Here is a 44,528-nt window from a genome sequence, read left to right as displayed (position 1 = left end):
GCCGAGGCGGCCGCGGCCGCCATGCGGGACCACATCACCAAGTCCTGGTCGCGGCGCCGCCCCCGCGGGGAGTGAGACCCCCGCCCCAGCTCCAGCGGCCGAACGCCGAGACGGGATGGGCCACGGCGCCTGGGTCCTCAGCGGTGGTGCCATCCGGCCCGCAGCCTGACGGTCATCGCGCGCGGCCCGCTCCGGGCCCGGGTCGAAGGACTCCGGCATCCGGTCCGCGCGCAACCGGTGTGCACCGTGCCACCTGGCACATGCTCACCCACGACGCCGAGTACCCCGGCATCGGAGACGAAGAAGGCGAGGCGGCGCTCGACGCTCAGCGCATGACGGGGATTCTGCCGAAACGGAACACACTGTCATAGCTGCGCTGCTGACCATGACCCAGCCAGATCATGCTGCCGTCCTCGCGCGCCGCCGCGTCTCCTGCGACCGCGTGGGTGGAGGGTTCCAGACCTACCGCCCAGCCGCCCTCGCGCAGGTTCAGCCACTGGAAGAAGTGCGGGAACGCGGCCGAGTCCACGTCGAGTTCGAAGGACTGACCGAGCGCTTCGTTGACCAGTGCCACCCGGTGCCGTCCCTGGTCGTCGGCGACGAGGCGATGCTCGTAGACCTGCTCGACGAAACCTGGCAGCGGCCGGTCGAAACACAGGTGGTCGACGCCCTGTTCGGCCACGCTCTCGCTCTGCCACACGGTGGCGTCGACGTCGGCGACGAATCGGGTGCCGCTGTCGAGAAAGGGCCAGCCCACGTTCACGTGGTACAGGAACATGTGGGGAGTGGGATCGAAGCCGGCGTTGGTGACCACGTCGTGCAGCCGGATCTCGGTGCCGCCGAGGTCGGCCTCGATACGACGCCGCAGTGTCAGGTGCTCGCCGAAGTTGGTGGCCTGCGTCACCTCGCCCTCGGCCCACAGCACGCAACGGTCCTCACTCGTCCACTCGTGGCCGTAACCGATCAGCCGAGCGGGGATGTTGGCGACGCGGCCGTGCAGACCGTGTCGGACGGTGGGCCGCGGCGGGTAGCGGTAGTGCCCGGCGTCGACGTCGCCGCCGAAGAGCGTGTGGTCGAGACCCCCGGTGACCACCAGCCCCGACATGCTGCGCAGCCAGGACAGCCCCTCCTCGTCCGCGTTCTCGTGCAGCCCCGGGTGGCGGAAGCCGGTGCGCGAGCGCCAGCCGACCGACACGCCGTCCATCTCGGCCAGGCCGATGTCCATGGCCCGGTCGACGAGCACGTCGAAGCGCAGTCCGCCTCCGGTGCTGAACTCCAGGGCACGCACACCTCGTTCGACGCCGTCGTCCAGGACGACCGCGCGGACACCTCCGTAGGCGCTGATCTCCCCGGCGTGCCGGGCGATGTCGAGCCGGCCCGGCACCGGCCGCCCATGCCCCCGTACGCCGCCTGCTTGGTGCTGCACGCTCATGCCATCACCCATCCGCCGTTGACCTCGATCGTCTGACCGGTCACGAAGGACGCGTCCGGGCCGGTCAGAAAGGACACCACCGCCGCGAGCTCGTCGGGGCTGCCGCGCCGTTTGAGCGCCTGCCGCCGCACGACCATCTCGCTGTAGGACTCGGGATCCTCATGGATCTCTTCGGCGGCGGTCTTGAAGGCGCCCGGGGAGACCGCGTTCACTCGGACACCGTGCGGTCCGAGCTCTCGCGCGAGGGCGCGGGTGAGGGCCACCGCGGCGCCCTTGGTGGCGGTGTAGGCGGCGAGGTCCTCCCAGCCGCCGTGCATCGTGATCGAGGCGACGTTCACGATGCACCGGTCGGTCCGCGGCACGGCGGCGACCATCTGCCGCGCGCCCTGCTGGGCGCACAGCCAGTAACCGCGCTGGTTGACCGTGTGGACCCGCTCGTACTCCGCGAGAGGCATCTTGAGGAAGGGCACGGCGGGGTAGACGGCGGCGTTGTTGACGAGGACGGTTGTGTCGCCGAGGCGCTCGCGGACGGTGTCGAAGAATGCGCTCACGGCCCGCTCGTCGCACAGGTCCACGGCTTGCGCGAAGGCGTCGCAGTCCTCGTCGGCCAGGGCGGAGGCCGTGTCGGCCAGGGTCGGCTCGTGGACGTCGGTAGCCGCCACGCTGTGCCCGTCGCGGGCCAGTCGCAACGCGATCGCCCGACCGAGAGCACCACCGGCTCCGGTGACAACGGCGACACTCATGTCAGCTCCTTTGCCTGCTCGAACTCAGGGCGCGTACGGCGGCACAGGGCCGCGAAGTCGCGGTTGATCCGGTCGACGACACTGCGCGCGGAGCCACCCTGCACGACGGCCTCGCGCACCAGCTCCGAGCCCTCGGCCTGAAGTCCTATCCAGCCGGGCATGCGGGGCCGCACCCAGGCGGCCTCCAGGGTGGCTACGGTGGAGCCGTAGAAGCCGCCTCGGTCCGAGTCGGCGTGCGGCCCTGCCCACACCTCTCGGTGGGCGGGTTGGCCCCCGGCCGCGGGGACCAGTCCCCTCTGCACCTCGTCGCGGAGGTAGGCGGTCAGCCAGTCGCCCACGGCCGGATTGCCCTCGGTCCGGCGGGAGACGGCGAGGCCGGTCCCACCGAGGACGCTGAGCGGTCCGCTGCCCCGCCGTCCCGGTGCGTCGGCCCATGCCAGAGCGTGTCCCGTGGTGGGCCGGGCGTAGGAGACGTAACCGTAGGCGAGCGGGCACCAGACAGGGCTGGGACCGCTGGCCGCGATGGCCTCGTGCACCTGGATCGGGTCGAGCAGTGAGGTCTCCCGGTCGCCCGCCCGGTACACGGTCCGCAACAGCTCCAGCGCCTCGACGGCGGACTCCTGGGGCAGCAGCTGCCGGACGCCGGCCGACTCGGGGGACACCGGCCGGCCGGCCTCGGCGGCGGCCGCCGACTGCTGCGCGCACATCGCCAGCAGGTTCAGCATCGCGTGGGGGCCACCGAGGCAGAGCGTCACGGGGTAATCGGCCGCGACATCGGGCGCCTCCTCCCAGCGGGCGGGCACCGGTACGTGCGCGTCGCGCCGGTGCACCGCGACCTGTGCGGCGGCGTCGACCGGAACCGCCCACGTCCGGCCGCACATGCGATAGCTGGCGGCGCTGCGGCCGACAGTCACGGCCAGCCAGGTCTCCAGCTGCCCGCTGTCGACGACCTCTTCGAGCGGCAGCAGAGCGTCCGCTTCGATCGCCGCGCCGAGCCCGGGGTGGTCGATGACCATGAGGTCGTATTCCCTGGCCAGTTCGGCGACGGGGTGCGCCTCGAAGGCGGACAGCGGCTGCCGGTGCCAGTCGACGGCGGGTGCCTCGAATGTCTGCGCGAAGGCGTCGAGTGCGCAGTGGCCCCGCGGGTGGTCCCAGGTCATGCCGGTCAGCGACGCGCCGCCCGGGTCGCGGCGGCGCGGGTCGGCGGCGGGCGAGGCATCGGTCACGCGATCACTCCGTTCACGAACAGGTCCTCGATCACGCCGGCGGGCAGGCCCAGTTCGCCGAGGATCTCCGTGGTGTGCTCGCCGCAGGTGGGCGCGCCCCGGTGCAGCTCGGGTGGAGTGCGGTCCATGCGGAATGCGAAGCCAGGTGTGGTGACCTTGCCCTCGGTCGGATGCTCGTAGTGGATGAAGCTGCCGTTGTGGAGGACCTGCGGGTCCTCCAGGACGTCCTCGTAGGAGTTGACGGGTCCGACCCAGACCCCGCGCGCGCCGAGCCGGCGCAGCCACGACTCGGTGGTGTCGCCGAGTAGGTGGGCGGCGACGGCCCGGGAGATCTCCTCGCGGTGCGTGAAGCCGTCGCGTTCCGCGTCCCACGCGGCGAGCGCCGGGTCGCCGAACTCCTCGGCGAGGACGGTCAGATCGGCGAAGGCGAGCGCGAGGTGTCCGTCCCGCGTCGGGAAGATGCCGTACGGGGCGCGGATATACGTGTGGGCGTGTATCTCGTGCCCGCGGCGCTGGCGAACGCCGCCCACCGTGCGCACCGACAGCTCCTGCATCTGCATCGCGATCATGGCGTCGAGCATGTTGACCGAGACCCGCTGTCCCTCCCCGGTGCGTTCGCGGTGCAGCAGCGCGGCGAGCACGGCCTCGAAGGCGGAGTAGGCGGTGATGGCGTCCGCGACGAAGTACGGTCCCGGCTGTGGGGGCCCGTCGGCGGCTCCCCCACTGTGCAGTGCGCCCGTGAGACCTTGCAGGAGGAGGTCCTGCCCGGGCCGATGGGCGTACGGTCCGCTCTCGCCGTACCCGGAGATGGAGACGTAGACGATGTCGGGCCGCACGGCACGGATCGACTCGTAGTCCAGGCCGAGCCGGTCGGCCACTCCGGGCCGGTAGTTCTGGAGGAACACGTCGGAGCGGGCGGCGAGCCGGTACACGAGGTCGCGGCCGCTGTCCTGCTTGAGGTCGACGGCCAGGCTGCGCTTGTTGCGGTTCAGCGACAGGAAGGATGCGTTGACCTTGTTCCCGGTGGCCCCGCCGGCAGCAGTGCGCCGCTGCCACTCCCCCGTCACCGGCTCGATCTTGAGCACGTCCGCGCCGAGGTCACCGAGCCGCATGGTGGCCAGCGGTCCGGCCATGGCGATCGACAGGTCGAGGACCCGGTATCCGCCGAGGACCGACACGACTAGGCCTCCCCCTCGATCGAGGCGCTGTTCTCTGTACAGCCGCCTGGCTGCCCTGCGACGGCCGCGCCGCTCATCGCCCGCCGCCCTCCCGACACGCGGCCGTGCAGAGCCCGGTCGAGCAGCCAGGCCATCGCCTCCTTGCCGACGACCACCGGATTGTCCAGCGCACCGAGACCGGCCACACCGATGTGCACCACGTCGCCCTCCGCCAGCGTGAAGGGCAGTTCCGGCACGAGGCTGGTGCCGGTCGCGAGCACCACGCCCTGCGGGAACTCGTCGGCACGGAAGAGGTAGCCGAGCAGTTCGGGCAGCTCACGGCGCAGCAGCCCGGTAGAGGACCGCCCCTGCCAGGCGGTCCGTCCCTCCCGGGAGATGGTGAGCTCCATCGCGAGCGCGTGGGGGGCACTCACCTCCCACACCGGCGTGATGCCGGGGCCCAGCGCGCAGGCGCCGAGATACGCCTTCGCCTGCGGCAGGTAGAGGGGGTTCTCACCCTCGATCGAGCGGGAGCTGACGTCGTCGCAGATCGTGTAGCCCACGGTCTCGCCGAACCGGTTGGCGACGACGGCGAGTTCGGGTTCCGGCACGTTGACGGCGGAGTCCGCGCGCACGCTTACAGGTTCGTCCGGGCCGACCACCCGCCAGGACGCCGCCTTGAAGAACAGCTCCGGCCGCTCGGCTGCGTAGACCCGGTCGTAGATGTCGGCCTCGTGCTCGCTCTCCGCCATGCGCGCGGCTCGGGATCGCTCGTAGGTGACGCCCGCGGCCCAGACCTCGGTCAGTCCGCAGACTGGTGCGCCCAGTTGGGGGACCTCGTCCGACGGCCGGGTCGGCGGCGCCGCGACGGCGTCCTCGACGACCCGGCGCAGCTCCCGGAGAGGGAGCTCCAGCAGTTCGTCCAAGTCGACCGGCAGCGCGTGGAATCCCCGCTGAGTCAGTACTCCCCCGTGAAGGCCGACACCGTTCCCGTACCGGGCTCGCACGATCTGCACGATTGCTCCCTCCCACGACGGCCGCAAACATATGATGTCATAGGAGTTACGTCAACGGTCGGCTGCATTCACCCCCTTGCGAGGAGACGCATGAGCACGGACACGGACGGCACCATCCGCCTCGAACGCGACAGCTCGGCCCTGGTGGCCACCCTCACGATCGACCGTCCGGCGAAACTCAACGCCGTCACACCGCGGATGGCCGAACAACTGGCCAAGGCAGTGGAGACCTGCAACACAGACCCCGACGTACGCGCGATCGTGGTGACCGGTGCCGGGGAGCGCGCGTTCACTGTCGGCTCGGACATCCGTGCCCTCGACGCGTACGCGACCCCGTGGGACTTCCGCAACCGCGTCGACTACTGCGACGCGCTGCGGCGGCTGGCCAAGCCGACCATCGCCGCCATCAACGGCTATGCCCTGGGCGGCGGGTTGGAGACGGCCCTGAGCTGCGACATCAGGATCGCCGTCACGACGGCCCGACTGGGTGCCCCGGAGGTCAAACTGGGGTGGATCGGCGGCGGAGGCATGTCCGCCTTCCTGTCACGCGCGGCCGGGCCGAGCAATGCGGCGCTGATGCTGATGACGGGGGATCCCATCGACGCGGCCCGGGCCCTGGACTGGCACCTGGTGAGCGAGTTGACCGAGCCCGAGGACCTCCTGCCGCGGGCCCACGCGGTGGCCGCGTCCATCGCGGCCCGCGCACCGATCGCGACGGAGACAGCGAAGGTGAACCTGCGCGCGGCGGCGAGCATGCCGGAGGAGCAGGCGCTGGTCTACGAGCGCGATCTGCAGACCATCTGCTTCGCCACCGACGACGCCGAGGAGGGGCGCCGCGCCTTCACCGAGAAGCGCACTCCACAGTTCCAACGGCGGTGACCAGAAGGAGCTACTGACCGACCGTATCGACGGCGATGTGCCGCTTGGGCCAGTGACCGGCCGATGTCGTCACGCGCTGAAGCGCACTTCAACGCCACCTGCTCGCTCCGGAAGTGTCCACGGGCCTTGACTGCTCGCCGGATCCACATGTTGCCCGACTCGAGCGCGTTCGTGGTGCCTTGGGCTGTGCCGACCAGCGGACGGCCGAAGATGTCGTACGTCTGCGTGGTCTTCTCATCCGGCGCACCCCTCTGGCCGCCGACGCCGAGGCCGGCGCGGACGTCGTCGCTTTCGGTGGGGCCTCCGGGAAGACGGCTCTGTTCCCGAACCGTTGAAGGTGACGGCACGGTCGATGTGTGGTCTTCCCGCGCGTGGCCGTCCCAGGCTTGTCGGCGAACGGCGAAGGGTGTTGATCAAGCGATGAAGGCGGTGCGGTTCCACGCGTACGGCGGGATCGACGTGCTGCGGGTGGAGGAGGTGGCACGGCCGACACCCGGCCCTGGGCAGCTGCTGGTCGAGGTCCGCGCGGCCGGGATCCAGCCGGGCGAGGTGATGATCCGCGAGGGCGCGCGGCACCGCCGGTGGCCGGCGACGTTCCCCTCCGGGCAGGGCAGCGATCTGGCCGGCGTCGTGGTGGAGACCGGCCCCGAGGTGCGCGGCTTCGCGGTGGGCGACGAGGTCCTGGGCTTCACCCATAACAGGGCGAGCCACGCGGAGTTCGTCGTGGTCGACGACGTGAATCTGGTCTCCCGTCCGGCAGACCTGCCCTGGGACGTGGCCGGCTCGCTGTACGTGGCCGGCACGACCGCGTACGCCAGCGTGTTCGCGGTGGATCCCGGACCGGGCGACACGGTCGTGGTGTCCGGTGCCGCCGGCGGTGTCGGGTCGCTTGCGGTGCAGCTCGCGCGAAGGCGAGGCGCGACGGTGATCGGGCTGGCGAGTGAGCGGAACCACGCGTGGCTGAAGGATCGCGGCGTCGTCCCGGTCGTGTACGGCGAGGGCGTGGCCGAACGGATCCGGCGGGCTTGCGACGGGAACGCCGACGCCTTCATCGACACGTTCGGCGACGGCTACGTGGAACTGGCGGTGGAGTTGGGCGTGGCGCCCGAGAGGATCAACACGATCCGCGATTGGCAGGCCGCGGCCAGGGTCGGTGCGCGGACCTACGGAGAAGGCTCGGCGGCGTGCGCGGTCGTGCTCGGCGAACTGGCCCGACTCGCCGCGCGCGGAGAGCTGGACGTGCCGATCGCCCGCACCTACCCGCTGGAGCGGGTGCGAGACGCGTTCCACGAATTGGAACGGCGGCAGACACACGGCAAGATCGTGCTCCGACCCCGGCACATCGACGCAGTGTCTCCGCTGACCACCAGGTGACTTCCCGTCAAGTGGACGTCAGCCCGGGAATCAACAGCCGGCCACCAATGCCGAGTCCGCAACGACGCGCCGGCTTCGACGCCCTCGACATGCGCCCGTAGTCCACATGTGGCCTGCGTCCGACATCGCAGTGCGAGGGTTGACCCCTGTTGTGTTCCAATGCCTGGGCAGGCTACATGTACATGCCATAGAAGTGGAGACGGGCATCTACGGTGTCAGCTTTACGATGTGATGTGCCATGCCTGTTTACCCGGGCTGGTAAAGCGTTGCGGATGCCGGTCTCCGCTCAGTCAGGAGCGGATGCATCATGGTGTTCTCACCGAACGGCGCCGCATTGCGCGGCATACGGAAGTCTCCCCCGACCTCAGCCAGAACCGGCGTCACCCGCCGCGTCATAGCGGCGCACCCGTCCCGTCTTCGTCGGGGGGTGGCCAATTGAAGCGGCCATTGATGCGGGTCGCCGGAGCGGCGGCACTCCTGCTCGGGCTGCCTCTCGTCGCGCCGGCCGCGCCGGCCGCCGCGTCGCCGACGCCGAAGGGCGTTGACCCCTCGCTGTACGCCGGCCTGAATTGGCGCAACGTCGGCCCGCAGCTCGGCGGGCGCTCGATCGCTGTCGCAGGCAACTCCGCCCGTCCGAACGAGTACTACTTCGGGGCGACCGGCGGTGGTCTGTGGAAGACCACCGACGGCGGCACGGAGTGGGCGCCGGTGACGGACGGGAAGATCTCGAGCTCGTCGGTCGGCGCGGTCTCGGTGTGTCCGTCCGATCCGGACACGGTCTACATCGGCATGGGCGAGGTGGACCTGCGCGGGAACATCATCCCGGGCGACGGCGTCTACAAGACCACCGACGGCGGCAAGAGCTGGAAGCACCTGGGACTCGCCGACACCCAGATGATCGGCCGGATCCAGGTCGACCCGGGCGACTGTGACCGTGTGTTCGTCGCGGCGCAGGGGCACGTGTGGGGCAAGAACACCGAGCGAGGTGTGTTCCGCTCCACCGACGGTGGCCAGAACTGGCAGCGCGTTCTGTACGTGGACGACCAGACCGGTTCGCCGGACGTGACGATGGACCCGTCCAACCCGGACGTGCTGTACGCCGGGATGTGGCAGGTCCAGGGCAAGTTCTGGAAAACGGAGAACGGTGGCCCGGGCAGCGGACTCTACAAGTCGACCGACGGCGGCAGCACCTGGACCGAGCTGACCTCCCGCCTCGGGCTGCCCGCGGACGCGCCGATCGGCAAGGTCGGGGTCAGCGTCTCCGGCGCCGACCCGAACCGGGTGTACGCGCTCGTGGAGGCGAAGGACGGCGGGCTGTTCCGCTCCGACGACGCGGGCAGCACCTGGAAGCTGATCAACAACAGCCAGGCCGTCCGGCAGCGCGCCTTCTACTACACCCGAGTAGTCGCCGACCCGGTCGACAAGGACCGGGTCTACGTACCCGAAGTGCAGTTCCTGCGCTCGAACGACGGCGGCGCCAACTTCTCGACGATGAGTGGCCTGCCGCACGGCGACAACCACGCCCTGTGGATCGACCCGCAGAACAACCAACGGATGATCGAGGGCAACGACGGCGGCGCCACCGTATCCACGAACGGCGGCTCGTCGTGGACCGCGGAGGACTACTCGACGGGCCAGTTCTACAGCGTGGTCACCACCGACGACGAACCGTACCTGATCTGCGGCCAGCAGCAGGACCGCGGCACCACCTGCGTGTCCAGCACCGGCGGCACCGACACGGTCAACATCACCGGTGGCAGCGAGAGCGGGCCGATCGCCGTCGACCCGAAGAACTCCAACGTGTTCTACGCGGGCAGCTGCTGCGGGCCGTGGACCGGTTCGATGAGCCGCTTCGACCGCAGCGGTGAGAGCGCCATCGGCGCCCGGCGGGTCGACCCCTGGCCGGACAACCCGATGGGCTCGGCGGCCGGCACGCTGAAGCACCGCTTCCAGTGGTCGTACCCGCTGGTGACCAACCCGGCCGAGCCGGACGCCATCTACGCCGGCTCACAGCACGTGATGAAGTCGACGAACAGTGGGCAGTCCTGGCAGGAGATCAGCCCGGATCTCAGCTACGCCGATCCGGCCACCCTCGGTCCTTCCGGTGGGCCGATCACCCTGGACCAGACCGGCATCGAGTACTACGCCACCGTGTTCTCGATCGCCCCGTCGACCGTGAACAAGAACCTCATCTGGGCGGGCACCGACGACGGCCGGGTCTGGCTCACCCAGAAGGGCGGCGACAAGTGGAGTGAGGTCACGCCTGGCGGCCTGGAGAAGTTCACCCGCGTCAGCATGATCGACGCCGGGCACTCCACCCAGGCCAACAGCGCGGACAAGGCCGCCCAGAACACCGCGTACCTCGTCGGCCAGCGCTACAAGCTGGAGGACTTCACCCCGATCGCCTACCGCACGCACGACGGCGGGAAGCACTGGACGAAGATCACCACCGGCTTCGCAGCGGACGACTACCTGTGGAGTATCCGCCAGGACCCGGTCCGCGGCGACCTGCTCTACGCGACCAGCGCGCACGGTGTGTACGTGTCGTTCGACGACGGCGACCACTGGCAGTCGCTGCGGACGAATCTGCCCGACGTCACCGCCTACGACCTCAAGGTCAAGGGCAACGACCTGGTGATCTCCACCCAGGGCCGTGGTTTCTACGTCCTCGACGACGGGGCCGAGCTGCTGCGCAGGCTCAACCCCGGCACCAAGCCCGGGGACATCGCGGACTTCCACCAGACCGTCCCACCGGTGACGCCGATCAAGCCGGTATCATCGCCGGCCGCCGTGGTCCCGCCGACCCAGCACGCCGCGGATGCCGAGAACGACCTGGCCGTCGTGCAGGACCCGGACAACGCCGTACGTTCGGTGAGCAGCAACGTCAGGGTGGGCTACACCCTCAAACAGGATGTCACCTCGGCGAAGGTGGAGTTCGTCGCCCCTGACGGCACCGTCGTCTCCAGCAACGACGTGCCCACCACGGCGGGCAGCAGGACGGCCACGTGGAACATGCGCTACCCGGACGCGGTCAGCTTCCCCGGGCTGGTCTACTGGCAGGGTTCCAACCAGGGTCCGAAGGCGCCGCTCGGCAGCTACACCGTACGCCTCGTGGTGAACGGGAAGCCGTTGCAGCAGTCGTTCGACATCCTCAAGGATTCCCGGCTCACCCATGTCACGGAGGCCGACATCGCAGCGCAGTTCCAGCTGGACCTCGCCGTTCGGAACGCCACCAGCGACGCCAACCAGGGCGTGATCAACATCCGCGCGTGCACCGCGCAGGTGGATGATCGGGTCGCCGCGGCGAAAGATCCGGACGTCACCAAGGCCGGTACCTCGCTCGACGACACACTGAACGCCGTTCAGAACGAGCTGCACCAGAGCAAGAACGTGGCCAATGAGGATCCGCTCAACTTCGGCATCAGGCTCAACAACAGGATCGCCTCGCTGCACTCCGTGATCGAGAGTGTCGATGGCCGGCCCACCGACCAGACCCGGCAGGTCTTCGACAACCTGAACACGCTGCTGCAGGACCAGCTCAAGAAGCTCGGCACCGCGGTCGACACCGACGTGCCGAACTTCAACCAGCTGCTTGCCTCGCACAACCTGGCAGGGATCAACTGCTCGGCCGTCTGAGACACACCTGAGAGACACCTCGATGCGCACCTGAGGCACACCGCGCATCACGCCGCCGGGCCGGCCCCTTGACCACGACACGGTCACTGCCGGCCCGGCGGTCGCGCGCTTCTCGCCCGTCCGAGCAACCCGCCGACGCCGATGGCAGCGGCGTCAGTTGGGATCCGGCACACAAACGGCAGGGTCTGGTGCCGGTGCTCATGACGTGGCGCCGTTCGAGGAGGAGACATCCCGGTCGAGCCGATCGCGGGCGGAAATACCTGGGAGCCGGCCGGGGTTTCAGGGTGACGCAATCGTCCGCGACGACTGGAGCTCACGTGACCCGTTCGTTTCTCTTCCTCCTCGCCAGTGCCCGATCGGACGGCAACACCGAGTTGCTGGCCCGGGCCGCGGCCGAGCAGTTGCCGAACGACGTCGGACAACGCTGGCTGGACCTGGCACAGCTGCCGCTGGCCGACTACGTCGACGCCCGGCACTCCGACGTGCCCTGGCCGCAGCAGGAGAACGAGGAACTGCTGCGCCGGGCGACGCTCGCCGCCACCGATATCGTGCTCGCCTCCCCGTTGTACTGGTACTCGATGTCGTCGTATGCCAAGCGCTACCTCGACTACTGGTCGAAGTGGCTGGCCACCCCGGACCCGGGTTTCAGGACGAAGATGGCCGGACACACGCTGTGGGGCGTGACGGCGATGGCGCACCGCGAAGAGGTGGTCGCCGAGCCGCTGGTGCACACGCTGCACCACACTGCCGCTTACATGGGTATGCGCTTCGGCGGCGTGCTGCTCGGCAACGGCTCCCGGCCAGGGCAAGTGCTCGCCGACGAGCAGGCGGCCATGCGCGCCAAGACGTTCTTCGCCCAGGAACCGCCACTTGCTCGCTTCCCCTATGAGGAGTGAGAGATCTACCCCGTCGGGGGCGGGCCGTTATGTGCCCGATCGCCGCGGTGACCGCGGCGCGGGCCGGCTGTCAGGCGACGGTGGACGTTGTCTCGGTCACGGTTGGCGGGAGAGCGCGGTCAGGGTTTCGGTGCCTGGCACTGTCGTGTACGGGAAGGACGACCAGCACCGCGAGGAGGGGGCCGGCAGCGAGGGTGAGGCAGGCCGCGTCGAAGGAACCGGTCGCCGAGAAGACGGCGCCGACCGCGAGCGGGACCAGCACGCTGCCCAACTGCCAGATGGAGGCGCTGGCGGACGACCAGCCGCACTGATAGCAGCCTCGCCGACGCCACGTCCCTGCGGACCGCCCTGGCTCCTCTCGTCCTGATGCCGGTGCTGAGCTGGCTGATGTTCCGCTCTCCGCCCGAACCAAGCCTGCCGCAGCGACAGACTGCGGCGCCGGCGAAGGGAGACGACACCGGCGCCGCCCCCACTCCCACCCTCCCCGACCTCCACTGACCAATTCACCCGTGTCACGAGAGCCTCATCCTGTCGGCGGGACGGCGCCGCCTAACGACGATGCCGCAACGTCCCCAGCCCGTGGGTGGGAAACCCCTGGTCCCGTCAGCGCTGCGGTCTGTCGATTCGACGCGGCGACGAGCTCTCAGCCGGCCCGTCCGATGGTCACCGTCCGGGACCCCGGAGCGAAGTCGTGGAAGGACTGGTCCCAGGACTCGCCGGGCCAGTAGTAGGTCACGCGACCCTCTGAGGGCTGGTAATGCGCGGTGTAGAGGGTTCCCAACCCCTGGTCGTAAGCGAACTGATACAGCGGCGGCTTCAGCATCGCCGCCACGTCAGTGCCCGCTTCGCGAACGGCTCCCAGCCGCTCCTGGGTACGGGAGAACTGCTCCTGTTCGTCAGGCACCGGCAGGTGCTGGTGGTTGGCGGCGCAGGCCTCCGGTGCCTCAGTCAGTGAGATGTCCGGTCCCACGAACACCGTCACCGCCTTCTCGGAGTCGACAAGGGTGACATTCTGAGGGATGGCGATCGGTATGGACTTCAGCCTGCCGATCGCCTCGTCAACGGTGTCGCACGTCTCCAGCAGGTAGCGCAGGACGATGAGAATGGCGAAGCCGGGGCCATGGACGAATCGCCCGCCGAAGGTGAGCGAGACCGCGAGCCCGGCATCGTTCATCCCGTCCAGCAGGCCCCAGGCCACATCCTGCATTCCGATCACCGGGCGCAGGAAGTGGGAGGAGACGATGGTGCCCTCGCACTCCTCGGGCGCGAAGTCGTAGTTGCGCAGCAGAGTGCCGGAGTCGCCGATCTGGGTGCAGCCCGAGAAGAACGGTCGCACGGTCGCGAGGGTGAGGAAGGTTTCCCCTCCGGGCCGGTCGAGCTGACCGGCAAGGCGGTCGAGCACCGGGACCAGCTCCGGCATGTGTGTCTCGAACAGCTTCCGAGCACGGTCCGCGCCCTCCGGGGTACGGCTCTCCTCGGTCATCCATCCCTGCGCGAGCGGCCACAGGGCCTGTGCATGGGTGGCCCACCGCCCGTCGCTGCCGTCGCCGACCTCGATGGCACGGAAGGTCTTCTGCTGCTGGCTCATGGCTGCCGCTCCCTGGTGGACGCTCGGTGAGGTGGTGTCAACTTAGCCAATTCAGCGCATAATTCACCAGATCAGGAGCGGCTGCGGGAGGTACCCGGGGTGCTCGAAGAACGTGGCGAACGGCACGTCCGGGTGGGCGGCGTCCTTCGCCGTGAATTCCTTGTGGTGCCGGTACCGGTACCGGTGGGTGGCGGTGCCGGCGGCGGTCTGCGACGCGGGCGCGCTGCCGGGCTGTCTTCGCCGGTCGAGGTCGGCGCTCATCCCTGCTCCAGGGGCTGAGAGTCAGGCGGGGACGTGCAGGGCGGCCAGGTGCTCGGGCAGCTGCACCCGGCTCGCCGGAGCGGCCCGCCGGACCTGGGCGGCGAAGCCGTCCAGATCCATGGCCGGATCGCGGACCGCGGGCTCGGCGAGCGGCGTCTCGAAGTCGTCCCAGTGCACAGGCACCACAAGCTCGGGCCGTCCGAGAGCCTGCAACAGCCGCGGGACGTACCGATGCGTGGCGGTGCTGCCGGGCACGGCGACCATGGCGATGTCGGGCCGCAGCCCGTCCACCTCCCGCTCGGCGAAGTCGCTGGCCCCCATGAGGAAGGCAGCCGGCCCGGAACCGAAGCGCACCTGGAAGGCGAGGGTGTCCCCCTCGGGCAGGTCGGCGACGGTCGCGGGTACGGTGGCGGGCGGCGCGTGCAGGGTGCCAGGGGCGAAGTACTGGTGCGCGGCGTTGCGGCTGTGCCGGGCGGCGACCGCCTCCACCACGCAGCCGTCGAAGTCCAGCACCTCCCCTCCCTTGACCACGATCAGCTGTCCGGCGTCCACCCCGAGGGCCCGGAGCAGGTGGTAGGTGGTCTCTGTGCCGACGACCCGGGCACCGGTGATCTTGGCGATGTGCGGCACGTCGTTGAGGTGGTCCCAATGACTGTGGGTGACCAGGACCAGCTCCGGTCTGCCGACGTGGCGGTCCACCAGTGGCCCGTCCGTGCGCAGCGGGGTGGCGGGGTCGAAGGCGCCGCGGTACAGCCCGGTGTCGAAGCGGGTGAGGTAGGGGTCGACCAGCAGGGTGCGTCCGCCCGCGTCGATCCGCCACCCAGCGGTGCCGAGCCAGCGGTAGACGAGTTGCGGGTCGCCGTGCGACTTCGACGCGTCCGGCGGCAGCGTGGAGGCGGGGGTGGCGGAGGCGAATGCTGTCGGCAGCGCCACTCCGGCGGCTGCTGCGGCCCGCATGAGTCCGCGACGGTCGAAACCATGGGTGGGCATGAGGAGATGGCCTTTCTGCCGGGATGGGACGGGTCGGCGCCGTGTCCCAGCAGATCAGCGAAAGCCCGCTCCCGTCCAAGACCGCAGGGCGCGCTCCTCGATGAGGGAACGGATATGACAGCTGGTCAGGACGGATGCGGGGCGGCAGCGAGGGGTGCGGAGCCAGTGCAATGCCGGGTGAGCGGCGTGGCCGATCGCCGTGTCCACCTCCGCCCGGTGGGCGTGGTGATGCTCGTCGCGGACGAAGACCGCGAGCGCGTGGCGCCCCCGTCGGGGTGGTGCACCACGGCCGCCTCGTTGTGCAGGCCCGGCAGGGTGCCGGTCTTCCCCGCGACGCGCATCCCGTCGGGAGAGCCGGAGGTGACGCGGTGGGCGAACACCTGCTGCCCCATCAGGGTGCGCACCCCCGGCGCAGGCGGCGGGCGATGCGGCGCGGTCCTCCCGGACGATGAAGCGCCGCCCGAGTTCCCTCATTGCGCACGGCCGGAACGGGGTCATCGTTGCGGTGAGCGGTGCCGTGACTCGCCGCCGGTGTTCATCGATTGCTGTCCGGGGTGGGTTCGGTGGGTGGTGCCGGAGCGGCGGCCGTAGGCAGCGGGAGTGATGGCCAACTCTCGTGCGAAGACCCGCCGGAGGCTCTCGTAGCTGGGGAACCCGGCCAAGGACGCCGCTTGCGTAGCGGAGTGTCCCTGCTCGAGGAGGTCCTTGGCGATGTCGAACCGGATCGACTCGACGTACCGGGCCGGCGTGGTGGCCAACTCGTTCCGGAACAGCCGCGTGAGATGGCGGGGGCTGAGGTTGAGTTGCCTGGCCAGGTCATCAACGGAGTGGTTGCCTCCGGGGTCGGCCGTCACCAGGTCGACGACCGTGCGGAGCACTGGAGACCGGGGCGGCGGGCCCTGCAGGGGAGCGGAGAGCTGTGGGTGGCCGCCCGCGCGTTGCAGGTAGACCACCATGGCGCGGGCGATGTGCCGGCTCAGGTCGGGGCCGTGGTCCTCCTCGACCAGGGCCAGGGCCAGGTCGATGCCGGCGGTGACGCCCGCCGAGGTGTATGTGCTGCCGTCGCGCACATGGATGGCGTCCGGTTCGACGCGGATCTTCGGGTGCCGGGCGGCGAGCTCGCGGGCGATCTTCCAGTGGGTGGTGGCCCGCTTGCCGTCCAGGAGGCCCGCGGCGCCCAGGACGAAAGCTCCGGAGCACACGGAGGCGACTCGGCCGGACCGCTCCGCCAGAGCCTTTGCGGCCTCGGTCAGATCGTGCGTGACGGGTGTCTTGGGATAGACGTTCCCGCCCGGAATCAGGAACGTGTCGGAAGCCGGCTCAGAGGTGGGGTCGCCGTCGACGGTGATCCGTATGCCGATCGACGAGGTGACGTCGGTGCCGGTCGCCGACAGCAGGACGGTTCGGTAGTCGGCACCGAGTCGATTCGCCTCGGCGAACACCTCTGCGGGGCCGGCGACGTCCAGCAGGGTCACCCCGTCGTAGACGAGGATCGCGACCCGGTGCGTATGGGAGCTCATGGTCCCCTTCCTCAGGCGTCTGTATGGGGGTGGTCCGTGGCCGGACCGAGGTGGCGCCGAGCGCCGTGTGGTCGGCACCGTTGAGAGTGAGGATGGATCACTGCCTACTCGTGACACATGCAACAGGAAGGCGCCGACAATATGACCGACACCATCGCAGGCGTGGAAATTCCCGAGACCGCAGCCGTGGCGGAGGCCACTGCATTCCTCCGGGAAACCACGGGCCCCCTCCTCTTCCATCACTCCAGGCGAGTTTTTCTCTTCGGTTCCCTTCACGCGCGAGCGCTCGGCCTCCGGCCTGATCCTGAGTTGCTCTACCTGTCCGCGATGTTTCACGACACGGGCCTGTTGACTCCGTTCTCCGACACGGAGCAGCGCTTCGAGCTGGACGGCGCCGATCACGCGCGCAAGTTCCTGCTCGACCGCGGATTCCCGGAGGGCTCCGCCGAGGTGGTCTGGACGGCGATCGCGCTGCACACGACGCCGGGGATCCCCGGCCGGATGGGCCCGGAGACGGCTGCCACGAACTACGGCGTGCTGACCGACGCGGTCGGCTGGGGGCTGGACGGTCTGGACGGCGGCCAGGTGGACGAAATCATCGCCGCACACCCGCGTGGAGATTTCAAGAAGGAATTCCTGCAGGTCTTCGTCGAGGGGCTCAAAGATCGCCCGGACACCACCTATGGGACCGTCAACGCGGACGTGCTGGAACATTTCGTTCCCGGCTTCCGCCGCAAAACCATGGTCGAGCGCATTGTCGAAGCCCCCTGGCCGAAGTGATATCGACGAGGTCAGGATGCGGTGACACCGGTGGCTACGGCCACGATCAACACCGTTCCGGACGGCGCGCAGCGTTCTCCGTGCTGACGATCACGGCCGTGGCGATGATGTGGGCAGTGAGCGCGCCGTCACCCTTTTGGCCCATCGTGGATCGCATCGGGCCGGCCCCTTCCTGCCCTCGCAGGGACAGGCACGGTCCACATCGATGATGGGCCCGGCCGTACCGGAAGGAAGCACCCCATGCGTCCGGTCCGCGCGTCAGCTGTCGCACTCGCGGCGAGCGCCCTGCCGGGTCTCGCGGCGCCCGCCGCCGGCAACGACGGCGAGCTCGTCGCCACGGTGACCCAGCAGAGTCAAACGGCCACGCAGCCGGTGTGAGGGGCGCTGCGCCCTGCAAGCACTTCGCCGACCGCGATGCCCTGCCGGCGTCGCCGGCCCTGAAGGGCGGCTACAGGGAACAGCGACGCCGCTGCCGCAGCGCCCTGTCCCGTGATCAGCCGGATCACCGGCGATGCGAAGTAGGCGCTCGTTCTGCCGGAGATCGGGGGCTGGGGGCGAGCACATATCTGCTCGCCCCCAGCCGGACCGCCTCGTACGTCGGACCGGACAGTTCAGGAGCCGATCCGCAACGGCTGCCCGCCCGTGGTGGTCACGGTCACTTGACCTGGATGGTCTTCGAGGTCGTGATCGGCGCCAGTGAGCTGTCGTCGGCGTAGGGGCGCATCGAGTCGTTCGTCACCGATACGGTCACCGAGCCCTTGCGCAGCGCGGTGAGCGTCCGGGTCTGCGGGTCGAGGATCGCGACCCTGCCCTCGTCGCGGGCCTTGTCGATGACCTGCTTGCCGCTGCCGATCGCCAGGTCGGACGAGCCGCTCCAGTCGACCGACATCGGGTACCGCAACGGCACCACACGCGTGCCCGTCCCCACGCCCTCAGGCTGCACGATGCTGCCCGAGAGCTGCACGGCCTTGCCGACCTGGAGCGAGTCCGGGGTGTCGAGCGTGATGGACTGCGCGAAGGCGCGCACGTCGGCCTCGAGCCACTGCTGGTCCGCGTTGCGCTGCGAGCCGACGGACCAGTCGACCCACCCGGTGAAGCCGCCGCGGTCCGGCGTGCCGTACGGGTCCTTGCCCGACGACGGCAGCACCGTGTACGGGACACCCTCGATGCGGTGGACGTCGGCGATCTGGGCGTGGGATCCGACCATCGCGGCGCCCTTGCCCGTGGAGTCACGGAAGTCCGTGAGCATGTGCTCGACCAGCGCGGCCTCGTCGCGGTCACCGAGCTGGCTGGCCTTCGTCTCGGCGGGGTCGTCCACCGGGTGGTGGGCGAAGACCATGACGTTGTGGACCGACTTGTCCTTCTTGGCGTCGGCGAGTGCCTTCTGGAGCATCGGGAGCTGGTCCCACGCCGTCCCGCGCAGCGACCCGAGGGAGCTGGCGAGCAGGATGAACCGCGTGCCCTTGTGGTCGAACGTCCGGTACGGCCGGCCGAACTCCTTGGTGAAGTTCGTCAGGTCCTGCTGGACGTTGTCGAGGCCGTAGGACTCGTGGTTGCCCGGCACGTAGTAGCAGGGAACCGAGCCGGACTTCGGGTCCGGCGTGCTGTTCTCCGCCGGCTCTTGGCCGACCGGGATGAGGTCGCACCCGGCGTCGGTGAGCACCTTGCGGGCCAGCGAGAGGTCCTGCGGCAGTCCACGGTCGGTGACGTCACCGTTGAGGACGATCAGGTCCGGGTGGGTCTGGCGGATCCGCTTGATGGCGGTCGTCGCGACCTGGGTCAGGGCTGGGTTGTCGGCCGTGAACTGTACGTCCGACAGCGTGGCGAACTTCCACGTGTCCTTGCCCTGGAGCAGCGAGCCGTCGTCGGAGACGAGCGGGTCGGGCTGCAGGTCGGGCTGGGCGGGCAGGTCGATCGACGTCGGGACGTCGGCCTCGATGCGGTCCAGGACGAACGTGCCTGCCTTCTGCTGGGCGACGCTCGTGTTGATGCCCTGGAAGCCCGAGACCGCGATCGGGAACTTCGTGTTCGCCGGCAGCGTGAACGACGCGTTCTGCCAGTCGCCGCTCGCGGTCAGGCCACTGCCGTAGACGCCGTTGCTCTTGCCGTCCGCGTCGACGTAGCTGATGTAGGTCAGACCGTTCGGCACGCTGATGCTCGACTTGAGTCGTACTCGCAGGCGCAGCGGTTGGCCGGGTACCGGGACGCGAGCGGCCGCCGAAGTCGCCGTGATGCCCACGTTGCGCATCGCGTTGAAGTCGATCCGCAGGCCGTCGGGGTCCGCCGAGAACGTCGTGGCCGCGGTGCTGTTGTTGCGCCAGCGCGAGAGCACGTCGTCGTCGAAGTCGTAGACCGTCTTGGTCTGCACGCCGACGGTGATCGGGAGCTGGGCGGACTTGCCGCCGACCGAGACCGTGAGGATCGTGCCCGCGTTGGTGAGCGGTGTGATCTTCAGCTTGCCGTCCACGGACTTGATGTCGACGACGCTGTGGTCGTAGTCGAGCGAGAGGTCCCGCGGGTCGACCGGAGCCGTGTAGCCCTGGGCGTCGCGGCCGGTCACGGAGACGGTGACAGCGTTGTCGGGCTTCGCGTCGGCGATCGACAGGCGCTGGGACGACAGCTCCACCCTGCTGACCGGGCCGAGGACGGTGACCTTCGCCTGGGCCTTCTTGCTGCCCGCATGAGCGTCGACCGTGATCGCGCCGTGCGCCTTGGCCGAGGCGGCGAGCGTGCCGCCCTGGACGCGCCCTCCGTTCGCGTTCCACCGCACGGACTTCGGGTCGACCGTCACCGGCGTCTCGTGGTCGTCGACGCCCTCCGCGACGAGCGCGCGGTGCAGCCCCGGGAAGACCTTCACGCCGCCGTCGGCCGACGCCGCGCCCGGCGCGGGCTTGACGAGGAGCTGGTCCAGCTTGCCGTCGCCCTTCGTGACGAACACGCCTACGCCGTTGGGGTCGTTGCGCTCCTGGCCGTCGGACGGGACGTTGCGGACGGTCGCGGAGTCCTCGCCGAGAGCGCGGGCGACCATGGTGGTCGAGCCGCCGCCGTCGAGGTTGACCGCGGTCTCCACGCCCATCGCGGCGAGCTCACGCGCTTCCTCGTCGATCCCGATGCCGCCCTTGCCGGTGCCGCCCGGGCCGTCCCAGGTGGCGAGCACGAGCTTCCTGCCGCCGTCCTTGAAGCCGAGCGCGGTACGCGGGGCTATCGAGGTGTCGAGACCGCTGACGGCCTTGCCGCCGGAGACGATGGTGCCGCCGTGGCCGAGCGCGAACTTCATGGTCTTGGCCGCGTTGTCGGCGAGATCGTAACTGAGCTTCACCGGGTCGCCGGGCCGCAGTGCGCGGATCGCGGTCGCCGCGGCGCCGCGCCCGACGAGCACGAAACCGTCGTCCGGGATCGGCCCCGAGCCCGCGGGACCGTTCGGCGTGACCGACACGACCGAGCCGTTCTCGACCAGCACCTCGGCGATCTGGTCGTTGGGTACGCCCGTCAGGCCGCGGTTGCGGCTGTAGTCGCCCCACGCCGACGTGAACGCGATCAGGCCGTCGGCCGGGACCCCGCCGCCGTTCGCGGCGTTGAGCGACAGCACCTTGTGGTCCGCACCCGCGAAGTTCGCGTTCGCGTCGACCGTCAGGTCCACGAGCTGGGCGATGCCGTCCTTGCTGACGCCCACGTGCTGACGGCCGCCGGTGTCGGCGGACTTGATCAGCTTCCCGGCCTGGACCTCGCCGCCGAGGGCCGCGTTGGAGTTGCCGATGTCGAAGAACTCGCCGTTGACGCCCGCGACGGCGCCGGCCTTGTTGGCGGCCTTGCTGAGCGGGCCGCCGGAGGCGACCGGTCCGGAGGTCAGCAGGTCCGTGCGGACCGCACCGTCGGACAGGTCCACGTTCAGGAACTGCGCGTCGTACCAGCCCTTCTGGGCCAGCGCCTTCACGTGCTGGAGGCCGATCCCCGGGCCGATCCTCTCGGACGTGTTGGTCAAGGGGATTCCGCCGGTGACGGGCGCCGCGGTGGCCGGTGCACCGGTGTCGGGCGCACCGGTGGCCCGAGCACCGTCGGCCGGCGCACCGGTGACCGGATCTACGTTGGCCGGAGCAACGGCGACCGGCGGGACCGGACCGCTGTCCGCGTATGCGACGGCAGGTGCGGCGGCTAGCGCGGTCGCCGTGGCGAGCACGACCAGCATGGGTCTCTTGTGTCGATGGTTCAAGACCATCAATCTCATTGGAACCTCGGATGAAGAGGAGAAGCGGGGAAACACCCCCGCTGCGCCCATTTCGATCATGAGCGCGTACCCGATTACAGAGATCAACCGATACGCGCGAATGACGCCGTCGCGAGCCTTGGATGAACGCTTGCTGTAAGTTACATCTGGTTGTCGCGGTGAGCTTCGAGTGTTTACCCTGCCCGCCTGCGAGTTGATGCCCTGCCAGGAATCGCGGGCGCTCGGCAGGGTGGTGTCATCGTGGTGCGACGAGGCCGACGGCCGAAAGGGTGCTGAGTCGTCCCGGCACGTGTGGAACCGCTTGGAACGCGACCTGCCCGTCGAACGTGGGAGCCGGCAGAGTCCGCGGCCGGGTCCGGGTGTGCGGCTGCGTCACGCCGAGTCAGTCAGGGGCACCGTCGAGATCCCCCGACGGGAATACTGTGAGCCGGCCCGGTAGTCACGCCTGGCAAGGGAGCAAGGGCAGTGCACTGGTTGGATCGCCTGCAGGAGACGACAGGCCGGCATGGGCCTCGGCAGGAGTGCGACTGGACCGCGGTCGAGTCCGGACTCGGCACTCGGTTGCCGACCGACTGGAAGGAACTCGGTGTCCGCTTCGGACCGGGATCCTTTTCCTTCTACGTCTTCCCCCTCCGGAACGGCGAGGGCGCGGATTCCCTGCTGCGTTTCTGGCGCAGCTTGCGGCGGAAGTCTCAAGAGGACCCGGAGTGGATGGCCGGGTATTTCAACCCGTTCGAACTGTACGACCCGACCGAGGGCAGCGGTTTGATCATGTGGGGCAGGTCGGAGACGGGCGGCCGGTTCTATTGGCTTGCCGACAGCTCCGCCGACCCAGCCACCTGGCCCCTGGTCGCGCGACCGATGTGGGGCGAGGAATGGCACCCACCTCGACATGTCCGCTTCGGAGTTCATCTGGCGCGCGATCGCGGACCCCGGATTCCAGCCGTTCACGGTCGCCGATCCCAGGAATCCGCCGTCCTTTCATCCCAGCCCCGGCAGGACTGATCAGGCAGCCGTAGAGCCCTCCTGACAGGATCCACGGCACCGCTCCCCCGGCCTCCGGTCGCCGACGCCGGCTCCACCTGATCCAGTTCATGGCGCTGCTGGGGCTCGCCGGTCGGTGGCGAGATCGGAGACCTGCGCCGTCGCTGTCCTCGGGCGTCCAGCCGCGGCGGAAAGCGGCCACGGCGTAAACCCGCCGCGAACATCATCACTTCGTCGCCCGTCGCTCTGCCAATGTGACGCCACGGCAGCACCGACAACTTCCGGAACATCACTGCTTGTTCAGAGGTGGCCCGGTTTTACTTAGGGAGAGCGATGCGTCCGATATCGCGTCCGGCGCTGGGGGCGGCCACCGCCGCCGTCCTGGCCGTCACCGCGATCGCACCGTCCGCGGCCTCGCCGCAGGACGAGCCGACCGCGAAGAGACCACTGACCGGCAGCGCGGCCGGCGCCAACGCAGGACGACCGGTCACCGTCACCCTGGTCACCGGAGACAAGGTCCTGGTCCGCACGGACGATTCGGGGGCCGCGTCGGTCACCGCACTGCCGCGCGAGGACGGCTCCGAGCCCCTCCTGCAGACCCGTCAGTCCGGCAAGGACCTCTACGTCTACCCCGACACCGCCGCTCGGGCGCTGGCCGCGGGCAAGGTCGACGAGGAGCTCTTCAACGTCACGGGGCTCATCCGCCAGGGCTACGACGACGCGCACACCACCGCGCTGCCGCTGATCGCCGTCTACGGCGAGGCCGCGGGCCGCACCGCGCCCGTCACCCCGCGCGGCGCGAAGCGCGGCCCGGTGCTGGACGCCGTCGACGGCGTCGCGCTCAAGACCGACAAGGCGAAGGCCGCCGACTTCTGGGCGGACGTGACCAACACCCGTTCGCGCTCCGCCTCCGGTCTGAAGAAGCTCTGGCTCGACCGCAAGGTCCAGGCCACCCTGGACCGGTCCACCAAGCAGATCGGCGCCGACCTCGCCTGGGCGGCCGGGTACACCGGCAAGGGCACCAAGGTCGCCGTCCTCGACACCGGAGCCGACGCCGAACACCCCGACCTCAAGGGCCGGATCGCCGCCTCGGAGAACTTCACCGACTCCAGCACCACCGACGACCGGCAGGGCCACGGCACCCACACCATCTCCACCGTCGGCGGCTCCGGTGCCGCGAGCGACGGCAGGAAGAAGGGCGTCGCCCCCGACACCGAACTGCTCAACGGCAAGGTCCTCAACGATGGCGGCTACGGCGCCGAGTCCTGGATCATCGCCGGAATGCAGTGGGCTGTCGACCAGAAGGCCGATGTCGTCTCCATGAGCCTGGGCAGCCCGGAGCCGACCGACTGCACCGACCCGATGAGCGTCGCCGCCGAGAAACTCGCCCAGAGCAAGGACACGTTGTTCGTCGTCGCGGCAGGCAACTCCGGCCCGAGCCTCAACACCGTCTCCTCGCCCGGCTGCGCCCCGAGCGTGCTGACCGTCGGCGCCGTCGACCGCGACGACTCCACCGCCTGGTTCTCCAGCCTCGGACCCGTGATCGGCGCGCACACCCTCAAGCCGGAGATCGCCGCACCCGGCGTCGACATCTCCGCCGCGGCCGCGGGCGGCCGGGGCATCTACGCCTACCGGTCGATGTCCGGTACGTCTATGGCCACCCCGCACGTGGCGGGCGCCGCCGCGCTCGTGAAGCAGCGACACCCGGACTGGACCGCCCAGCAGGTCAAGACCGCTCTGGTGTCGTCCGCGAAGAGCGACATCCCCGGCGACGTCCGCGCGTCCGGCGCCGGCCGGCTCGATGTGAAGGCCGCGATCGACACCACGGTGGTCGGCGCCCCCGCCGTCCAGGCCGGCACCTTCGCATGGCCGCAGGACAGGAGCGACCGCACCACCGTCGACCTCCCCTACACCAACTCCGGCACCGAGTCGGTGAAGCTGTCGCTGAAGGTCCAGGGCGTCACCGGCAACGACGGCTCCGAGGTCCGCTCGCCGGTCGCCGCGCTCGACGAGAACACCGTCACCGTCCCGGCCGGGGCCACCGTGAAGGTCCCGCTGCGGATCGACCCGGCCGCGAACCTGAAGGCCGCCCAGTACGGCGACGTCACCGGGCGCGTACTGGCCACCGGACCCGGCGGTGTGAAGGTCTCCACCCCGTTCTCCCTGTACGTCGAGCCGGAGACCGTCACCCTGCGCGTCAAACTGATCGACCGCGCCGGCAAGCCCGCCACGGGCTCCTCCTCGCTGGACGTCATCGGCACCGACACCTCCAGCGGCGAGCGCCGCTTCAACGACGGCGCCGCCGACCAGGTCTACCGGGTGCGCCCCGGCGCGTACTTCGTCTCCGGCTTCGTCATCACGCCGGACGCCGCGGACGCCACAGGCCGCATGGCCGAGTCCGTCGGCTACCTCGCCCGGCCCCAGGTCGACGTCGCCAAGGACACCACTCTGGTGCTCGACGCCCGCAAGGCGCACCGGCTCCAGGTGGAGACCGCGGACCGCGCCTCCGAGAGCCGCTCCACGACCCTGTCCTTCGGCCGTACCTGGGACGGGACCTGGCTCCACTCCGGCTCCATCACCGGCAACCGGAGCGTGCGGACCTACCTGGCGGACGTGCAGGGCAAGGCGCGCGACGGCGACTTCGAGTTCACCGGCTTCTGGCGCATGTACGCCCCGCAGATCGAGCAGTTGTCGGTCGTCGGCGGTGCCGCACTCCACCCGAGGACGGCGAGCACCGGTTCCGTCAACCTCGACGGGGCGGGCGAGGCCGCGCTGGTCGACGCGGGCACCGGCACCCCCGAGGAACTGCGGGCCGCGGGTGTCGCCGGGAAGATCGCGCTGGTCGAGGCCGGCGACGACGGCTACCTGTACAACCTGGCGCGAAACGCGAAGGCCGCGGGCGCGAAGGCGGTTCTCGCCCACCGCCCGGCTGCGGGCCCCTGGCAGCCCTCGATCGGCTTCGGCCAGGCGCCGCTGCCCTCGCTCGGCATCGAGGCGGACGAGGCCGCCGCACTGAAGGCCGCGCTGGCCGAGGGACCGGTGACGCTCCGCTGGAAGGCCACCGCCGTCAGCCCGTTCGTCTACAACCTCGCCTTCCCCGAGACCGGCCCGATCACCTCGGACCGCACCTACCGGGTGCAGGACAGGAAGCTCGGCACGGTCACCTCGGCCTACGAGGCGATGGGCGTCGCGACGGACTACGTCGACACGATGGTCATGGGCCGGCCGTACGGCGGGGTGTTCTCCGCCGCCAGCGACTCCGTCGCCGTTCCCAGCAAGCGCACCGAGTACTACTCGGCGGGCGACACCGCGTGGACGCGCTACCTCTCCTCCAGCTTCCCCTGGGGCGAGGCCATGGCCGACCAGGCGCGCACGTACACCGGGGGCTCGAAGCGGGCGGAGAGCTGGTACCGGGGCATCCCGGCCCCGACCGCGCCGCGCGACGCCGACGGCAAGCCTCAACTGGCCGCCGAACGGCAGGACAACCTCATCGGCGTGGCACCCGCCTTCTGGGGCGACACCGAGCACATGGGCATCCAGGGCTCCTTCGGGGACATCGGCAGCATGAAGCTCACCAGCGGCGGCAAGGTGATCGGCGAGACCGGGTGGCCGTCCGGGGTGTTCACCGTCCCGGCCGAGGACGCCGCGTACGAACTCACCATGGACACCATGAAGTTCGGCTCGCCCGCCGCCGTGTGGAAGCGGTCCACCCGCACCCAGACGGTCTGGAAGTTCCGCTCGCACCGGGACGAGAACGCCTACTCCCAGGGCATTCCACTGCTCTTCCCGGGCTACGACCTGGACACGGACGGGCTCAAGACCCTTCCGGCGAAGGACGGTCAGACGATCGGCCTGAGCGTCACCGGTCACGCGGGCTACACGCCCGGCAAGCTGGTCGCCGCCAAGGTCTCGTACTCCTACGACGGTGGCGAGACCTGGACCGAGGGCACCACCTCGCAGAGTGACGGCCACTGGACCGCGACCGTGAACCACGCGGGCGCGGCCGGCAAGCCGGTCACGCTGAAGACCGAACTGACGGACGCAGGCGGCAACTCCGTCGTCCAGACCGTGTTCGACGCGTACGCCGTGCGCTGATCACGTCCTGACCGGTCCGCTGGGCGGCTTTCCCGTTGGGGGAGTCCGTCCAGCGGGCCTTTTCCATGTTCTGGTCGCACCCCGGGGGCGGCGGGTCACTCGCTGCCGGAAGGGCGTGGGTCGGCCATGCGTGAGAGCCAGGTGGTGAGCAGCGTCTCGAGTGCCTCGGCCTCGGTGGGGGTCAGCAGATCCAGCAGCCGGCGTTCGTTGCGCATGTGGTCGGTGAACGCGCGGTCGATCAGTTCGCGTCCGGGACCGGTGAGGGCCACGATCCGGCCGCGCTGGTCGCCGTCGGAACGGCGGCGGGTGACGAGCCCGGCCTTCTCAAGACGGTCCACTCTCTTCGTCATCGCACCGGTGGTGACCATGGTGTGCGCCGCGAGCTCGCCGGGTGCCCGCTCGTAGGGCTCACCGGCTCGGCGCAGTGCGCAGAGGACGTCGAACTCCCCCTCGCTGAGACCGTAGCGGCCGTAGACGAGGCAGAGCTCCTCGGTGAGCTGGCCGGCAAGGCGGTGCAGTCGGCCGATGACTCCTTGCGGAGTGATGTCGACGTCGGGTCGTTCGCGGCGCCAGTCGGCCTGGATGCGGGCCACGCGGTCCAGCGATTGCGGATCGTCCATGGACACCATAGTAGCTTCCATGGAAGCTATATTACCTTCCATGGAAGCCGATTTTCGCTGGGTGGCACTGACCGCGGTCGCGCCGGTGGCCTGGGGCACCAACTACTTCGTCACACACGAGTACCTGCCGGCGCACCGCCCGCTCTTCGGGGCCGCCCTGCGGGCGCTGCCCGCCGGCCTCGTCCTGCTGGGCCTGTGCAGGCAGCGGCCACGCGGCGCGTGGTGGTGGCGGTCCGCGGTGCTCGGGCTGCTCAACGTGAGCGTGTTCTTCGTGCTCGTCTATGCCGCCTCCCAGCTGCTGGCGACGAGCGTCGCCTCGACCGTGATGGCCGTGTCCCCGCTGGCGATGATGCTCATCGCCTGGGCCCTCGTGTCCGAGCGGCCCGGCGTCTCGCACCTGGCCGGCGCCGCGATCGGGCTCGCCGGGGTCTGTCTCATGCTGCTCACCGGGGTCGCCGGGGTGAGCGTGCCGGGAGTCCTCGCCTCGGCCGCGGCCATGCTCGTGTCGTCCTTCGGCCACATCCTGGCCAAGCGGTGGAGCGCCGGTGCCGACGTGCTCGCCTCGACCGCCTGGCAGCTCACCGCCGGGGGTCTGTTCCTGCTGCCGGTCGCCGCGGCCGTGGAGGGCCCTCCGCCCGCGCTCCACACACCGGCGCTCCTTGCCTTCGGCTACGTCGCCCTGGTCGCCACCGCTGTCGCCTTCACCGCCTGGTTCACCGGACTGCGGCACCTGCCCGCGGGGACGGTGGGGCTGATCGGACTGCTCAACCCCGTCACGGGTGTGCTGCTCGGCACGGCAGTCGCCGGAGAAGTGCTGACGGCCCAGCAACTCTGCGGGCTGGTACTCGTCCTGTTCGGAGTCGTCCTGGGCCGCCCCGTGCGCACGGGCCGACGCGGCAGCGGTCAGGCGCCCGCCCGGCCCGCATGCGACGAGCACCCCACGGGCGAGTCCTCGCTCCGCGACCCTGTGCCGTTCGACCGGCACGACGCAGGCGGCCACCCGTCGAACGGGCGGCCGCCTCCGGTGCCGTAGTGCCGTGGGGGCTAGGCGCAGGTGCCCGCGAACGTCTCGCGCGTCACGACGTCCGTCGCGGCGGCGGTGGTGTCCAGCCAGACGACGCGCTGGCCGTCACCGAGGGACGGGGCCAGCTGCGAGCCGGATGAGCAGGAGACGCGGCTGAAGTCGTTCAGGCCGGCCAGCACGTCGGAGGTCTTGGCGACCTTCGTCTTGGGGGGACCGTCCCAGGCGCCGAGGGCGCCCCAGATGGTGTACGTCGAGTACGCCAGGTAGTTGTCGTTCACGGAGAACTGGGCGACGTAGAGGCCCGACGGATAACGCAGGTTCGCCATCTGGTTCACGTCGCTGGCCGGCGTCGAGCCCAGCGTGGTGCCGGGGATCAGGAAGCCGTTCGTCACGCGGTAGAAGACGCGGTCCGAGGTGAGCTGGATGTCCGAGATGTAATTGAACAGGAAGCCGCCGATCCGCTTGTTCTGCGTCGTGCCGGTGGCGATGTTGTGGATGTAGAGGTACGTCCCGTCTCCGCCGGCCCAGGCGATCGTGCCGTTCTTCATGGCGAGGTGGGACGCCTTGGTGCCGGGCTCGGGCGTCACATTGACCGTGGTCCCGTCGGCCTTGCGGAGCATGACGTCCTGCTCGCCGTCAGGAGTGGTGCGGATGTAGGCGAGGGCGCCGTTCTCGGTGACCGGCTCGGTCTCGTCCGCACCCGGCTCGTCGACCAGCTTCTTGATCTCCCCCTGGCCCTTGTCGCCGGCCTGGTAGACGCCGACGCCGTCGGCGGTGATCCGGGTGAAGACGACGCGGTCGTTGTCGAGGTACGGATCGATCAGGTAGGCGCCCTTCTGGGCGAGTTCGTGATCTGAGTCACCGCTCTGCTTGCTGAACCGGCCGACGGTGATGCCGAACGCGGCACTGCCCTGGTCCCAGGCGACCGCGTCGCCGTGGCTGATGGCGTAGACGTCGCCGTTGACCTGGGCGGCCTGCTCGTCGACGCCGCCGTAGACCTCGTAGGCGGGCAGGATGTCGGCGCTGATCGTGGCGCCGTCGTGCGTGCCGCCCTTCTGCTCCCAGCCCTGCTGGATGCCGTGGCCGTCGAAGGCCTTGTTGATCGCGGCCATGTCGGTCGTGGAGACCTTCATCGACTTCGCCGCGAGAGTGACCGCGTTGCGCATGTCGGTGAAGCCCGACAGCGGAGTGAGGTAGTTCTCCGCGGCCCGGTAGATGATCTGGTCGGCGAGCTTGGTGTCGATGTTCTTGCGCATGTCCCACAGCGCGCCGCCGACGATGGTGGAGTTGGTGTGCACTCCGCCGTTGTCGTAGTCGAGCGTGACGGGAATGTAGTCCTTCTGCGCGCTGCGGCCGTCGTTCAGGTCACGCAGGGCACAGTTCTCGAGCGGCTTGGTGCCGTTGCACAGGTACTCGCCGACGAGTCCGGACGTGGGATCGCTCATGGCGATGCCCTTGTCGGCGGTCTCCATGGCGTTGCCGAAGTAGTCGGATATCGCCTCGTTGAGGGCGCCCGACTGGTTGAGGTAGACGAGCCCGGCGGCGTGCTCGGTGACGCCGTGCGTCATCTCGTGGCCGACCACGTCCAGGCCCACCGACAGCGGCACGCCGTTCATGTGGCCGTACACCATCTTGGAGCCGTCCCAGAAGGCGTTGGCGTAGTCCTTGCCGTTGCTGGCGACGTTGACGACGGAGTAGATGCTGCCGCCCTTGCCGTCGATGCCGTCACGGCCGAGCTGGTCCTTGAGGTACTCGTAGACCTTGGCGGCGTTGACGTGGGCGTCGACGGCGCCGGAGGTGGTGTTCGCGCCGTCGAAACGGTCGGTCGAGGACTTCACCAACGGGACGTCGTCGGTGACCGGACCGCCCGCGACGAGCGTGTAGTTCTTTCGCTGCGCGTCGTAGGTGCGTATCTGGCCGCCGGTCCGCGCGAACATGTCGCGGGTGGAATCGACCAGGGTGTACGAGCCGTCCGCCTCCTGATCGGCGTTCAGCTTCGCCTCGCTGCCGTCGACGCGCACGCCGGTGCCCGTCACGGGCGTGGAGTCGGCCGCGTCGACGTTGTTGTACGACAGGGCGATGCCGCCGACGTTCGCGTCGACGTACACCTCCTGGCGCACCGGACTGCCGTCGGCGCGGGCGCCGGTCACGGTGAAGTGCCAGGTCAGAGTGCCACCATGGGAGTTGGGCAGGACGACGAGGCCGTGCTCGGCGGTCTGCGCGCCCTTGATGGTGCCCATGTGTGAGTCCAGCGAGAACATCCGCTGCTTCGCGGTGGCCTCGGTGACCTTCGGGGTGGTGGAGACGGTGAGGTCGGTGTAGAGGGTGCCGGTGGCGGAGAGGACCTTCTGGCCGCCGTCGGCCGGCTCGGTCTGCACCGCGTACTCGGCTCCGAAGACCGGTACCCCGTCGTGCTTCTGCTGGAAGCGGACCGAGGACTGCTTGCCGACCTTGGTGGTCTTGAGCGTCTTCAGGTCGGAGACCGGGACCTTGTACCTGTCCTGATGGGCCTTGAGGTGCGCGCGGGCCGCCTCGGCGGGTGTCCCCGTGCGAGCGGCGGTGTCGAGGCCCTCGGTCATGGCGGGTGCGACCGGCACCTGGTCGGCGGTGACGCTCGCGGGCTGCGGTACCTCGTCCTCGGCCCAGGCGGGTGTGGACAGCAGCGACGCTCCGGTGGCCGCGACGACCACTGTGGTGGCCAGGACCCGGCGGAGTTCTCTTGGTCTCGTGGGGAACACGGGAACCCTCTCCATTGTGTACGGATACGTGAACTCGCACTGATGCGCGGGTGCAGGGCCCCACGGGCAGCGGTGGCCTCGATGCTTCGGCACGGTCCCATCCGCGTACAAGGGATCGGCCCCGGCGCGAATATGCCTTGGCGTAAACGCGCCTCAACTCCGGTGGGATTCCGGCTGGTTCGTGGGTGTCTCGTCCAGCCAGCCGGACCGGGCGGCGTGCCAGCCCAGCTGGAAGCGGGTGGCGGCGCCGACCTCCGCCATGAGGGCGTGCAGGCGGCGCTGGACGGTGCGGTGGCCCATGCCGAGCTGGCGGGCGATGGCCGCGTCGGTGAGGCCGACGTGCAGCAGGGCGACGATCTGCCGATCGACGGGTTCGAGTCGCGCCTGACCGGGATCGCCCGGACCGGGGCCGGGGACGGAGGCGCCCAGCCGCCAGCCCTTCTCGAAGTACTCGTCGAAGAGCGAGCCGAGCGCGGTGAGCAGCCCCGTGCGGTGCACGACGAGCGCCATGGGTTCGCCCTCGCGCTCCGGGTCGAGGGGCAGCAGGGCGATGCGCCGGTCGACGATGATCAGCTTGATGGGCACCTTGTCGGCGACGACGATGTGCTGGCCCTCGGCCACGTAGGTGGCCAACGCGGTGGCGGTCTCGGGATGCTTGAGCCAGTCGCGCTCGATGACGCTGCGCATGACGACCCCGCGCCGGGCCATCTCGTGCTCGACCTCGTCGTGGTTCTCCACGAAGGTGAGCACCGCGGGCACCCGTCGCGGCGGCAACATGGTGCACACCTCACCGACGGCCTGGTTCTGCATCGACAGCAGCCTGCGCCGGATCGCCGCGGCGCCCGACAGCACCTCGATGGGCGCACCCGCGGCATGGGCCCGGGCGGAGCGGTGCCGCTCGGCGAGATCCGCGACCAGCGACTCGACGCGGTGCAGGGCGGAGCGGCGGGATTCCAGGAGCGGACCGAGGGCGAGCACCGGCGAGGCGGCGCGATAGCGCGGGGCGCTGTCGTCGCTGTGGTCGGCGCTGGCAAGGCCGCGTTCGACCAGGATGCCGAGGGCGCGCTCCACCTCGGGGGCCGGCCCCGTCGACCGGCCCGCCAGCGCGGCGGGATCGCTGTCGGGCCGGTCGACGAGGAGCTGGTAGACGGCACCCTCCTGGGGGCTCAGGCCGAGCAGGGTGAGCAGGGACGCGTCCGTGGGGGCCGGCAGGGACGCGCCGCCCGGCGGCCGGGTGCCGTCGGTTCTCAACGCCCAGCCGCTGTCGGGGCGTCCCGGAACTCAACGGACGAGGGCGCTTGGCCCCGGCCGGCATCCCGGGCGGCGATGACGGCTTCGGCCGCCGCGGCGAAGCCGCCGCCGTACGCGTCGGGACGGTCGAACGCCCTGCGTGGTTCCTTGCCGCTCGCCACCGTGTCGCGCCCTGCCCCTGTTGCCCTGCTACGCCGTTGAGGGAGGTCAGGGTATCCGTCGTGCTGTGCCACAGCACGACGGCGGGGCGATCACGGCTACGACCAAGGTGCACGTGGGCCGGAACGTGTGCCCCGACGACGAGTGGGAGGTACTGACGCAGCGCTCCACACCCTGACGGCCCGACCGACGAACACCAGGAAGGCGCGGGCTTGCGCTCATGACGGCGGTGGGGTCGGCGGCCGCCGCCGAGCCGAGCCACCTCCGCTGCCCGCCCATCGGTGGGCCGTTGGTGTCAGTGCCGTTCGACGCCTCGGTCAGCGTGAAGAGGCGCCGGCGTTTCCGGGGCTCCAGGACCGCTGCCTGCCGGCAGGGCCCGAAGAACCGTGGTGTCGGGGGCGTCACGGCATGCGGGGTCGATCGCTGTGATGCGCACGTCCGCCGCGGTGCCGCACAGATCGCGGAACGGGTGGGAGGTGATGGTCAGGGATCGTGGACGGCTGTCGCCGGTGAGATGGCTCTTCGCGCTCAGGCCGCAGCGGCCACGACCGGCCGGCACCCGAAAGTGGGTAACAGCAGCCCGCACCGCAACGATGCCCGGGCATGCGAAACCCCCGCCTCCGAGGTGTCGGAGACGGGGGTTCGTATCGAGCGCCGGGCAGGCCTTGCACCTGCATCTCCCCGCAGGAAGCGGGACGTCTTTCCTTGGACCACCAACGCACAGCCCACCGGCCGGAATTCGGTCGACGCGCTCAAGATCGACTATAGCGCATTCAGCCATGCGGGTGCTGTGCCGAGCGGCACCTCCGGCCGTCCCGAGGCCGGCCGCGATAGCGGCCCCGGGACACCGCCGCGGCGCAGCGGCGCATCAGGGCCCACGTGGACCGGTCATCGCTGACATCCGCTCCGTCCCGTCAGGACTTTGATCACCTGCGGTCCGCCAGGCCGGTCACGGCAGTGGAAGCTGCCGCGCTGCCGTGTGGCAGGTCAGTCGCGCTCGCGGTCGTCGTCCGTGCCCTTCCCGCCCCTGTTGCCCCGAGCGGCGTGCGTGGTGGTGACCTTGCCGGTGCGCGTGTCGACGGCGACTTCGTGCTCGATGCCGTGGCTGTCGGCGATGTCGACGTGCCAGGCGCCCGTCCTGCCGTGATCGTGGTCGAACTCGGCAGCCGTGGCGGTGCCGGGGACCTTGTCGAGGGCCCTGTCCACGGCCTGGCCCAGGCTCGTTCCGGCGGACTTGGCCAATGCGGCGTCGCCGTGGTCGTCCGCGTCTTCGCCGTGGTGGGCCCTGTCGGTGGTGGTCCTGCCGTCGGCGGTGTTCACCGCCACCTCGTACTCCGCGCCCTTGCCGTCGACGATGTGGACCTTCCAAACGGCCTTGCTGTGCTGCCCGTCCAGCTCGACTTCGGTGACGGTGCCCGCGACGGACTTGGCGGCCGTGTCGACGGCCTGCTTCAGGTCGACCCCGGTGCCCTTGGCGAGAGCACCGTCGTCGGCGTCGTCGTGTGAGCCGGAACGGTTGTGATCGTCGTGTGAGCCGGAACGGTTGTGATCGTCGTGTGAGCCGGAACGGTTGTGATCGTCGTGGTCGTCGTGGCGCGTGCCGGCCGTGGTGCTCGCGCCGGCCTGCGTGCTGTCGTGGTCGTCGTCGGTGAAGGCGACGGCGGACGCGGCACCGGCTCCGCCGAGTACGACGGTGGCGGCGACCACCGCGGCGACAGTGCGGCGACGTCCGGCCAGGGTGCGCTTGAGGGCCTTCATGTGAGGTGGTCCTTTCCTTCGGTCTGCGGCGAAGGCCGCAGGGATGCCGACGTGTCGGCCTGACGTGGACCACCGTGCGCCGACGATCCTGAAGCCCCGCTGAAGCAACCTGAAGATCTCTTCAGGCAGGTTCTGAGACCCTCAAGGGCATGCGCCTGTTGATTGTTGAGGACGAGAAACGCCTCGCCACCGCCGTCGCCCGCGGCCTGGCCGCCGAGGGTTTCGCCGTGGACCTGGCCCACGACGGCGTCACCGGGCTGCACATGGCGCAGGAGCAGGACTACGACCTGATCGTGCTGGACATCATGCTGCCCGGGCTGAACGGCTACCGGATCTGCGCCCAGTTGCGGGCGGCCGGTGACGACACGCCGATCCTGATGCTCACCGCTAAGGACGGCGAGTACGACGAGGCCGAGGGCCTGGACACCGGCGCGGACGACTATCTGACCAAGCCGTTCTCCTACGTCGTGCTCCAGGCCCGTATCCGGGCCCTGCTGCGCCGCCGTACCCGCGCCGGCAGCGCACAGGTCCGCATCGGTGACCTGACCGTCGACCCGGGTGCCAAGCGCGTGGAGCGGGCCGGGCTGGACATCGCGCTGACCGCGAAGGAGTTCGCTGTCCTGGAGCACCTCGCCCTGCACGCCGGGCAGGTCCTGTCCAAGGCGGACATCCTCGAGCATGTGTGGGACTTCGCCTACGACGGCGACCCCAACATCGTCGAGGTCTACGTCAGCGCGCTGCGCCGCAAGATCGACGTTCCCTTCGGGCGGCGCTCCATCACCACCGTGCGCGGGGCCGGATACCGGCTGGAAGCCGACGGCGGCCGCCATGTCTAGGCCCTTCGCCTCGGTACGGGCCCGCGCGGCGCTCGCGGCCACGCTGGTCGTGTCCGTCGCCCTCATCGCCGCCGGTGTCGCGATCGTCGCCGTGCTGCGCCACAACCTCGTCGACCGGGCGAGCCTGGAGTCGGAGGTCACCTCCCGTACGGTGGCGGGCTCCCAGGCCGCGCTGAACGGGAACTTCGGCTCGCTGGACCTGCCCGACGACGGCGGGCGCCTCGTCCAGGTCGTCGACTCCGCCGGCAAGATCCTGGCCGCCGGAGAGGACCTGCGCGGGCGCGGCCCCGTCACGGACTACGCCCCCGCCCCGGCTCCCGGCAGCACCACGACGAGCCACCCCTCCGACGGCGGCGACGACGATCACGGCAACGACGACCACGGAAGCGACCACCACTACGGCGCCACTCCGGCCCGGGGGAAGGTCGGCACGGACGTGGACCGCGAGACCGTCCCCGTGAAGCTGGGCGACGGCACCCACGACTACGCCTTCGCCGCAGTCCAGGGAACCACCTACGACGGCCGTACCTACACGGTGTACGCCGGCACCTCGCTGGAGGACTCACAGGCCACCCTGGGCCAGGTCACCCGGGCGATGCTGACCGGCCTGCCGTTCCTGCTCGCCGTCGTCGCGGCGGTCACCTGGCTCGTCACTCGCAGGGCGCTGCGCCCGGTGGAGGGCATCCGCGCCGAGATGGCCGAGATCACCCGCAGCGGCGACCTGGCCCGCCGGGTACCCGAGCCCGCCTCACGCGACGAGATCGCCCGCCTCGCCCGCACCACCAACGCCACCCTCGCCGCCCTGGAGCAGTCGGTCCGACGCCAGCACCGCTTCGTCGCCGACGCCTCCCACGAACTGCGCAGCCCCATCGCATCCCTGCGCACCCAGTTGGAAGTCGCGGCCCAGCACCCCGAACTGCTCGACGCCACCGACCTGCACCAGGACGTCGTACGCCTCCAGCACCTGGCCGCCGACCTGCTGCTGCTCGCCCGCCTGGACGCCGGGGAACGCCCCACCGGCACACTCGTCGACCTCGCCGCTCTCGTCCGCGAGGACATCGCCCAGCGGGCCGCGACCGACCGCATCACCCCGACCGTCACCATCGACGACACCGCACCGGAGGTGAAGGGCAGCCGGACCCAGCTCTCCCGCGTGCTCGGCAACCTGCTCGACAACGCCCAGCGGCACGCAGCCGCCTCGATCACCGTGACCGTCAGGGCAGCGGGGGACACGGTCGTGCTGAGCGTGGCCGACGACGGCCACGGCGTCGCCCCGGTCGACCGCGAGCACATCTTCGAACGCTTCGTCCGCCTCGACGAGGCTCGCGCCCGCGACGAGGGCGGCGCCGGCCTCGGCCTGGCCATCGCACGCAACGTCATCCAGCACCATGGCGGCACACTCACCGTCACCGACGGACCCGACCACGGCGCGGACTTCCAGGTCAGCCTTCCGCGCGCACACTGACAGCCGACCGCGGCAGCCGATCCGCGCAGTGGCCCGTGCGGCCAGGTCCCCGGGATGTCAGGCTTTCCCCCGGCCGTATCCGACACCCGGTGCGCCGCCCAGGCCCAGGCTGACCCCTCACGGCTGCGGGCAGTACAGGAGGCGCCGTGGTCCGATCCCGTCGTCACGAAGCAGCCGGACCTCCAGCCTGCCGACGCCGTGAGGTCCTCGCAGACACGAAGGGTCGATGAGGTCCGCGCAGACACGAAGGGTCGATCTCGTCGGCGGCCATGGACATGGCCTCCGTCATTCAGCGTCGGTCGATCTGGTACACGCGCCATGGTGGCGGGCTCGACGCACGCTGGCTCCTCACGTCGAGCCCACCCCGTGCCGCACGGCCAGCAGGGCCACGTCGTCGTCGTTGTCCGGTGGGCGCGCCCGTGCCAGCAACTGGTCGGCGAAGGACTCCAGGGGGCGGTGGGCCAAGGATGCGGCATGGCGGCGCAGGCGGTCCAGGCCTTCGTCCAGGCTGTGGCCCGGGGACTCGATCAGGCCGTCGGTGTAGAAGACCAGAGTTGCCCGGGGCGGCAGTTCCACCGTCGCGTCGGGACGGACCTGGTCGGGCGCGACGCCCAGCAGGAGTCCGTGGCCGTCGGTCAGATAGCGGGCCACGCCCTCGTAGGTGACCAGCAGCGGAGGCGGATGGCCCGCATTGGTCCAGGACAGCTCGCACTGGCCCGCGTCGTTCTCCGTCATGCGGGCGAAGACCAGCGTTGCCATGGAGACTTCGGCGATGTCCGGGGTCGCCTGGTCGAGCCATTCCACGATCTTGCTCGGCGGCTTCTGCTGGGACAGGGCGTATGCGCGCAGCATGTTGCGCAGCTGGGCCATGCCGGCCGCCGCGTCCAGGTCGTGGCCGACGACGTCGCCGATGGCGAGGGCGGTGGCGCCGTCCGTCAGGGTGAACGCGTCGTACCAGTCGCCGCCGACCTCGGAGGCGTCCGGCGCGGGCAGGTAGCGGGCGGTCATGCCACGGCCGGGCGCACGCGGCAGCTTCGGCAGCAGATGACGCTGCATGGTCTCGGCCACCTTGCGCTGTCGCTGGTAGAGGCGGGCGTTCTCCAGGGCCAGGCCGGCGCGGCGGGCGATGTCCTCCAACAGGGCGATATCAGCCGCCGTGAACCGCTCGGGCTGGTCGGCACGGCCGAGGGTGAGGGCTCCCAGTACGTCGTGCAGGCTGCGGATGGGGACCAGGACTGCCGAGTGCATGCCGGTCGCCTCGAACAGGCGCCGCTGCTCCACCGCGACACCGGAGTCGGGCGGCCCCTGATAGGTCTCGGGGCCGGCGAGGGAGGAAGCGACGCCGCGCAGGGCGCGGGAGAGGGGCATCAAGGACTCCTGCGGCACCGGTGGCATGGGCCCCTGGAGGTCCTCCCGGAACACCACGGTGCCGCCCTCGGCATGGGCGACGGCGAAACGCCGCACCTCGTCCCGCTCGCCGATCAGGTCGATGACGGCCCAGTCGGCGAGTCGGGGCACGACCAGGTTGATCAGGTGACGCAACGCCTCGTGGATGTCCAGGGTGGAGGTCAGCAGGGTGGTCGTCTCGGCGAGCAGCGCGAGCCGTTCCAGTTCTGAGAGCCGCCCGACGGCCGGTGGCCGCTGGGCGGGCCACGTGGAGCCTCCGGTGGAGTGGAAGAGGACGAGCGTGGCCGACGGACGGACCCCGATGCCGCAGGGAGTGACCAACCATGCCACCGGCAGCAGCGTGCCGTCGCCGCGTTCGAGCCACTCGCCGCCACCCTGCTCCGTGCGCCCGCCGAGGATGCTCTCCCGGAGCCGGCACCGGGCCCTCGGCAAGCGTTCACCGCACCTGCTGCGATGCAGCAGGTCATGGGCGTCCTGGCCGACCAGGCCCGAGGCGGAGCGGCCCAGGAGCTGTTCGCCGCGCGTGTTGACGGCGACGATGGAGCCCTCCTCGTCCGCCAGGTAGGCGCCCGTGCCGAGGGCCTCCAAGACCATGGCAACGGCCTCCTGCGGACAACCCGAGCCCGACATGGCCTGCCTCCCGTCACGGAGAAGACGCCTCCGCCAGCCTCCCGATTGTGGGGTTCCCTCTGGCCCACGGGCGATGCCCGCGACATGAGGGCCCACCCCATGTACTCCGCGGCCGCTCGGCTTGACCGGCTGGTGCGGCCGGGAAGGAGGTACAGCGCACGTACTGAGTGAAACGCTGCGCGTCAGGGCGGCGGCCTCGATGCCCGTGGGATGAGAGGCGTGGGACGGGGATGCTCACGGGACGGGGATGCTCAGGAGACCCGTGTCCGTGAGGTGCTGGGAGGCCAGTTGACGATCTGCTTGGGACGCGGTCTCGCGTACGTGCGCACCTTGGACGTGGACAGGCCGAGGCGGACCAGGGACTCGGCGATCGTCACGGCGGCGCTCACCCCGTCGACGACGGGGACTCCGGTGCGTGCCACCACGCGTTCGGCCAGTCCGGCCATGCCCCCGCAGCCCAGGCAGATCACCTCCGCCCGGTCGTCCGTCACCGCGCGGGCGGCCTGCTCGGCTATGGCGTCCACGGCGGCCTGCTCGTCCTGTTCCAGCGCGAGCACGGGGAGGCCGCTGGCACGCACGGAGGCGCATCTGGCACTCAGTCCGGCCACCTCCAGCCGCTCCTCGATCAGCGGGACCGTACGGTCGAGGGTGGTGACGACGGAGTAGCGGCGGCCGAGGAACTGGGCGGTGCTCGCCGCCGCCTCGGTGATGTCGACGACGGGGACGTCGAGCAGTTCCTGCAGCCCCTCCCGGCCGTGTTCGCCGTAACCGGCCTGGATCACCGCGTCGAACGGCTCCGGATGGGCGCGGACGGTCTCCATGACGGCGACGGCGGCCAGATAGCTCTCGTAGTTGCCCTCGACGGACTCCGCACCGAAGGACGGGGTGAGCGGGACGATCTCGGTACCCGGGGAGGCCGCGCCGGCCGCCTGCTTGCCGATCGCGTCGGTGATGGACTGGGTGGTGTTGACGTTGACCACGAGGATGCGCATGGGTGGGCCTTCTGCTCCGATGGGCTATTCCGCGGCGACGGCGATGGCCTCGCCGTCCACGTCGCGGATGGGCGCGGTGCGGTCGGCGACGACCGCGTACAGGACGGCGGCGAGGACGGCTCCGATGAACCAGGAGAACCCGGCCGCGGCGTGGAAGAGGGGCACCAGAGCGACGACGACGGCGATCGCGGCGCTGGGGACGAAGGCGGCGACGGCCCTCGGGTTGTAGCCGCGGCGGTAGTGGTACTCCGCGTCCCTGTCCTCGGTGTAGAGCGCGGGTACGTTGACGCGGGACTTCCGCAGCAGCCAGTAGTCGGCCATGATCACGCCGAAGAGCGGGCCGAGAAGGGCGCCGAGCCCACCGAGGAAGTAGTTCACGGCGACCGGGTTGTTGTACAGGTTCCAGGGTGTGATCACCAGGCCGAGCGCGGCGCTGACCAGGCCCGCCCGGCGGAAGTCGAGCCGTCGGGGGAACAGGTTGACCAGTGCGTAGATCGGCGCCACGAAGTTGGCCAGCAGGTTCACCGCCACCGTGAGGCCGATGAGCGCGAGCGAGGCCGCGGCCAGCAGGATCATGGTGGGGATGGTCCTGACGATGTCCGTGGGGCTGGTGATGACGTGCCCGTCGAGCTTGAACTGGGCCCCGCTGAGGACCGCCGCGATGCAGGCGAAGAACAGCATGTTCACCGGGATGCCGATCACGTTCCCGCGGACGATGGACCCGCGGCTTCGCGCGGACCGGGTGAAGTCGCAGAAGTTCAGGACGAACGTCCCGTAGATCACCACCCACAGGGCGGCGGACTGCAGGATCTGGAGCCACATCGCACCGCCGGTGAGCGGGGCGTCGGTGGACAGGGAGATCGAGCCGTCCGCGCGGACGAACATCCACACCGCGAGGGCGCACATAGTGATCAGGGTGGTGGGCGCGGCGAAGGCCATGTACCGGCGGATCATCTGCATGCCGTAGCTCACGATGAGCACCTGCAGGCCCCACAGGGCCAGGAAGGTGATCCAGCCGAGCGTGGACTGGCCGAGCACGGAGTTGGTGTCCAGGTGGTGCAGTCGCGGGAACATGGCCACCAGGAGGGTGCTCAGCACCTCGGAGGCCAGATAGGTCTGGATGCCGAACCAGGCGACGGCGACGGCGCCCCGGACCGCGGCCGGTATCTTCGCCCCTCTGATGCCGAACGCGATGCGGCTCATGACGGGGAAGGGGACACCTGTCTTGTGCCCCATGAACCCGGACAGGGTCAGCAGGAGAAGGAGCAGCACGGAGGCGAGCGCGAAGGCCGCCAGAATGCCCCAGACGTTGAGCCCGAGGGCGAACAAGCCGATGGCGAAGGCGTAGTTGCCGAGGCTGTGCACGTCGTTGGCCCACAGCGTGAAGACGTTGTAGGCGCCCCAGCGGCGCCCTTCTCTCTTCGTGGGTGCCAGGTCGTAGGTGTAGAGGCCGGAGCTGGTGGCGGCGCCGCTGGTCTCCACGGACGACCGGTTTTCCAGGGCAGTCATACGGGACTCCTGGGAGCGGGAGGAGGGCCGGCCACCGTCACTTCGGGGGCCCGGCCGGGTCGGGATGCTTCGGGCGGATGCTTCACATGGGCGCCGGCTGCGGATGCCGACGGCTGGTGAGTTTTGTATCCCAAACCGGATCGCGCTACAAGGGTCAATGCTCAGATCGGCGCGCTCGTCCGCATTTTGGTATCCCCTTGGGTCACGAGGTAGATCACATCTGCACATGACGGCCCGCGCGGCCCGTCATCGCGTCCCGTCACCGGCGACGGAAGGGCCGACGAAGAATGGAATACCATCTGCGGGATGCTGAACGGACAAGGCGACGACCGCGCCGACCCGGAGCGCCCGCTTCCGCCCGTATGGCGGGCGCCGGGAATGCGGCCACTGCTCGGCTCGGCCGCATTGGGCTTCGCCGGCCTGTCGTTGCTGCTGCCGGTCTCCCCCCTGTGGGCGCTTCACGGCGGGGCGGACGAACTGGGTGCCGGGCTGGTCAACACCGTGCTGATGCTGTTCACCGTGGTCGCCCAGTTGCTGGTGGGACGTCTGCTCCGGCGTCTGGGCTGGGCCGGGACGCTCGCCCTCGGATCGTGCCTGCTCGGGCTCCCCTCTCTGGGGCACCTCCTCACCGACGGGGTGGGCGCGGTGGCGGCCCTCGCGGCGGTGCGGGGTCTCGGGTTCGGGATCCTCACCGTGTGCGGCGCGACCGGAGTGGCCGCGCTCGTCGAGCCCGCACGCCGTGGCCGCGCGGTCGGCGCCTACGGGCTGGCCATCGCTCTCCCGCAGTGTCTGCTCGTCCCGATCGCGCCCTGGCTCGCCGAGGGCGTCGGGTTCTGGCTGGTGTTCGCCTGCGCGGCCGTGCCGTTGCTCGCGGTCCCGCTCGCGCCGCGGGTGGCACGCGCGCTGCACGAGACCGCGGACGGGAGCGCGGCACCGATGGAAGGGCGGGATGCGGGCAGACTCTGCCGTGTCCTCGTCGGGCCGATCGCGGCGCTGCTCGTCATCACCGCGGCCGGCGGCGCCATCCTCACCTTCACGCCGAGCCTGCTGTCCGACTCGACCGCCGTCTACCTGGCGCTGCTCGCGTTCACCGCGACGGCGGCCCTGTGCCGGTGGCGGTTCGGACACGTCGCGGACCGCAGGGGCGCCGCCCCGGCGATCGCCCCGCTGCTGCTGGCCGGCGCCGCGGGCCTCGCCGTCATCGGCGCGGGCGCGGCGAGCGGCCTCGGTGCGGGCGGTCCGGTCCTGGTCGTGGCGGGCATGCTCGTCGTGGGGGTCGCCTACGGCGGCCTGCAGAACCTGACACTGGTTCACGCCTTCACCGCCGCGGGCGAACAGGCGCGCTCGTCCGTCAGCGTCGCCTGGAACATCGGCTTCGACGCGGGCACGGGGCTCGGAGCCCTGGTGGCCGGAGCGCTCGCCACCGCGAGTTCCTACACCGTCGCCTACACGGCACTCGCCGCCGCCACCGCCTTCGTGGGCGTCTGCTGGGCCGGCGCACGGTGGGGCAAGGAGCCGTAGGCGTCGCCGACGCAGGAAGCGACGGCGTCCGTCCCGGTGCCATCGCAGGTTGACCGGGGTGGCGGGACCGGTCACAGCAGCCATCACTCGCGCACTGTCCCGCGGCAGCAGCTCACAACCCCTCCCCTGACGGACCTGCGGCCTCTTCGGCAGATCCCCGTGCTCGAACCACAGGAGGGCCGCTGACAAACCCCCGGCACAGCCTCCCGTACCGGTCGTGGACGGTCCGGCCGGAGCCCGGTCCGTCGGCGGCACCCGGCGGTTCGCGTCGTGGACCAGGCCCGTGGAATGATCGGCGAGGCCGACACCGAGGGGGACGACATGCTCTTTGCCGACGGTCCGAGCGTGTGCTGTGACGTGCACGTGGCGGCGGCCGTGCCGCGGGTCTGGGAGCTGGTGACGGACATCCGTCTGCCGGCCGGACTCAGCCCGGAGCTGCAGCGCGTCGCCTGGCTCGACGGCGCGGACCGGCCCGTGGCGGGTGCGCGCTTCGAGGGCTACAACCGCCACACCATGCTCGGCGAGTGGCGGACCGTCTCCCATGTGATCGAGCTGGACGAACCCCGGGTGTTCGCCTGGGCCGTCACCGACGCGGACGGCCGCTTCGGGGAGGCGACCGTGGATCCGGCCGAGCCCATGGCGTCCTGGCGCTACGAACTCGAGGCCGAGGGCGGGGGCACGCAGCTGCGGCAGACTGCCGTCATCGGGCCGGGCCGCAGCGGGGTCACTCTCGCCGTCGAGCGCCGCCCGGACCGGGAGGAGGAGATCATCGCCTTCCGGCTGAAGGAACTGCGCGCCGGTATGGAGGCCACCCTGCGCGGCATCAAGTCGCTTGCCGAGGAAGGCGGCCCGGGCAAACGCTAGCGGCTCCCCGCCGGAGCGCTGCCGCGGACGCCCCGAGCCGGGAGCGGACCCCCCGCCGGGGGCCGGCGGCGCCGGGAGAACGGCGATTCGGGGCACACCGCGGATCCTCCGGTGCCAGGATGGCCGACGACAAGGCACGGTCGGTTCGGACATCCGGAGACGCCGATGCGGGGAATGAGGGGGACGGCGGTGCGGGACATGCACAAGCGCTGGAAGGCGCGGGGCAGTCGGAGACCGATGGCGCGCGGAGCGGTCGCGCTGGCAGCCGTGGGCATGCTGACGGTGTCGGGGACGTGCACGTCGGCGGCGCAGGACCGGGCGGCCTCGGCGCCGGCCGGGCGGACCGGGCAACTCTCCCAGGCCGCCGCCTGTCCCGGCCTGACAGGCTTCACCTGCGCCACCCTGACCGTCCCCCTCGACCACGGCGGTGACGTGCCGGGCCGGCTCGGCCTGAAGGTCGCGACGGCGGACAACGTCAAGGCCCCGAAGGGTGTCCTGCTGTTCCTCACCGGCGGTCCGGGGCAGCCGGGCGTGCCGTTCGTGGAGCGGCTGAGCCAGAAGCTGGCGCCGGCGCTGAAGGACTACCGCCTGGTCATGGTCGACCAGCGCGGCACCGGCGACAACGCGCTTCAATGCCCGCAGCTCCAGCAGGAGATGGGATCGTCCGACCTCACTCCGCCCACCGCCCGCGCGGTGACGGACTGCGCCGCCGCCATCGGCCCCGATCGCCGCTTCTACAGCACCAGCGACACGGTCGCCGACCTCGAACTGCTCCGCCGGGCGCTGGGCGTGCGGAAGATGACGCTCGACGGTGTCTCGTACGGCACGTACACCGCCGAACGGTACGCCCTGGCCCACCCGGGACGGGTGTCACGGCTGGTCCTGGACTCGGTGGTGCCGCAGACCGGTTACGACCCGATGGACCTCGCCGCCCTGCGCGCGGCGCCGCGCG

Annotated in this window: 33 protein-coding genes; 15 read left to right on the top strand and 18 right to left on the bottom strand. The window is 70.4% G+C overall.

From position 1 onward, the window contains the following. Positions 1-325: 325 nt before the first annotated feature. From BZY54_RS30730 to BZY54_RS30710, 5 genes are read right to left on the bottom strand one after another with little or no spacing between them, the layout of a single operon-like run. Complete coding sequence (locus BZY54_RS30730) at positions 326-1,432, bottom strand: aldose 1-epimerase family protein (protein WP_086728593.1); 1,107 nt, start codon at positions 1,430-1,432, stop codon at positions 326-328. Further along, the gene (locus BZY54_RS30725) at positions 1,429-2,175 is read right to left on the bottom strand and encodes an SDR family NAD(P)-dependent oxidoreductase (protein ID WP_086728592.1); all 747 of its coding nucleotides are present in this window, start codon (positions 2,173-2,175) and stop codon (positions 1,429-1,431) included. Before BZY54_RS30725 ends, BZY54_RS30730 begins: the two co-directional genes overlap by 4 nt. Next, on the bottom strand, positions 2,172-3,401 hold the full coding sequence (locus BZY54_RS30720) for a type 2 periplasmic-binding domain-containing protein (RefSeq protein WP_086728591.1): 1,230 nt from the start codon (positions 3,399-3,401) through the stop codon (positions 2,172-2,174). The genes BZY54_RS30725 and BZY54_RS30720 overlap by 4 nt, the downstream gene beginning before the upstream one ends. Continuing rightward, a complete protein-coding gene (locus BZY54_RS30715; RefSeq protein WP_086728590.1) occupies positions 3,398-4,579 on the bottom strand; it encodes a CaiB/BaiF CoA transferase family protein in 1,182 nt (393 codons plus the stop codon). Before BZY54_RS30715 ends, BZY54_RS30720 begins: the two co-directional genes overlap by 4 nt. A 2-nt stretch (positions 4,580-4,581) precedes the next feature. Next, complete coding sequence (locus BZY54_RS30710; protein ID WP_244217420.1) at positions 4,582-5,574, bottom strand: fumarylacetoacetate hydrolase family protein; 993 nt, start codon at positions 5,572-5,574, stop codon at positions 4,582-4,584. A 90-nt stretch (positions 5,575-5,664) separates the two neighbouring features. On the opposite strand from BZY54_RS30710, the gene BZY54_RS30705 reads away from it, so the two are divergent. The 4 genes from BZY54_RS30705 (at position 5,665) to BZY54_RS30690 (ending at position 12,359) form a co-directional block, all read left to right on the top strand. Further along, complete coding sequence (locus BZY54_RS30705; protein ID WP_086728589.1) at positions 5,665-6,453, top strand: enoyl-CoA hydratase/isomerase family protein; 789 nt, start codon at positions 5,665-5,667, stop codon at positions 6,451-6,453. Between the two features lie 420 nt (positions 6,454-6,873). Continuing rightward, complete coding sequence (locus BZY54_RS30700) at positions 6,874-7,827, top strand: NADP-dependent oxidoreductase (RefSeq protein WP_086728588.1); 954 nt, start codon at positions 6,874-6,876, stop codon at positions 7,825-7,827. Between the two features lie 435 nt (positions 7,828-8,262). Then, on the top strand, positions 8,263-11,463 hold the full coding sequence (locus BZY54_RS30695; RefSeq protein WP_158103937.1) for a WD40/YVTN/BNR-like repeat-containing protein: 3,201 nt from the start codon (positions 8,263-8,265) through the stop codon (positions 11,461-11,463). Positions 11,464-11,780: 317 nt separating this feature from the next. Then, positions 11,781-12,359, top strand: a complete 579-nt coding sequence (locus tag BZY54_RS30690) for a flavodoxin family protein (protein ID WP_086728586.1) — start codon at positions 11,781-11,783, stop codon at positions 12,357-12,359. 643 nt (positions 12,360-13,002) lie between these two features. Here BZY54_RS30690 and BZY54_RS30685 read toward each other — a convergent pair. The 5 genes from BZY54_RS30685 to BZY54_RS30665 all read right to left on the bottom strand — a co-directional run bounded on the left by BZY54_RS30685 (position 13,003) and on the right by BZY54_RS30665 (position 16,718). Beyond that, positions 13,003-13,947: a C45 family autoproteolytic acyltransferase/hydrolase gene (locus BZY54_RS30685; protein ID WP_086728585.1), complete on the bottom strand. Its 945-nt coding sequence runs from the start codon at positions 13,945-13,947 to the stop codon at positions 13,003-13,005. A 63-nt stretch (positions 13,948-14,010) separates the two neighbouring features. Continuing rightward, positions 14,011-14,208, bottom strand: a complete 198-nt coding sequence (locus tag BZY54_RS30680) for a hypothetical protein (protein ID WP_086728584.1) — start codon at positions 14,206-14,208, stop codon at positions 14,011-14,013. Positions 14,209-14,229: 21 nt separating this feature from the next. Beyond that, positions 14,230-15,198, bottom strand: a complete 969-nt coding sequence (locus BZY54_RS30675; protein ID WP_086728583.1) for an MBL fold metallo-hydrolase — start codon at positions 15,196-15,198, stop codon at positions 14,230-14,232. 125 nt (positions 15,199-15,323) lie between these two features. After that, positions 15,324-15,590: a serine hydrolase gene (locus BZY54_RS53740; protein WP_244217419.1), complete on the bottom strand. Its 267-nt coding sequence runs from the start codon at positions 15,588-15,590 to the stop codon at positions 15,324-15,326. Positions 15,591-15,692: 102 nt separating this feature from the next. After that, positions 15,693-16,718 (bottom strand): GlxA family transcriptional regulator, encoded by a 1,026-nt coding sequence (locus BZY54_RS30665; RefSeq protein WP_086728582.1) that lies wholly within the window; start codon positions 16,716-16,718, stop codon positions 15,693-15,695. A gap of 141 nt (positions 16,719-16,859) precedes the next feature. Between BZY54_RS30665 and BZY54_RS30660 the strand changes: the two genes are divergently transcribed. Together BZY54_RS30660 and BZY54_RS51090 are read left to right on the top strand one after the other, a co-directional pair. Continuing rightward, positions 16,860-17,498 (top strand): HD domain-containing protein, encoded by a 639-nt coding sequence (locus BZY54_RS30660; protein ID WP_086728581.1) that lies wholly within the window; start codon positions 16,860-16,862, stop codon positions 17,496-17,498. A 240-nt stretch (positions 17,499-17,738) separates the two neighbouring features. Next, entirely contained in the window at positions 17,739-17,876 is a 138-nt protein-coding gene (locus BZY54_RS51090; RefSeq protein ID WP_158103936.1) for a hypothetical protein, read from the top strand. 277 nt (positions 17,877-18,153) lie between these two features. Here BZY54_RS51090 and BZY54_RS30650 read toward each other — a convergent pair whose 3' ends face one another. Further along, a complete protein-coding gene (locus tag BZY54_RS30650; protein ID WP_158103935.1) occupies positions 18,154-21,480 on the bottom strand; it encodes a phosphodiester glycosidase family protein in 3,327 nt (1,108 codons plus the stop codon). On the opposite strand from BZY54_RS30650, the gene BZY54_RS51085 reads away from it, so the two are divergent. From BZY54_RS51085 to BZY54_RS30640, 3 genes are all read left to right on the top strand, one after another. Then, positions 21,470-21,862: a hypothetical protein gene (locus BZY54_RS51085; protein ID WP_158103934.1), complete on the top strand. Its 393-nt coding sequence runs from the start codon at positions 21,470-21,472 to the stop codon at positions 21,860-21,862. The two genes, BZY54_RS30650 and BZY54_RS51085, sit on opposite strands and share 11 nt — an antisense overlap. A 326-nt stretch (positions 21,863-22,188) precedes the next feature. Continuing rightward, positions 22,189-22,728 (top strand): hypothetical protein, encoded by a 540-nt coding sequence (locus tag BZY54_RS52385; protein ID WP_086728579.1) that lies wholly within the window; start codon positions 22,189-22,191, stop codon positions 22,726-22,728. 312 nt (positions 22,729-23,040) lie between these two features. Beyond that, positions 23,041-26,802, top strand: coding sequence for a S8 family peptidase (locus BZY54_RS30640; RefSeq protein WP_086728578.1), 3,762 nt, complete (start codon positions 23,041-23,043; stop codon positions 26,800-26,802). A gap of 95 nt (positions 26,803-26,897) precedes the next feature. Here the strand turns inward: BZY54_RS30640 and BZY54_RS30635 are convergent, their stop codons facing one another. Further along, entirely contained in the window at positions 26,898-27,431 is a 534-nt protein-coding gene (locus BZY54_RS30635; RefSeq protein ID WP_425276332.1) for a MarR family winged helix-turn-helix transcriptional regulator, read from the bottom strand. A gap of 31 nt (positions 27,432-27,462) precedes the next feature. On the opposite strand from BZY54_RS30635, the gene BZY54_RS30630 reads away from it, so the two are divergent. Continuing rightward, entirely contained in the window at positions 27,463-28,455 is a 993-nt protein-coding gene (locus tag BZY54_RS30630; protein ID WP_167414100.1) for an EamA family transporter, read from the top strand. An 11-nt stretch (positions 28,456-28,466) separates the two neighbouring features. Here BZY54_RS30630 and BZY54_RS30625 read toward each other — a convergent pair whose 3' ends face one another. The 3 genes from BZY54_RS30625 to BZY54_RS30615 all read right to left on the bottom strand — a co-directional run bounded on the left by BZY54_RS30625 (position 28,467) and on the right by BZY54_RS30615 (position 34,352). After that, positions 28,467-31,184: a M4 family metallopeptidase gene (locus BZY54_RS30625; protein ID WP_158103933.1), complete on the bottom strand. Its 2,718-nt coding sequence runs from the start codon at positions 31,182-31,184 to the stop codon at positions 28,467-28,469. 153 nt (positions 31,185-31,337) lie between these two features. Next, the gene (locus BZY54_RS30620; RefSeq protein ID WP_086728576.1) at positions 31,338-32,435 is read right to left on the bottom strand and encodes a helix-turn-helix domain-containing protein; all 1,098 of its coding nucleotides are present in this window, start codon (positions 32,433-32,435) and stop codon (positions 31,338-31,340) included. Positions 32,436-33,581: 1,146 nt separating this feature from the next. Beyond that, on the bottom strand, positions 33,582-34,352 hold the full coding sequence (locus tag BZY54_RS30615; protein ID WP_086728575.1) for a PepSY domain-containing protein: 771 nt from the start codon (positions 34,350-34,352) through the stop codon (positions 33,582-33,584). Positions 34,353-34,501: 149 nt separating this feature from the next. Here BZY54_RS30615 and BZY54_RS30610 point away from each other — a divergent pair, with 149 nt between their 5' ends. Continuing rightward, complete coding sequence (locus BZY54_RS30610; protein ID WP_086728574.1) at positions 34,502-35,188, top strand: response regulator transcription factor; 687 nt, start codon at positions 34,502-34,504, stop codon at positions 35,186-35,188. After that, positions 35,181-36,653 (top strand): sensor histidine kinase, encoded by a 1,473-nt coding sequence (locus BZY54_RS30605; protein ID WP_086728573.1) that lies wholly within the window; start codon positions 35,181-35,183, stop codon positions 36,651-36,653. Before BZY54_RS30610 ends, BZY54_RS30605 begins: the two co-directional genes overlap by 8 nt. A gap of 348 nt (positions 36,654-37,001) precedes the next feature. Here BZY54_RS30605 and BZY54_RS30600 read toward each other — a convergent pair whose 3' ends face one another. The 3 genes from BZY54_RS30600 to BZY54_RS30590 all read right to left on the bottom strand — a co-directional run bounded on the left by BZY54_RS30600 (position 37,002) and on the right by BZY54_RS30590 (position 41,191). Continuing rightward, positions 37,002-38,690: a SpoIIE family protein phosphatase gene (locus BZY54_RS30600; protein ID WP_086728572.1), complete on the bottom strand. Its 1,689-nt coding sequence runs from the start codon at positions 38,688-38,690 to the stop codon at positions 37,002-37,004. A 251-nt stretch (positions 38,691-38,941) separates the two neighbouring features. Then, positions 38,942-39,682, bottom strand: coding sequence for an aspartate/glutamate racemase family protein (locus tag BZY54_RS30595; protein WP_086728571.1), 741 nt, complete (start codon positions 39,680-39,682; stop codon positions 38,942-38,944). A gap of 24 nt (positions 39,683-39,706) precedes the next feature. Further along, positions 39,707-41,191, bottom strand: a complete 1,485-nt coding sequence (locus BZY54_RS30590; RefSeq protein WP_086728570.1) for an NCS1 family nucleobase:cation symporter-1 — start codon at positions 41,189-41,191, stop codon at positions 39,707-39,709. Between the two features lie 306 nt (positions 41,192-41,497). On the opposite strand from BZY54_RS30590, the gene BZY54_RS30585 reads away from it, so the two are divergent. The 3 genes from BZY54_RS30585 to BZY54_RS30575 all read left to right on the top strand — a co-directional run. After that, entirely contained in the window at positions 41,498-42,712 is a 1,215-nt protein-coding gene (locus BZY54_RS30585) for an MFS transporter (RefSeq protein ID WP_208640823.1), read from the top strand. A 270-nt stretch (positions 42,713-42,982) separates the two neighbouring features. Beyond that, positions 42,983-43,576, top strand: a complete 594-nt coding sequence (locus BZY54_RS30580; protein WP_244217418.1) for an SRPBCC family protein — start codon at positions 42,983-42,985, stop codon at positions 43,574-43,576. Between the two features lie 237 nt (positions 43,577-43,813). Continuing rightward, positions 43,814-44,528 (top strand): alpha/beta fold hydrolase (locus BZY54_RS30575; protein WP_208640822.1); only part of this gene is annotated, 715 nt, incomplete at its 3' end.

It is taken from the genome of Streptomyces carpinensis (genome assembly GCF_002154505.1).
Taxonomy (GTDB): Bacteria; Actinomycetota; Actinomycetes; order Streptomycetales; family Streptomycetaceae; genus Streptomyces; species Streptomyces carpinensis.
Note: the sequence above shows the minus strand (reverse complement) of the source record. Positions and strands in the feature narration are given on the sequence as shown.

Bases quoted from the DNA above. Each gene is read 5' to 3' on its own strand.
- BZY54_RS30640 (WP_086728578.1), top strand. From the start codon at position 23,041: ATGCGTCCGATATCGCGTCCGGCGCTGGGGGCGGCCACCGCCGCCGTC.
- BZY54_RS30635 (WP_425276332.1), bottom strand. From the start codon at position 27,431: ATGGTGTCCATGGACGATCCGCAATCGCTGGACCGCGTGGCCCGCATC.
- BZY54_RS30705 (WP_086728589.1), top strand. From the start codon at position 5,665: ATGAGCACGGACACGGACGGCACCATCCGCCTCGAACGCGACAGCTCG.
- BZY54_RS30585 (WP_208640823.1), top strand. From the start codon at position 41,498: ATGCTGAACGGACAAGGCGACGACCGCGCCGACCCGGAGCGCCCGCTT.
- BZY54_RS30725 (WP_086728592.1), bottom strand. From the start codon at position 2,175: ATGAGTGTCGCCGTTGTCACCGGAGCCGGTGGTGCTCTCGGTCGGGCG.
- BZY54_RS30590 (WP_086728570.1), bottom strand. From the start codon at position 41,191: ATGACTGCCCTGGAAAACCGGTCGTCCGTGGAGACCAGCGGCGCCGCC.
- BZY54_RS51090 (WP_158103936.1), top strand. From the start codon at position 17,739: ATGCGTCCGGTCCGCGCGTCAGCTGTCGCACTCGCGGCGAGCGCCCTG.
- BZY54_RS30610 (WP_086728574.1), top strand. From the start codon at position 34,502: ATGCGCCTGTTGATTGTTGAGGACGAGAAACGCCTCGCCACCGCCGTC.
- BZY54_RS30675 (WP_086728583.1), bottom strand. From the start codon at position 15,198: ATGCCCACCCATGGTTTCGACCGTCGCGGACTCATGCGGGCCGCAGCA.
- BZY54_RS30595 (WP_086728571.1), bottom strand. From the start codon at position 39,682: ATGCGCATCCTCGTGGTCAACGTCAACACCACCCAGTCCATCACCGAC.
- BZY54_RS30730 (WP_086728593.1), bottom strand. From the start codon at position 1,432: ATGAGCGTGCAGCACCAAGCAGGCGGCGTACGGGGGCATGGGCGGCCG.
- BZY54_RS53740 (WP_244217419.1), bottom strand. From the start codon at position 15,590: ATGGGGCAGCAGGTGTTCGCCCACCGCGTCACCTCCGGCTCTCCCGAC.
- BZY54_RS30685 (WP_086728585.1), bottom strand. From the start codon at position 13,947: ATGAGCCAGCAGCAGAAGACCTTCCGTGCCATCGAGGTCGGCGACGGC.
- BZY54_RS30665 (WP_086728582.1), bottom strand. From the start codon at position 16,718: ATGAGCTCCCATACGCACCGGGTCGCGATCCTCGTCTACGACGGGGTG.
- BZY54_RS30700 (WP_086728588.1), top strand. From the start codon at position 6,874: ATGAAGGCGGTGCGGTTCCACGCGTACGGCGGGATCGACGTGCTGCGG.
- BZY54_RS30615 (WP_086728575.1), bottom strand. From the start codon at position 34,352: ATGAAGGCCCTCAAGCGCACCCTGGCCGGACGTCGCCGCACTGTCGCC.
- BZY54_RS30660 (WP_086728581.1), top strand. From the start codon at position 16,860: ATGACCGACACCATCGCAGGCGTGGAAATTCCCGAGACCGCAGCCGTG.
- BZY54_RS30605 (WP_086728573.1), top strand. From the start codon at position 35,181: ATGTCTAGGCCCTTCGCCTCGGTACGGGCCCGCGCGGCGCTCGCGGCC.
- BZY54_RS30680 (WP_086728584.1), bottom strand. From the start codon at position 14,208: ATGAGCGCCGACCTCGACCGGCGAAGACAGCCCGGCAGCGCGCCCGCG.
- BZY54_RS30600 (WP_086728572.1), bottom strand. From the start codon at position 38,690: ATGTCGGGCTCGGGTTGTCCGCAGGAGGCCGTTGCCATGGTCTTGGAG.
- BZY54_RS30630 (WP_167414100.1), top strand. From the start codon at position 27,463: ATGGAAGCCGATTTTCGCTGGGTGGCACTGACCGCGGTCGCGCCGGTG.